Origin of the sequence: Candidatus Poriferisocius sp., from assembly GCF_965204015.1 — a bacterium.
GTDB lineage: Bacteria > Actinomycetota > Acidimicrobiia > Acidimicrobiales > Bin134 > Poriferisocius.
Window position 1 is genome coordinate 1,374,092 of the sequence record NZ_OZ241965.1, and the last position, 57,671, is coordinate 1,431,762.

The 57,671-nt window shown below is 65.1% G+C and carries 46 protein-coding genes and 1 riboswitch (2 of these 47 running past the window's edge); of the genes, 29 read left to right on the forward strand and 17 right to left on the reverse strand.

The genetic code is table 11. The features are described from left to right. Positions 1–854, reverse strand: partial view of a hypothetical protein gene (locus tag ACOGJC_RS06170; RefSeq protein WP_419847636.1) — the 5' portion only. The gene continues 169 nt to the left of window position 1, outside the view; the window shows 854 of its 1,023 coding nt (coding positions 1–854); its start codon is at positions 852–854; its stop codon lies off the left edge, out of view. A gap of 143 nt (positions 855–997) precedes the next feature. Between ACOGJC_RS06170 and ACOGJC_RS06175 the strand changes: the two genes are divergently transcribed. From ACOGJC_RS06175 to thiD, 15 genes are all read left to right on the forward strand, one after another. Further along, positions 998–1,543: a LysM peptidoglycan-binding domain-containing protein gene (locus ACOGJC_RS06175; RefSeq protein ID WP_419847637.1), complete on the forward strand. Its 546-nt coding sequence runs from the start codon at positions 998–1,000 to the stop codon at positions 1,541–1,543. Between the two features lie 89 nt (positions 1,544–1,632). Further along, positions 1,633–1,830, forward strand: a complete 198-nt coding sequence (locus ACOGJC_RS06180; protein ID WP_419847638.1) for a hypothetical protein — start codon at positions 1,633–1,635, stop codon at positions 1,828–1,830. Beyond that, on the forward strand, positions 1,827–2,774 hold the full coding sequence (locus ACOGJC_RS06185) for a hypothetical protein (RefSeq protein ID WP_419847639.1): 948 nt from the start codon (positions 1,827–1,829) through the stop codon (positions 2,772–2,774). The genes ACOGJC_RS06180 and ACOGJC_RS06185 overlap by 4 nt, the downstream gene beginning before the upstream one ends. A gap of 105 nt (positions 2,775–2,879) precedes the next feature. After that, the gene (locus ACOGJC_RS06190; protein ID WP_419847640.1) at positions 2,880–3,509 is read left to right on the forward strand and encodes a peroxiredoxin; all 630 of its coding nucleotides are present in this window, start codon (positions 2,880–2,882) and stop codon (positions 3,507–3,509) included. Between the two features lie 46 nt (positions 3,510–3,555). Beyond that, positions 3,556–4,386 carry an ABC transporter ATP-binding protein gene (locus ACOGJC_RS06195; RefSeq protein WP_419847641.1) on the forward strand — a complete coding sequence of 277 codons (831 nt, stop codon included), beginning with the start codon at positions 3,556–3,558 and terminating at the stop codon, positions 4,384–4,386. A gap of 55 nt (positions 4,387–4,441) precedes the next feature. Next, positions 4,442–7,036 carry an FtsX-like permease family protein gene (locus ACOGJC_RS06200; protein WP_419847642.1) on the forward strand — a complete coding sequence of 865 codons (2,595 nt, stop codon included), beginning with the start codon at positions 4,442–4,444 and terminating at the stop codon, positions 7,034–7,036. 63 nt (positions 7,037–7,099) lie between these two features. After that, positions 7,100–9,766, forward strand: coding sequence for an ABC transporter permease (locus ACOGJC_RS06205; protein WP_419847643.1), 2,667 nt, complete (start codon positions 7,100–7,102; stop codon positions 9,764–9,766). Between the two features lie 39 nt (positions 9,767–9,805). Next, positions 9,806–11,329, forward strand: coding sequence for a glucose-6-phosphate isomerase (gene pgi / locus ACOGJC_RS06210; RefSeq protein WP_419847644.1), 1,524 nt, complete (start codon positions 9,806–9,808; stop codon positions 11,327–11,329). Between the two features lie 57 nt (positions 11,330–11,386). Continuing rightward, positions 11,387–11,497: riboswitch (TPP riboswitch) on the forward strand. Further along, positions 11,488–13,242, forward strand: a complete 1,755-nt coding sequence (gene thiC / locus ACOGJC_RS06215) for a phosphomethylpyrimidine synthase ThiC (protein ID WP_419847645.1) — start codon at positions 11,488–11,490, stop codon at positions 13,240–13,242. (Overlaps the previous riboswitch by 10 nt.) Further along, a complete protein-coding gene (gene thiE / locus ACOGJC_RS06220) occupies positions 13,239–13,856 on the forward strand; it encodes a thiamine phosphate synthase (RefSeq protein WP_419847646.1) in 618 nt (205 codons plus the stop codon). Before thiC ends, thiE begins: the two co-directional genes overlap by 4 nt. Beyond that, complete coding sequence (gene thiO, locus ACOGJC_RS06225; RefSeq protein WP_419847647.1) at positions 13,849–15,030, forward strand: glycine oxidase ThiO; 1,182 nt, start codon at positions 13,849–13,851, stop codon at positions 15,028–15,030. Before thiE ends, thiO begins: the two co-directional genes overlap by 8 nt. Next, on the forward strand, positions 15,027–15,215 hold the full coding sequence (gene thiS / locus ACOGJC_RS06230; protein WP_419847648.1) for a sulfur carrier protein ThiS: 189 nt from the start codon (positions 15,027–15,029) through the stop codon (positions 15,213–15,215). Before thiO ends, thiS begins: the two co-directional genes overlap by 4 nt. Beyond that, a complete protein-coding gene (locus ACOGJC_RS06235) occupies positions 15,216–15,986 on the forward strand; it encodes a thiazole synthase (protein ID WP_419847649.1) in 771 nt (256 codons plus the stop codon). A gap of 115 nt (positions 15,987–16,101) precedes the next feature. Continuing rightward, complete coding sequence (locus ACOGJC_RS06240; RefSeq protein ID WP_419848203.1) at positions 16,102–16,611, forward strand: thiamine phosphate synthase; 510 nt, start codon at positions 16,102–16,104, stop codon at positions 16,609–16,611. After that, positions 16,611–17,378 carry a bifunctional hydroxymethylpyrimidine kinase/phosphomethylpyrimidine kinase gene (gene thiD / locus ACOGJC_RS06245; protein WP_419847650.1) on the forward strand — a complete coding sequence of 256 codons (768 nt, stop codon included), beginning with the start codon at positions 16,611–16,613 and terminating at the stop codon, positions 17,376–17,378. The genes ACOGJC_RS06240 and thiD overlap by 1 nt, the downstream gene beginning before the upstream one ends. Here the strand turns inward: thiD and ACOGJC_RS06250 are convergent. The 3 genes from ACOGJC_RS06250 to ACOGJC_RS06260 are packed head-to-tail and all read right to left on the reverse strand — an operon-like array spanning position 17,359 to position 20,463. After that, entirely contained in the window at positions 17,359–18,027 is a 669-nt protein-coding gene (locus ACOGJC_RS06250; RefSeq protein WP_419847651.1) for an O-methyltransferase, read from the reverse strand. The genes thiD and ACOGJC_RS06250 overlap by 20 nt on opposite strands. A gap of 2 nt (positions 18,028–18,029) precedes the next feature. Beyond that, entirely contained in the window at positions 18,030–18,428 is a 399-nt protein-coding gene (locus ACOGJC_RS06255) for a pyridoxamine 5'-phosphate oxidase family protein (protein ID WP_419847652.1), read from the reverse strand. Positions 18,429–18,432: 4 nt separating this feature from the next. Next, on the reverse strand, positions 18,433–20,463 hold the full coding sequence (locus ACOGJC_RS06260; protein ID WP_419848204.1) for a HelD family protein: 2,031 nt from the start codon (positions 20,461–20,463) through the stop codon (positions 18,433–18,435). Between the two features lie 211 nt (positions 20,464–20,674). Between ACOGJC_RS06260 and ACOGJC_RS06265 the strand changes: the two genes are divergently transcribed. Then, positions 20,675–21,361 carry a hypothetical protein gene (locus ACOGJC_RS06265; RefSeq protein ID WP_419847653.1) on the forward strand — a complete coding sequence of 229 codons (687 nt, stop codon included), beginning with the start codon at positions 20,675–20,677 and terminating at the stop codon, positions 21,359–21,361. 273 nt (positions 21,362–21,634) lie between these two features. Continuing rightward, positions 21,635–22,108: a Panacea domain-containing protein gene (locus ACOGJC_RS06270; protein ID WP_419847654.1), complete on the forward strand. Its 474-nt coding sequence runs from the start codon at positions 21,635–21,637 to the stop codon at positions 22,106–22,108. A 740-nt stretch (positions 22,109–22,848) separates the two neighbouring features. Here the strand turns inward: ACOGJC_RS06270 and ACOGJC_RS06275 are convergent. Then, the gene (locus tag ACOGJC_RS06275) at positions 22,849–24,126 is read right to left on the reverse strand and encodes a Fic family protein (protein WP_419847655.1); all 1,278 of its coding nucleotides are present in this window, start codon (positions 24,124–24,126) and stop codon (positions 22,849–22,851) included. A 355-nt stretch (positions 24,127–24,481) separates the two neighbouring features. On the opposite strand from ACOGJC_RS06275, the gene ACOGJC_RS06280 reads away from it, so the two are divergent. The 4 genes from ACOGJC_RS06280 to ACOGJC_RS06295 all read left to right on the forward strand — a co-directional run bounded on the left by ACOGJC_RS06280 (position 24,482) and on the right by ACOGJC_RS06295 (position 28,181). After that, positions 24,482–24,625, forward strand: a complete 144-nt coding sequence (locus ACOGJC_RS06280; RefSeq protein ID WP_419847656.1) for a hypothetical protein — start codon at positions 24,482–24,484, stop codon at positions 24,623–24,625. A gap of 138 nt (positions 24,626–24,763) precedes the next feature. Further along, positions 24,764–25,030 carry a helix-turn-helix transcriptional regulator gene (locus tag ACOGJC_RS06285; protein ID WP_419847657.1) on the forward strand — a complete coding sequence of 89 codons (267 nt, stop codon included), beginning with the start codon at positions 24,764–24,766 and terminating at the stop codon, positions 25,028–25,030. Then, positions 25,017–26,360 (forward strand): type II toxin-antitoxin system HipA family toxin, encoded by a 1,344-nt coding sequence (locus tag ACOGJC_RS06290; RefSeq protein WP_419847658.1) that lies wholly within the window; start codon positions 25,017–25,019, stop codon positions 26,358–26,360. The genes ACOGJC_RS06285 and ACOGJC_RS06290 overlap by 14 nt, the downstream gene beginning before the upstream one ends. A gap of 72 nt (positions 26,361–26,432) precedes the next feature. Beyond that, positions 26,433–28,181 carry an ATP-binding protein gene (locus ACOGJC_RS06295; RefSeq protein ID WP_419847659.1) on the forward strand — a complete coding sequence of 583 codons (1,749 nt, stop codon included), beginning with the start codon at positions 26,433–26,435 and terminating at the stop codon, positions 28,179–28,181. On the opposite strand, the gene ACOGJC_RS06300 is transcribed toward ACOGJC_RS06295, so the two are convergent. From ACOGJC_RS06300 to ACOGJC_RS06315, 4 genes are all read right to left on the reverse strand, one after another. Continuing rightward, on the reverse strand, positions 28,178–28,423 hold the full coding sequence (locus tag ACOGJC_RS06300; RefSeq protein ID WP_419847660.1) for a hypothetical protein: 246 nt from the start codon (positions 28,421–28,423) through the stop codon (positions 28,178–28,180). The two genes, ACOGJC_RS06295 and ACOGJC_RS06300, sit on opposite strands and share 4 nt — an antisense overlap. A gap of 28 nt (positions 28,424–28,451) precedes the next feature. Continuing rightward, positions 28,452–28,709, reverse strand: coding sequence for a hypothetical protein (locus ACOGJC_RS06305; RefSeq protein ID WP_419847661.1), 258 nt, complete (start codon positions 28,707–28,709; stop codon positions 28,452–28,454). Between the two features lie 5 nt (positions 28,710–28,714). Beyond that, positions 28,715–28,858 carry a hypothetical protein gene (locus ACOGJC_RS06310; RefSeq protein ID WP_419847662.1) on the reverse strand — a complete coding sequence of 48 codons (144 nt, stop codon included), beginning with the start codon at positions 28,856–28,858 and terminating at the stop codon, positions 28,715–28,717. A gap of 99 nt (positions 28,859–28,957) precedes the next feature. Further along, positions 28,958–29,311, reverse strand: coding sequence for a hypothetical protein (locus ACOGJC_RS06315; protein WP_419848205.1), 354 nt, complete (start codon positions 29,309–29,311; stop codon positions 28,958–28,960). Positions 29,312–29,430: 119 nt separating this feature from the next. Here ACOGJC_RS06315 and ACOGJC_RS06320 point away from each other — a divergent pair, with 119 nt between their 5' ends. Next, positions 29,431–29,880, forward strand: a complete 450-nt coding sequence (locus ACOGJC_RS06320) for a hypothetical protein (protein WP_419847663.1) — start codon at positions 29,431–29,433, stop codon at positions 29,878–29,880. Positions 29,881–30,248: 368 nt separating this feature from the next. Here the strand turns inward: ACOGJC_RS06320 and ACOGJC_RS06325 are convergent, their stop codons facing one another. After that, positions 30,249–30,770, reverse strand: a complete 522-nt coding sequence (locus ACOGJC_RS06325) for a hypothetical protein (protein WP_419847664.1) — start codon at positions 30,768–30,770, stop codon at positions 30,249–30,251. Positions 30,771–31,021: 251 nt separating this feature from the next. Between ACOGJC_RS06325 and ACOGJC_RS06330 the strand changes: the two genes are divergently transcribed. Then, complete coding sequence (locus ACOGJC_RS06330; RefSeq protein ID WP_419847665.1) at positions 31,022–31,552, forward strand: hypothetical protein; 531 nt, start codon at positions 31,022–31,024, stop codon at positions 31,550–31,552. Between the two features lie 213 nt (positions 31,553–31,765). Here the strand turns inward: ACOGJC_RS06330 and ACOGJC_RS06335 are convergent, their stop codons facing one another. After that, the gene (locus ACOGJC_RS06335; protein ID WP_419847666.1) at positions 31,766–32,185 is read right to left on the reverse strand and encodes a hypothetical protein; all 420 of its coding nucleotides are present in this window, start codon (positions 32,183–32,185) and stop codon (positions 31,766–31,768) included. 545 nt (positions 32,186–32,730) lie between these two features. On the opposite strand from ACOGJC_RS06335, the gene ACOGJC_RS06340 reads away from it, so the two are divergent. The 3 genes from ACOGJC_RS06340 (at position 32,731) to ACOGJC_RS06350 (ending at position 34,268) form a co-directional block, all read left to right on the forward strand. Then, complete coding sequence (locus tag ACOGJC_RS06340) at positions 32,731–33,213, forward strand: hypothetical protein (RefSeq protein WP_419847667.1); 483 nt, start codon at positions 32,731–32,733, stop codon at positions 33,211–33,213. A gap of 249 nt (positions 33,214–33,462) precedes the next feature. Further along, positions 33,463–33,822 (forward strand): hypothetical protein, encoded by a 360-nt coding sequence (locus tag ACOGJC_RS06345; protein ID WP_419847668.1) that lies wholly within the window; start codon positions 33,463–33,465, stop codon positions 33,820–33,822. A 17-nt stretch (positions 33,823–33,839) separates the two neighbouring features. Further along, positions 33,840–34,268 (forward strand): hypothetical protein, encoded by a 429-nt coding sequence (locus ACOGJC_RS06350; protein ID WP_419847669.1) that lies wholly within the window; start codon positions 33,840–33,842, stop codon positions 34,266–34,268. A gap of 266 nt (positions 34,269–34,534) precedes the next feature. On the opposite strand, the gene ACOGJC_RS06355 is transcribed toward ACOGJC_RS06350, so the two are convergent. Next, a complete protein-coding gene (locus ACOGJC_RS06355) occupies positions 34,535–34,783 on the reverse strand; it encodes a DUF2188 domain-containing protein (RefSeq protein ID WP_419847670.1) in 249 nt (82 codons plus the stop codon). 528 nt (positions 34,784–35,311) lie between these two features. On the opposite strand from ACOGJC_RS06355, the gene ACOGJC_RS06360 reads away from it, so the two are divergent. Further along, on the forward strand, positions 35,312–35,452 hold the full coding sequence (locus ACOGJC_RS06360) for a hypothetical protein (RefSeq protein ID WP_419847671.1): 141 nt from the start codon (positions 35,312–35,314) through the stop codon (positions 35,450–35,452). On the opposite strand, the gene ACOGJC_RS06365 is transcribed toward ACOGJC_RS06360, so the two are convergent. Beyond that, a complete protein-coding gene (locus tag ACOGJC_RS06365) occupies positions 35,449–35,622 on the reverse strand; it encodes a hypothetical protein (RefSeq protein ID WP_419847672.1) in 174 nt (57 codons plus the stop codon). The two genes, ACOGJC_RS06360 and ACOGJC_RS06365, sit on opposite strands and share 4 nt — an antisense overlap. Positions 35,623–36,552: 930 nt before the next feature. Between ACOGJC_RS06365 and ACOGJC_RS06370 the strand changes: the two genes are divergently transcribed. Further along, a complete protein-coding gene (locus ACOGJC_RS06370; RefSeq protein ID WP_419847673.1) occupies positions 36,553–37,701 on the forward strand; it encodes an ATP-binding protein in 1,149 nt (382 codons plus the stop codon). 73 nt (positions 37,702–37,774) lie between these two features. On the opposite strand, the gene ACOGJC_RS06375 is transcribed toward ACOGJC_RS06370, so the two are convergent. The 4 genes from ACOGJC_RS06375 to ACOGJC_RS06390 all read right to left on the reverse strand — a co-directional run bounded on the left by ACOGJC_RS06375 (position 37,775) and on the right by ACOGJC_RS06390 (position 52,917). Beyond that, on the reverse strand, positions 37,775–38,218 hold the full coding sequence (locus tag ACOGJC_RS06375) for a hypothetical protein (protein ID WP_419847674.1): 444 nt from the start codon (positions 38,216–38,218) through the stop codon (positions 37,775–37,777). An 89-nt stretch (positions 38,219–38,307) separates the two neighbouring features. Further along, the gene (locus ACOGJC_RS06380) at positions 38,308–38,790 is read right to left on the reverse strand and encodes a prepilin peptidase (RefSeq protein WP_419847675.1); all 483 of its coding nucleotides are present in this window, start codon (positions 38,788–38,790) and stop codon (positions 38,308–38,310) included. 59 nt (positions 38,791–38,849) lie between these two features. Then, the gene (locus ACOGJC_RS06385; RefSeq protein ID WP_419847676.1) at positions 38,850–51,548 is read right to left on the reverse strand and encodes a Calx-beta domain-containing protein; all 12,699 of its coding nucleotides are present in this window, start codon (positions 51,546–51,548) and stop codon (positions 38,850–38,852) included. A 70-nt stretch (positions 51,549–51,618) separates the two neighbouring features. Then, entirely contained in the window at positions 51,619–52,917 is a 1,299-nt protein-coding gene (locus ACOGJC_RS06390) for a substrate-binding domain-containing protein (protein WP_419847677.1), read from the reverse strand. Positions 52,918–53,152: 235 nt separating this feature from the next. Between ACOGJC_RS06390 and ACOGJC_RS06395 the strand changes: the two genes are divergently transcribed. After that, on the forward strand, positions 53,153–57,671 hold the 5' end (the start) of the coding sequence (locus ACOGJC_RS06395; protein WP_419847678.1) for a Calx-beta domain-containing protein. The gene runs 8,219 nt beyond the window's last position; only the first 4,519 of its 12,738 coding nucleotides appear in the window; it begins with the start codon at positions 53,153–53,155; the stop codon falls past the right edge of the window.

The following is a 57,671-nucleotide window of genomic DNA, read 5'->3' on the forward strand; positions in this document are numbered from 1 at the left end:
GGCCCGGCCACCTCGACGGGGACATCGAGTTCCAAATGTTCGCTTCGGGCCAACCCGACGGTGGTGAACCACCCCGGTGCCAGAGCAGCCCGCACTAACCGGGCCGGGTTCTGGCTCGGGGGTGTGAACTCCAACACCACCCCGCGTTCCTCATCTGGCGTACAGGGCAGCACCGTCCCGGCAAGACCGCTGAACCCAATGGCGGACGGTTCGGCCCGGGTGAACACGCCGACCATCATCGTCTCGGGGTCGAACAACTCCAGAGAGCCAACGTAAGGATCATTGACGGCAATGGCGTCGATCAGCGCAAGGTCGGTCTCGCATTCTCCGTCAACGCCGTGTACTTCAACGGCCACGACTTTGGCCTGTTGCGAGTGGGAGGGGAGATCTACCGCGCCGGTGGCGATCAATCCGGCGGCGACCCCGGCGACCGTGGGCTCTACATGGAAGGGAAAGGCGTTGTTGGTACCGGTCGACAGGGGGATCAGCGGAGCGTCAGGCCATCCCAACGCCAGAGCCCGGTTGGTGCCGTCGCCCCCCAAACTGACCAGAACCCTGCAGCCCGCGCCTCGCATCGCCGCGGCCGCGTCCACCGAATCGCGCTCGGTGTGATGCAAGGGCAGACCCAGCATCTCCACCTCTATGGGCAGCTGGAGGTTCTCGGTGGCCCGCCGGGTGATGGAAAACGGGTCGCGGGTCAACACCAGATGCTCGGCCCCCGCCTCGGCTGCTCCGTGGATGATGCGGCGCAAGATGCTGACCTTGTCCTCGATGGTGGACGCGCCTGCACTGGTGAGCAGGCGGCGCACATCGCTGCCCGAGCGCGGGTTGACCAGGATGCCGACGGCCGACATTTCTCCATGTTGTCAGCATCGGCTCACTGCGTGGTCAGTCGCAGTTCCAGGCCCACCGCGGCGATTCACGAGGAAGTGCTTTTTCGGTTTTGGGGTCGGGTTGCGTAATGTTGACGGGCACTGGCAGTAAAGGAGGTGTCGCCATGCGCCAGACACGGATGTTATGGATGGTGCTGCTGCTGGCTGTGGTGGGAGCAGCCTGCGGCGGTGGAGGGGGGACTTCCACCGAGGAGCGCCCGTTGGGATTGGACTCAGACGAGGTGACCGTCCCCACTATCGAGGCCCTGACTCCCACACCGCCCCCGACCCCCACACCCACCTCCACCCCCGAGGCGTTCATCTACGTGGTCCAAGGGGGCGACACGCTGGGCAGCATCGCCTCGGAGTTCGGCACCAGCCTCAACGCGATCATCGCGGTCAACGATCTGGAGAATCCCAACATCTTGAGCATCGGCCAGCAGATCGAGATACCTCAGGACGTGCCGGTCGTGCTCAACAGCGATGGCACCGTACGGCCGGGTGATCGCACCCACATCGTGGCCGCGGGCGAAACCCTGCTGGGGATTGCCAACCAGTACGGCAAAACCCTCGACGAGGTGAAGGAAGCCAACAACATCATCGTCGCCGATCTGCTCCAGATCGGCCAAGAGCTGATCATCCCCGCTGACGAGGAACCTCCTGCCCCGTAATCCCGTTTCCGGGCTGGACAATCTGACAGTCAAGAGTCACATCGCGGATATCCACAATTCCGGCTGACCGCGCTCCTAGTGTGGGCGACATGGCCGCTCTGGCTCGTTCCCGGATTCTCGCGCCAAAAGCGCGGCGCAAGGCCACCATGTGGTGTCCTCGCTGCGATGTCACGTGGTGGGGGACGGCTCGCGACACCTGCTGGTCGTGCCGTGAGCACACGGCCACACCCCTGCCTCCGACCGCCCATGTACGCGTGCTGGCTACCAGCGCGGTCGGCGAGCAGTGAGCGCCGGGCTTGCGATACCGGCACTGATCATCCTGGGTTGCGGTCTGCTTGCCGCCGTGGTCGCCTTCGCCACCCGCAACAAGCGGGCGCTGTGGGACATCTTTCCCGGTCCGATTCCCGAGGAGAATGCGGAGGGCGACAGCAACGGGACCACTCGGTTGGACGGCGGGACGGAGCCTCCGATTGCTGAGGACGATCTCAATGGCGGCGACCGTGCCGACGACGGCAAGCCGAGACTTGAGCTGGTCAAAGACCCCACCGAAAAACTCCCCCCTGTGGTGGACATCTCCGGGCCGAGCCACGAAGGCCTGGCGGTATGGCATCGGCTCTACGAGCTGACGGTGTCGGCCTGGATCGAAAACCACCAAAAGGTGCTCGGCGCGATCAACGCCTCTGGCCTCCAGATCGACTTGGGCAACCGTGACGAGCTCATGGCCGGCCACGAAGAGCTGACCCCCAAGATGCGAGAGGCCATCGCCAGCCACCCCTCACCGGTGATGCGGGCCGAGCTGAGCGCCATGCACGTGGCCGGAGAGGCGACCGTCTTCGCGGTGTTCAAGAGCGACTACGAGACCGCCCGCCGCCAACATCTCGTATACGTGCAGTACCGGGACGAGTGGATCGAACGGCTACGGCAGTTCTCTGAGGATCCAATGGGCAATCTGCGGTCGGTCTTGACCACCACCGAGTTCGAACTGGAGGAGATCCGGGCCGCATTGGAAACCGCGCTGACCGAAACCGAGGATCCATCCGAAGACGAGGTCGACTTCGAGGCCCCGCTGGTGGTCAGAGAAGACTCGACATCGGTGTTCGACCTTGAAGGCCAGCCCAAAGAAGCCCTTGAAGTGGCCGTCGGCACCCCCGAAGACACCACTTACGACCTAGAAGGCGGACGCCTCCGCCGCCTCTTCCGCCGCAAGCGCTCGACCGAGGACACCGAATAGAGACTGGCGGCGACGCTAATCCAGACCTCTTTAGTCTGGTATTGCGATAGCGGATAGGCTAAACAAGACTTCCTCCCGCAAATTGCTGTGCAAAAGGAGCCGAAAATGGCTATTCGACTGGGCGACACCGCCCCTGATTTCACCGCCGACACCACTGAGGGAACCATCTCCTTCCATGAGTGGAAGGGGGACTCCTGGGCGGTTCTGTTCTCCCATCCCAAAGACTTCACCCCGGTGTGCACCACTGAGCTGGGCTACACGGCCACGCTGGCCGAGGAGTTCGCCGCCCGCAATGTGAAGGTCATCGGCCTGTCTTGCGACACGGTGGACGACCACGTCGCCTGGTCGCAAGACATCGAGGACACCCAGGGCATCCGCCCCAACTTCCCGATGATCGGCGACGCCGACCGCGCCGTGGCCGACCTCTACGACATGATCCACCCCAACGCCAGCGACACCATGACGGTGCGCTCGGTGTTCGTGATCGGCCCCGACAATGCGGTCAAGCTCACCATCACCTATCCGGCCAGCACGGGACGAAATTTCGACGAGGTGCTGCGGGTGATCGACTCGCTTCAGCTCACCGCCACCAAGAAGGTGGCCACCCCGGTGAACTGGCAGCACGGCGACGACGTGATCATCGTGCCCGCCCTCTCCAACGAGGAAGCTGCGGAGTTGTTCCCCGGCGGTTGGGACGAGCAAAAGCCCTACCTTCGTGTAGTCTCCCAGCCATAGTTTTCTCAGAAGGAAACCTGGCTTACGCCGAAGGGGTGCTATTTCCATGAGTGACGCGTCTACGCTGGCCACCGATGTCATGACCGCCGCCCGCGCGGTGGGGGCAGTGAAGATCTACGGGTCGGGGGAGACCGAAGTGAGAGCCCTCGACGGGGTGGACATCACCTTCGAGAAGGGCAAGTTCACCGCCATCATGGGCCCCTCGGGCTCGGGCAAGTCCACGCTCATGCACTGCATGGCCGCGCTCGACAACCTCACCGAAGGCCAGGCCTTCATCGGCGACACCGACCTGAGCACCCTCAACGACAAAGAGCTCACCATGCTGCGCCGCGATCGGCTGGGGTTCATCTTCCAGGCGTTCAACCTGGTGCCCACCCTGAACGCCATAGAGAACATCACCCTGCCCATGGATCTGGCCCGGCGCGAGCCCGATCAGGAGTGGGTCGACAATGTGATCTCCACTGTGGGACTGGGTGATCGACTCACCCACCGGCCCAACGAGCTTTCGGGAGGCCAGCAACAACGGGTGGCGGTGTCAAGGGCGCTGGCCAGCCAGCCGGAGATCATCTTTGCCGACGAGCCCACCGGCAACCTCGACTCCCGGTCGGGCAACGACGTGCTGAAGTTCATGCGCGAAGCAGTCGACGATTTAGGCCAGACCATTGTGATGGTCACCCACGACGCCAAAGCGGCATCGTACGCCGACCGGACCGTTTTCTTGGCCGACGGCCTCCTCCAGGGGGAGATGCTCAATCCCACCGCCGACCAGATCCTCGACTATATGAAGATCCTGCAAGTGGGCCAGTTCGTCAAGGGGATACCAGAGGGGGCCACCATGGAAGAGGTCTTGGAATACATGAAGGATTTGGACGACTGAGCTGGGGCGCAGCCAGGTAACTCGACCTCGAAGTCCGTGATCAGGTAGTCGGCGGATGACACTCCTGCGATACAGCCTCCGAAGCATCGCCGGCGTCAAAGTTCGGTTCGCGCTCACCACCCTGGCGGTGATCATCGGAGTGGCCCTCACCACCGGGGTGCTGATCGCCACCGACGGTCTCCGCGCCTCCCTCAACGACCTATCGGGCCAGATTTACGAAAAGTACGACTTCACCGTGCGCGCCGCTTCCGATGTCGGCGATCGGAACGAGGGCGTGCCCCTCGTTCCGGTGTCGCTGAGCGAAGAGCTCATGGCGATCGACGGGGTGGAAGCAGTCACGGGATTGGCGCAGGAGTTCAACGTCGTGGCCATCGACGGCGACGGCAACGCCCTAGACCCCGGCGTAGGACGACAAATCGGATACGGCTGGCCCGAGAACGAGGCGCTGAGCACGATCTATGTCTACGACGACGGCATCAGCCGCCGACCTGTCGGGCCCGATGAATTCGCCATCGACCATTTCACCGGCCGGGAGAACAACTTCGTCATCGGACAGCGCTACAAGGTGGCCACCCCTGGCGGCACCGATGAATACGAGTTGGTGGGGTACTTGTACTTCCTCGACCCTGAGACTCGCATAGCGCTTCAGACCGTTTCCTGGGACATGCCCACCACCCGGCAGCTTCTACACGACGGCGGCGGCTACGACCTCATCCACGGGAAGCTGTCACCCGGGGCATCGTTCGACGATGTGGCCGCGGCCATCAACGCCAGGGTGGGCCCCGATATCGAGGTGATCTCCCAGCAGGACAACATCGACGAAAGCAACGCGGAATTTGCCGGAAACATCGACCGCATCCAAAACCTCTTGCTGGCCTTCGCGGTCATCGTGTTGATCATCTCGGGGTTCATTACCTACAACACATTCACCCTGGTCATGGGGCAGCGCATCAGGGAGTTGGGCCTGCTGCGGGTACTGGGCGCCGAGCGGCGCCAAGTCGCCCAAGTCGTGGCGGTCGAAGCCCTGATCGTCGGGATCGTGGCCACCATCGCGGGGTTCGGACTCGGCATCTTGGTGGCTCTGGGCATCGCCGGCGCGCTGAACAACGCCGGGGCTCACCTTCCCGCTATCGACGTGATTATCGGCGGGTGGACCGTGGCAGCCGCGGTGGTCATCGGCATCGGTGTGACCATGGTCACCGCCATCTGGCCGGCCATGCGGGCCCGCCGGGTGACACCCATGGTGGCGCTGGCCGATGAGGCCGAGATCGATCCCTTCAACCGGCGGCGCGCCCTGGTCATCGGATCAGCAGCCGGCGGGGTGGGGCTGATTCTGCTGCTGATTGGCCTGCTGGCCGACCTCTCCACCTCCCAGCTCCTTCTTCCGCTCGGCCTAGGGGCGTTGCTGATGCTTCTGGGGGTCAACATCGCCACACCGGGCATCGCCCGGTCGATGTCGCTGTTCTTGGGTTGGCCGGCCGGCCGGCTGTTCACCATCAACGGGCGACTGGCTCGGCTCAACGCGGCCCGCAACCCACGCCGCACTGCCACCACCGCTTCAGCGCTCATGATCGGCCTGGCCATGGTGTCTCTGGTCACGGTGCTGGGGACATCCTTCAAGCAAACCTTGACGAGCCAGCTAGAGGATTCGGTAGAGGCCGATTGGCTCATCTGCGTCAACGAATGCAACACCGATCTGAGCACGTTCAGCACTGCTGTGGGCGCATTCAGCCAGGAGGCCACTCAGCGGATGTCTGAGATGCCCGAGCTGGAATCGGTGATGGCCTTCCGATTCCGCCCCAACGGAGCGCGCGCTCCCGATGGCGAACAGCGCCGCCTGACCGCCACCGACCTCGACTCATTCTCCCTCCATGTCGATCCGGGTGTGGTCGCGGGAACCCTGGACCGCGCCGGCCCCGGCGATGTGCTCGTACACAACGACCTGGCCGAAGAGCTCGACATCGCCGTCGGAGACAAGCTGCTCCTCGAGTTCCCCGGCGAGCAAATGTCGGCGTTTGAAGTGGTCGCCCTCCACAGCGAAGACTCTGTGGTCGGTCCGTTGGTGGTTGACTTCGGCGACTGGGACCAATTCATGGGCGGCACCCAAGACAACCTGACAACAGCCATCACCGCTCCGGGGATCGGGAAGGACCAAGCTCGGTCCAGCCTGGAATCGGAACTCTCCGACTACCCCCAGGTCAATGTCAAGGACCGGGCCGAATACCGAGAGGGCAGAGCCACTGAGATCGACACGTTCCTGGTGATAATCAACGTGTTCTTGGTTCTCGCGCTGCTCATCGCGGTGGTGGGCATCGCCAACACCATGGCCCTGTCGATATTCGAGCGAACCCGGGAGGTGGGTCTCCTGCGGGCGATCGGCACGGCCAAGCGCCAGATCTGGGGAGCAATCTTCTTGGAGAGCATCATCGTCGCCGTCTTCGGAGGACTGGTCGGCATCGCGACCGGCGTCGTGGCCGGCGCCATCGCGGCTGCCGCGCTCCCCAGCAGCGTCATCTCCACTGTCAGCGTGCCGTGGCCCACGCTGGTGATCTACCTGGTCGTGGCGGCGGTGGCCGGAATGCTGGCCGCCTTCTTCCCGGCCCGGCGAGCCAATCGCCTCAACGTGTTGGAAGCCATCGCTCACCAGTAATACTTATCCATCGGCCTCATCCGCTACGCCCTCAAGTCCATCGCCGGAACTCGTATCCGGTTCATGCTGACCACGCTGGCCGTGGTCGTGAGCGTGGGATTCACCGTGGGCGTGCTGGTCACCACTTCTGGGCTTCGCTCCACGTTCGACAACCTCTCCGCGGACATATTCCAGGGCGTTGACCTGTCGGTGCGCCCCGAGCTGGCATTCGGCGACAGGGGCGAGAGCGGAACGCTGATCGACCCCGAACTCCTCGATGACGTGCAGTCGGTGGACGGGGTAGCCGCCGCGGTGGGGACAGTGGTGGAGTTCAACGTGATTCCCATCACCGCCGACGGCGAGGCCCTGGAGCTGTTCGGCCCACCGCAGATCGGCATCGGCTGGCCCTCCGACGACTCCCTCGGAGCACTGGAAGTGTGGCCCGACGGCGTGAGTCGAGTCCCCGATGGGCCCGACGAATTCGCCTTGGATGCCGACACCGCCAACGACAACGGCTTCGAGGTGGGAGAACGCTATCGGGTGTCTACTCCCGCCGGCACCGAATCGTTCACTCTGGTGGGGCTCTTCCGTTATGGCACCGGCGACAACGCCACCGCGGGCGCGCAGATGACGGCTTGGGACATCGAGACCGCCCGCGAGCTGCTGCACAACGGAGGGGGCTACGACAGCATCGACATCCGGCTTGAGCCCAACACCTCGCCGGAAGCGGCATCGGCGGCCGTCGCCACGGTGCTCGACGATGGCCTGGAGGTGGTAGCCAACGAGGAGCTGGTGCAAGAGCAGGCCGATCTGTTCGACGAGTTCATCGGCTTCTTCGAGTACTTCATGCTGGGATTCGCCGTGGTGATCCTGGTGGTGTCGGCCTTCATCATCTACAACACCTTCACCATCCTGGTGAGCCAGCGCACCCGAGAGCTGGGGCTGCTACGGGCCTTGGGGGCCAGCGGCCGGCAAGTCACCGCCATCGTCGTCGGCGAGGCCATCGCCGTCGGGGTAGTGGCCAGCGCCGCCGGGCTCGGATTGGGCGTGCTGATTTCTCTCGGCATCCGAGCGCTGATCTCCAGCTTCGGTGCAGGCCTGCCCGATGCGCCCATCATTGTGGGCGGCAACTCGATCTTGGCCGCCATTTTGATCGGCGTGGGCGTGACCGCCGTTTCGGCCGTCTGGCCTGCCCTTCGAGCCCGCCGGGTGACACCAATGGCCGCGCTCACCGGCAATATGCCACCTCGCATCACCGAGGCGCGCCGGTCGACTGGGCTGGAGAAACTGCTCACCGCGCTCAGCGTGATTCTGGTGGCGTTCGGAATCGTCTCGGAGTCGGCATTTCTCATCATTGTCACCGCACTGATCGGCGCGGTGCTGGCCTTTGTCGGAGGACGTAACCTGCCTCAGCCGGTTGGACAGGCCCGGGTGTTGATCTTGGGCATAGCGATGCTGATCGTGGCCGTTGTGGGAGATTTTCCGACCAGGTCGCTCTTGGCTCTCTTGGGCATGAGTGCCCTGCTGGTGTTCGTGGGGATGAACTTGGTCAGCCCCACTTTTGCCATCCCGGTGGCCAGAGTCTTGGGATGGCTGCCAGCCAAGTTCTCCCAGGTGAGCGGACGGCTGGCCCGACAGAATGCCGAGCGAAGCCCCCGGCGCACGGCCAACACTGCCTCGGCTCTCATGATCAGCCTGGCCCTGGTGTCGATGGTTTCGGTGCTCGGCCAGTCGTTCAAGCAGACCCTGGAAGACACTCTGGACCGCTCGGTCAAGTCCGACTGGCTCATCTGCCCCGGAGGCTGCGGTGACCCCACCGCCACCTTCAGCCCCCGAGCAGCTCAGAGCATCAGTGAGAACGACGAGGTGGCCTCGGTTCTGGCCTACCGATTCAAGTTCGAGGGTATCCGATCTCCGATTGACGGCGATATCGACGATGTCGGAGCCGTCGACCTCGATCTCCTTCCCTTGCACTTCGACCTCGATGTGGTGGAGGGCAGCTTTGCCGATGCCGGCCCCGGCGATGTGGCGCTGCACACCAATCAGGCCGAGGACTTGTCGGTGGAGGTTGGCGACCCGTTGGTGCTGGAGTTCTCCGACGGCCAGTCAGCGACCTTTGAGGTGGCTGCCATCTTCGCTGACAATGCGGTGTTCGGATCTTGGCTGATCGATACCGCCGACTGGGATCGCTACCTTGTCGCCCAGGAGGACGCCTTCATCTCCGCTCTCACCGCCCCGGGCTACACCGCGGATCAGGCGCGGGAAGCACTCGAGCGAGTGACGCTGGCCTATCCGCAGCTCAATGTGCGGGATCAAGCCGAGTTCCAGGAAACCCAGGAGAGCCAAATCGACACCTTCTTGGGGGTGGTCAACGCTTTCTTGGCCATTTCTCTCGTGGTAGCACTCATGGGAGTGGCCAACACCCTGGCCTTGTCGGTGTTTGAGCGGACCCGGGAGCTGGGCCTGCTGCGGGCAGTGGGCATGTCCCGACGACAGGCCCGGCGGATGATCCGCTGGGAAGGTGGGATTGTGGCCGTGTTCGGCGGGTTCATGGGCATCACCGTCGGGGTGCTGCTCGGCTGGGCCACGGTGGAGATCATCCCCGATAACTTCGTCTCGTCGTTCTCCATCCCGTGGGGCACGCTCTGGATCTACTTGGTAATCGTGGCCGTTGCTGGCTTGCTGGCTGCTTCGATACCCGCCCGTCGGGCCAGTCGTCTCAACGTCTTGGAAGCCATCTCCTACGAATAGTCGGACAGTGGCAGCTGATGCCCCGGTTACGCTGCGGACATGTACGGCACCGGCGAGTGGCGCGGGCTGAACGCCCATCGAGAGGAGCTCGACGGGGTTCATTTACGTGATCTATTCGTCGCCGACCCCATCCGGGGCGAGCGGCTCATCGCCGAGACCGACGGCCTGTTGCTGGACTATTCCAAGAACCGGCTGACCGATGAAACCGTCGAGTTGCTTGGCGCCCTGGCCGACCGGGCCGGGCTGCGAGCCCGGATAGAGGCCATGCTCGATGGCGAGCCGGTGAACACCACCGAGGATCGCCCCGCCTGGCACCCTGCCCTGCGTCGGCCCGATCCGCCTCCCGAGGTCCGAGCCGAACTCGGCCGCATGGCTGCTTTTGCCGGCGAAGCCCGCTCTGGGAGGTGGGACGCCGTGGTTAACATCGGCATTGGCGGATCGGACCTGGGACCGGCCATGGCCACTGCCGCGCTGAAGGCTTACGGCAACACCGAATTGGATGTGCGCTTCCTGTCCAATGTCGATGGCGCCCACTTCCGGGAGGTGACCCGGGGATTGGACCCGGCCCGGACCCTGTTCATCGTGGTGTCCAAAACGTTCACCACCACCGAGACCTTGGCCAACGCCATCACGGCCCGAGATTGGATAGCTCACGCGGTGGGTGTGGAGCAGGCCAGCAGCCACTTTGCCGCTGTCACCGCCAGCCCAAACAAGGCCCAAGGCTTCGGCATCCACGACGACGTCGTCTTCACCATGTGGGACTGGGTGGGCGGCCGCTACTCGCTGGCTTCGGCGGTGGGGCTCAGCTTCATGACCGCCGTCGGACCCGACGCCTTCGCCGCAATGCTGGCCGGGATGCACCACATAGACGAGCACTTCCGCTCCGCCCCGTGGACCGAGAACCTGCCCGCCCTGCTGGGGCTAATCGGCATCTGGAACCGCAACTTCTGGGGCTGGCCCACCTATGCCGTGCTCCCCTACGCCCAAGAACTGGCCCTGTTCCCCGCCTACATCCAACAGCTCGACATGGAAAGCAACGGCAAGTCGGTGCAGACCGACGGCACCCCAGCAAGCACCGCCACCGGCCCGGTGGTGTGGGGCCAGCCCGGCACTAACGGCCAGCACGCCTTCCATCAGCTCTTGCATCAGGGCACCGACATCGTCCCGGTGGAGTTCATCGGCTTCTGCCGCCCCAACCACTCCCACACCGAACACCACGATCTGCTCATGGCCAACCTGTTCGCCCAAGCCGAGGCTCTTGCCTTCGGGGCATCCGACGCTGATGATCCCCACCGGCAGTTCCCCGGCAACCGGCCCAGCACCGTCCTCCTCGGCGACCAGCTCACCCCCCGTTCGCTGGGCCAGCTTGTAGCCCTCTACGAGCACAAGGTGTTCACCCAGGCCATCGTGTGGGGCATCAACCCCTTCGACCAATGGGGGGTCGAACTGGGCAAGACCCTGGCCACCGGCATCGCCGCCGAATTGGCCGGAACGGCCGATCCCAGCCCCGCCCGCGACTCCTCCACCCAATCCCTCATCAATCGCTACGTGATGAAGAGGTAGATCCGCCCCAACAGTCAACCGCTACGTCAATCGCCGCGGCCTGTGACAAGATAGGGGTGACAACCACGCGGGAGCTCGAGGATCGTCGGGCTGAGAGGGTGTCCGCTGGCACCGACCGCTGAACCTGATCCGGATAACGCCGGCGAAGGGAGATGATGATGAGCGAGAGCACCAACGGCAACGCGCCGAACCAGGAAGGCTCCCCACCCAGCGAAAAGCCTGCTCGGGAGAAGGTGTATGTGACCGGCAAGCGGCCTGATGTGCGAGTGCCGTTCACCCAGGTGAACCTGACCGAACCGGAACCGCCGTTCCTGCTGTACGACACCAGCGGTCCCGGATCCAACCCCAAGGTGGGACTGCCACCCTTGCGGCTGGATTGGATCACCGAGCGGGACGACACCACCGAGATCGCGGGGCGAGCTGTCGATCCCCGCGACGACGGCCGTCGGGCGGTGCGCACCGGCCAAGCCTCCGACCCGTTCTTGGGCGAGCGCCACCCGGTGCTTCGGGCCAGGGGCGCGGCGGTGACCCAGATGGCCTACGCCCGCCGGGGGGAGATCACCCCGGAGATGGAGTTCATCGCCACCCGTGAGCGGCTCGACGTCGAGCTGGTGCGCTCCGAGGTAGCCCGGGGCCGGGCGATCATTCCGGCCAACGTGAACCATCCCGAGTCGGAGCCGATGATCATCGGCCGTAAGTTCTTGACCAAGGTCAACGCCAATATCGGCAACTCGGCGGTCACATCGTCGATCGCCGAAGAGGTGGAGAAGATGACCTGGGCCACCAAATGGGGGGCCGACACAGTCATGGACCTGTCCACCGGTTCCGACATCCACACCACCCGGGAGTGGATCATCCGCAACTCGCCGGTGCCCATCGGCACCGTGCCCATCTACCAGGCCCTGGAGAAGACCAATGGGCAGCCCGAAGAGCTCACCTGGGAGATCTATCGCGACACGGTGATCGAACAGGCCGAGCAGGGAGTGGACTACATGACCGTCCATGCCGGGGTGCTGTTGCGCTACGTGCCGCTGACCGCCGAGCGCACTACCGGGATCGTCAGTCGGGGCGGCTCGATTCTGGCCGCCTGGTGCCTGGCCCATCACCAGGAGAACTTCCTCTACACCCACTACGACGAGCTGTGCGAGATCTTCGCGGCCTATGACGTGGCCTTCTCGCTGGGCGACGGCCTTCGGCCGGGGTCGATTGCCGATGCCAACGACACCGCCCAGATGGCCGAGCTCCAGACGCTGGGCGAGCTCACCGGAAGGGCCTGGGCCCACGACGTGCAGGTGATGATCGAGGGGCCGGGCCACGTGCCGCTCAACAAGATCAAGGAGAACGTGACCCTGGAGCAGGAGTGGTGCCAAGACGCCCCCTTCTACACGCTGGGCCCGCTTACCACCGACGTTGCCCCCGGTTACGACCACATCACCTCGGCCATTGGAGCAGCCAACATCGGCTGGTACGGCACGGCCATGCTCTGCTACGTCACCCCCAAGGAACATCTGGGCCTACCCAATCGGGCCGACGTGAAAGATGGGGTGATCGCGTACAAGATCGCGGCCCACGCCGCCGACGTGGCCAAGGGCCATCCGGGGGCTCAAGAGTGGGACGACGCTCTGTCGAAGGCCCGCTTCGAGTTCCGCTGGGCCGACCAGTTCAACCTGTCGCTGGACCCCGAGACGGCGCTGAAGTACCACGACGAGACTCTTCCGGCCGAGCCGGCCAAGACCGCCCACTTCTGCTCGATGTGCGGCCCCAAGTTCTGCTCCATGAAGATCACCCAAGACGTGCGGGACTACGCCGCCCGCCAGGGAGTGGACGAATCGGTGGCCATCGAGCTGGGAATGAAGTCGAAAGCCGACGAATTCCGGGACAGGGGCGCCGAGATCTACTCGGCCGGATCGTGACCCTGCATGTTCCCAAGCTGCACGTCCCCCGGCTGCATGTCATTGCCGACTGCGCCTCATTGGCCGATGCCGCCTTTCGAGGTGGAGCACCCGCGGTGCAAGTGCGGATCAAGGGGTCGAGCGATGCCGAGTTGCTGTCAGAGTGCAAGCACATTGTGGCCGCAGCCCAGAGGTCTCAGGCCGTGGTGATCGTGAACGACCGGGCCGACATCGCCCTGGCCGCGGGGGCCGACGGGGTTCACGGCGGGGCCGACGACCTGCCAGTGGCGGTGCTGCGACGGCTGCTCGGTGGCAACCGGCTGGTGGGGGGCACCGCCCGCGACCCTCACACGGCTCTTCGCCACCAAGACGATGGGGCTTCATACGTGGGGGTCGGACCGGTGTATGCCACCGCCACCAAAGACGGGCTCCCCGAGCCTCTAGGGCCGGCCGGGGTGGAGAAGGTAGCCGCCGCCGTGGACATCCCGGTGATCGCCATTGCCGGGATCACCGCTGCCCGGGTGCCGGAGCTATTGGACGCCGGCGCCCACGGGGTGGCGGTGATCGGAGCGGTGGCCAACGCCGCCGACCCGGCCGCCGCCACCACCGAGCTGCTGGAGGCTCTCGGTGCCTGAGGTGCCCGCCACGCCGGACGTCCCCGCGAGGCCCGATGTCCCCCCAAACCCCGACGTCCCCCCAAACCCCGACGTCATAGTGGTGGGCGGCGGCATCATCGGGCTGTCGGCCGCCTGGCAGCTTCATCGGGACGGTGCCGAAGTAGTGGTGCTCGACCCTGCCCCGGGCACCGGAGCCAGCCACGCGGCGGCGGGAATGCTGGCCCCCATCCACGAGGCCTACTGGGGAGAGAGCCACATCCTGCGCCTGAACCTGGCCGCCAGCCAGGCATGGCCGGCCTTCGCCGAGGCCTTGGGGGCCGATGCGGTGGACTACCGCCGAAACGGGATGCTGATGGCGGCCTACGACGCCGACGACAAGGCGCTGCTCGACAATCTGGGCGACCTGCACGAGCAGGAGGGCCTACCGGTGGAACGGCTCCGCAGCCGAGAGTGCCGGAACCGTGAGCCGCTGCTCGCCCCCGGGGTCCGGGGCGGGGTGTACTCCCCGCTCGACCACCAGGCAAACCCCCGCCGGGTGGTGGCCGAGCTGCTCCGCCGGGTGCCCACGATCCCAGTCTCAGCCACCGAGTTGGCTTGCAACCGGGTGGTGGCCGACGACGGACGGGTGCTGGACTGCCAACAGGTGGTGGTAGCCGCCGGGGCCTGGACCGGCCGACTGCTCGGAGTGCCCATCCGGCCCATCAAGGGACAGATCCTCCGGTTGAGCGGGCCAGTGGGACTATTGCGGCTGCCGGTGCGGGGGGTGGTGCGGGGATCGAGCGTGTATGCCGTACCCCGCAGCGACGGCGAGATCGTGGTGGGCGCCACCCAAGAGGAGCAGGGCTTCGACACCCGGGTGACGGCGGGCGGCGTCTACGAGCTGCTCCGAGATGTGTTGGCGCTGCTTCCCGGACTGAGCGAGATCGACTTGGTGGAGACGTGGGCCGGGCTGCGCCCCGGTGCTCCCGACAATGCCCCGATCATCGGGACCGGCGACGACGGCATTGTGTACGCCACCGGCCACTACCGCAACGGCATCCTCACCGCACCCATCACCGCGGCCGCGGTGTCCGCCTTGGTTCAAGGCCGCGAGCCGCCGGTAGACCTTGCTGCGTTCAGCCCCAATCGGTTCGATACCAAACCGGGAGTTCACACCCCAGACCCCGAACCCCTCAGCGGAGTACCGGCATGATCATCGTGGTGAACGGGGAAGCTCGAGACGTGCCGGCCAACTGCACGGTCGGAGCACTTGCCCCCAACCAGCGAGGGGTTGCCGTAGCCGTGAATCGGGAAATCGTCCCTCGCAGCCGGTGGGGCCAGGCGCAGTTGGCTGAGGGCGATCGGGTCGAGATCCTCGAAGCGGCCAAAGGGGGATAAGTGGGCGACTCGTGGACGGTGGCTGAGCGGAGCTTCACCAGCCGGTTGATCACCGGCACCGGGGGGGCGCCCAATCTGGCCGTGCTGGAACGAGCGCTGGCCGCGTCGGAGTGCGAGTTGGTCACAGTGGCGCTGCGCCGGGTGTCGCCCGAAGCCACCGGGTCGGTTCTGGACGTGATCGACCGACTCGGCCTCGACGTGTTACCCAACACCGCCGGATGCCACACCGCAGCCGACGCGGTGCTCACCGCCAAACTGGCCCGAGACGCATTCGAAACCGATTGGGTGAAACTGGAGGTGATCGCCGACGACATCACCCTTTTGCCCGAGGGCATCGAGCTGGTGGAGGCGGCAGAAACGCTGGTAGACGACGGTTTCGCCGTGATGGCCTATACCAACGACGACCCGGTACTGGCCCGCCGCCTAGAAGACTTGGGGTGCGCATCGGTCATGCCGCTGGGAGCGCCTATCGGCTCGGGATTGGGCATCCGCAACCCCCACAACATCGAGATGATCGTGGAGCAGTCGTCGGTGCCGGTGGTGCTGGACGCAGGCATCGGCACCGCCTCCGACGCCGCTTTGGCCATGGAGCTGGGCTGCGACGCGGTCATGGTGGCCTCGGCCATCACCCGAGCTCGAGACCCAGAGCAGATGGCCACCGCCATGCGGCTGGCTGTTGAAGGCGGACGTTTGGCCCGGCTGGCCGGGCGAATTCCCAAACGCTTCGGCGCCGAAGCCTCGACCTCCGACCAGGGCCGTGCCGAGTTCTGACCCGCGTCGCCGCGGTCGAAGGGAAGACCGAGTGCGCCCCGTTCGCGCACCTCGACCGAGTTCTGATCACCGTCGGCCATTTAGCCCGAAGCGGGCGCTGGCCTCTGAATTGCTTGTGCTCACCGATGTGGTGGTGAGCGCCCCGGCGGTGATCTTCCGGGCCAAAGACCGCCCTCCGCAGATCCGGCGCGAGCTGGCCAAGCTCATGAGAGACCATACCGACTGCCTCATCTTGGCGTCGATGATCGACCCGGTGGCCGACGGAGTGCATCTGGCCGGGTTCGACCGGTTTCCGAAGTCGTACCACGGCATCGTCGGCAGGTCGTGCCACGGGTTGGACGATGTGCGCCAAGCCGAGCTCGACGGGGTGGATTACGTGATCATCTCTCCCGTATTCGAGACCGAGTCGAAACCGGGCTATGGGCCCCCGCTGGGGTTGGCCGGATTGGGCCGGATCGCTCGACAGGCCCACGTGCCGGTATACGCCCTCGGGGGGATTGACCGGGGCCGAGTGGCTGCCTGCCGGGACGCCGGAGCGGCGGGCGTGGCGGTGCAAGGGGCGGTGGCCCGCAGCCCTGACCCCTCCGAGACCATTGCTGCCCTGCTGGCCGAATGGCACTCGTGATGAACCCTCCGGTGGCGCTGAGCGTGGCCGGGTCGGATGCGTCAGGGGGTGCGGGAATCGCCGCCGATCTGACCACGTTTTCTGCCCTAGGGGTTCATGGGACGGCCGCAATCACTGCGGTCACCGCCCAAAACACCGTAGGGGTGCAGGGAGTTCACCCCGTTCCCGCCGAATTCGTGGCCCAGCAGCTCGACTCGGTACTCGACGACCTGCCCGTGGCTGCGGTCAAGACCGGGATGCTGGCCAACCGGGACATCATCGCCGTGGTGGGCGATTACGCGGCGGCCGGACGGCTCCCCAACCTGGTGGTCGACCCGGTGATGGTGTCATCCACCGGTGCCCGGTTGCTCGATGCCGGTGCCGAGGCCCTCTACCTGGAGCTGTTGGCGCATGCCACCGTGGCTACTCCCAACGCCCGTGAGGCCACGGTGCTCCAAGAGGTGGCCGGACTGGAGGCATCCGACAAGTTGGGGCGGCTTTGTCCCGGCTGGCTGGTGGTGACTGGAGAAGTTACCGCCACCGAGTTGATACACCATGACAATAGATGGCATGAACTGCCTGGCGAGACGGTCAATACCGCCAACGACCACGGCACGGGCTGCACGTTTTCGGCGGTGGTGGCTGCGGCATTGGCCGCGGGGATGGAGCCCTTGGATGCCATCGTGGGCGCCAAAGATTTTGTCCGCGTCTGTATCGAGCGTTCAGCCGAATGGGATTTGGGCGCTGGCCGTGGGCCGGTGGCGCACCTTATGGGGCCAGAGTTATGAGCGTGAGGCCGTCGGCGATGGGGAGCATTACTTGGGCAGTTCGAGGGTCGGCTGCCACTAAGGTATTGAACTCTCGAATGTGGGCGGTGCCAGGGTTTTCTTCGAGGTCGGCGTCGGGGTCGGCTACCTGGCCGCCCCAAAGAACGTTGTCCACCAGGATGATCCCCCGGGGGCTTAGCCGGCGCAGGATCTCCTCGTAATAGACGGGGTAAGAGGCTTTGTCGGCATCGATGAAAGCCAGATCGATGGGCGGATCATCGGGCAGAGCGGCCAGGGTCTCGGCCGCGGGAGCGATCACCACCTCGATTCGGTCGGCCACCCCAGCCCGTTCCCAATAGGGACGGCCCACGCTCACCCATTCACCGCTCACGTCGCAGCACAGAAGCCGCCCGCCCGGAGCCAGCCCTCGGGCGATGGACAGGGCCGAGAAGCCGGTGAACGTACCGACTTCCACCGCGTACCGCACGTCGAGCAGGCGGGTGAGCATGGTCATGAACGCGGCCTGTTCGGGGGCGATCTGCATTGCGGAAATACCGCCCAACTCAGCGGTGACGTCGATGAGCTCCTGGGCTACGGGATCGATGCCTGCACCGTGAGCCACCAAGTACTCCTGCACGTTGGCGCTGAGGCCGATGCTCTTAGGGTTCACGGCTAGGCCCGTCCCATAACTGAGTCCACGGCAATGAGTATGGCCCGCCGATCGGCGCCCCGGTCTTTGGCCGGGCTGTAGCGCTCGCCGTAGCGGGCCACCGCGTCGGCGCATTCATCAGGATCGGCGGTGACGGTGGCGTGTCCTTCCAAGGTGACCCACCGGCCGCCGTCCACCTGACACAGCGCAGCTCGTCCTCCCTGGGCCGCCTCCAAAAGCCGCACTTTTTTGGCCCCGGCCCAGGTGATGATGCGAGCGGTGGCGGTGGCGGGTTCCCAGGTGAACCCCACCGGGGTCACATGAGGGGTGCCGTCGGGGCGCAGCACGGTAAGCGAGGCCAGATGGCGGTCTTGGAGAAAGCCGTTCATCTCATCGGTGAGGCTGCGGGGATCGTGGGCCATCTGGTCATACCTCCTGGGCACGCAGGGGTTCGGGCAGAGGCCGGGAATACACAACCACCAAGCGTTGGGTGGCCCGGGTCATCGCCACATACAGGGCCCGCATCCCTTTGGGGAGCTTCTCACAGATGTCGGCGGGCTCCACCACGATGGAGGTGTCCACCTCAAGGCCCTTGACCAATTCCACCGGGACGATGGTCACCTGAGACTCCAAGCCCCGCTCATACACCAGACCGTGATCGACTTCGGCCGCGATGAGCGCCTCAGAAATGGCGTCGGCCTGGGCGGTGTGGCAGATCACCGCGAGGTTTCCGTTGGCTAGCGTGTCCAACTCCGACTTCACTTCATGGACAACCGCCGCCAGCAGGCTGTTGTGGCCGTTTTCGCGGCCCTGGCCGTTGCCGGTCACGGCTTGATTGCCAAAGGCAGGCACAAACCGGGGAGGCCTTCCCTCGGTGCGAATCGACCGGGGTGGGATCAAGCCGGGCACCGCGGCGTCAAGCACCCGGGCGGCCACCTCCATGATGGGCTCGGGCAGGCGATAGCCAATGGTCAACTCGGCGAAGCTGGGTTCTTTGTCGCCGGGTAGGTGCTCGATCACGCTGTCCCAGGAGTCGTGCCCCCACGCTGAGGTTGCTTGGGCAATGTCGCCCACCACAGTCATCGACCCGTTCAGCGAGCGACGGCTGATCATCCTGAGCTGCATGGGCGATAGGTCTTGGGCCTCGTCCACCACGATGTGTCCGTAGGTTCTCACCGAGTCGGTTTGCCTATGGCCGGGGCGCGGCCCCAGCAAGGCCAGAGCCTCATCCAGCAGGGAGGCATCGTCGGCCGTCCACACCACTTCGGATGCGTGGTCGGCTCGAGGCCGATAGAGGAGTTTGGTCTCTTCGGGGGTCAGCCCAGAGCCCGCCGCGGAGCGGAGCAGGGCCCGCGAGCCGAACAAGTCGTGAAGGAAGTGGGCCGGGGTGAGCACCGGCCACATCCACTCCAGAGCCTCGCGCAGCTCGATGCTGCCGTGAAGCTGCTCCCGCACCGTCTCGACATCGGGACCGGGGGCGTTGCTACGAGCACCGCTGTCGGCCAGGTGCTGGTACACCTGCTCTTCGATGTAGCGGCGGGCCCGGTTGTGGGTGCGGAACCGCTTCCGGGCCTGGTTGACTATCTGAGCGCTCTGGTCCACGGTGAGCCGGAGCCGCCGAAGCCCCAAGCCCATGACCAGATCGGTGCGCAGCGGCCGCTGGCGGTCTCGGCGGGCCCGGCGCAGCACCGAGATCATGCGCAGGTCGCCCTTTATGCGGGACACCCGGGCGGCGTCGAGTCCCTTGACCCGGATGGTGGGAAGCAAGTCGGCCAGCGTCGACACCTCTACGCCCGCTTCGCCCAGCGACGGCAGCACTTGTTCGATATAGGTGAGGAACAGCCGATTGGGCCCGAGCACCAGCATCCCCTGGCCCTCGAGTGGGAAGCGATGGGTGTAGAGCAGGTAGGCGGCTCGGTGGAGGGCGGCCACCGTCTTGCCGGTGCCGGGGCCGCCTTGCACCACTAGCACGCCGGGCAATGGGGAGCGGATGATGGCGTCTTGTTCGATCTGGATGGTGGCGGCCGCATCGGCGAGGCGGCCGGTGCGCCCGGCCTCAAGACCGGCTCGTAGCGTGGCCTCTCCCACCAGGGGCAGGCGGCCGCGGCCATTGCGGTCGCCGAAATATTCGTCTTCCACCCCCAGCAGTTCCCGGCCCCGGGTGACGAAGTGGCGACGTCGGGACAGGCCCATGGACTCGCTCCCGGTGGCCCGGTAGAAGGCTTCAGCGGCCGGGGCCCGCCAATCGATGGTCACTGGCTCCTGATCGTCGTCCCACACCGCCACTCGGCCCACATAAAGCTGGTCGCCGCCCTGTTCCTCAATCCAGTCGAGTCGGCCGAACACCAACGAGGCATCGCCGATGTCGAGTGCTCCGAGGCGGGTGCTGATGGAGTCCCAGATGATCTCCCGCTCATAACGGGCCTGGTGAGTACCGCCGGCGCCCACCTCCACCATGTCTTTCAATGACAGGGCTCTTTCCCGGGCCGATTCGAGGGCTTGGTGGGCCCGATCGATATATGTCTGCTCCGCGGTGTGATCGGGATGAATCGGAGACTCCTCAGACTCAGTTCAAAATCAGTGAACATCCAAGTCTAATACAAATGGGCTTCGGGCTTGCCGGTCAGCGACCCGGGGCACGGCGGACTGCTACATATATGCTAGTCGGATGCCGAAAATCCTTGTGGCGGTCACCGCCGCGTCCGCGCTCCTGTTCGCAGGGTGCGGCTCCGACGCTGCTGTGCCCGCCGCCAAGTTGCCGGCAGCAATCCCCGCTGAGGCGCCCGAGCCGGACACCGACGCCACTGCGGCGCCGCTCAAGCCTCCTACGCTTGACTTCGACACCACCCCGACCGCAACCGAGCCGGCACCCGCAACCGAGCCCGTAACCGAGCCTGCGCCTGAGGCACCTTCGACGGTCCCGCCCGAAGCGCCCGAGCAGGTAGCCGATTGCCAGTCGGCTGTGGTCGCCGCAGTGTCCGCTGATGAGTCATGGCTGAACCCCGACAGCGGCGCTTTCGACCAGTGGAGCGACTGGGACGACGAGTTCGAGGAATGGCTCGCCCAGCCCGCTCAGGCTGCGGCGGCCGAAGAGCACGCCGCGGCCATCGGGCGGCGGGATTTGGCCCTGTTCGCCCTGTTCGACGTTCTGGAAGAGGTGTACGACGCCATCGACGACGCCGGCGCGGCACCGGTGGTGAGAGCGCTGCACGCCGTCGCCGACAAAGCCCAAGCCGACGTCGAGGCCGCCGGGCTCATGGACTACCCCCCATGGCCCGCAGGCAACGAAGCCGCCCCATTACACCAGCAGCTAGCCGACAACATAGACGCCGCCTGCCTAGCCCCCGCCCAATAACCCCCCCCCCAACCAAGATCACAGACTCGCCGCCCGATACCCGTCGGTTCCGCCGCTCTACTGGGCTGGATGAGAGATGAGACCCCACTGCCGGTCTGATATGAGTGGCTTGCTTCGCATGTACGCCAGTATGCAGATCGGAGTGACAGTTTTTTACCGTATATTTCAATATATTGCATTCACGCATGGAAATGCGGCTAGAGTATGTTCATGCACCCGTTACGCTCGGTCCGCTGGGTAAAGTGAAACCACGGCTGAGGCAGGGAGTTGGCGATGGCAAATGTGAATGACGTAGCCGCTTATGTCTTGTCGAAGCAGGGCAAGATGAGCACGATGAAGCTCCAGAAGCTCCTTTACTACTGCCAGGCGTGGCACCTGGTGTGGGATGAGGAGCCGCTCTTTGATGCCGACTTCCAAGCCTGGGCGAACGGACCGGTGGTATACGAAATCTACGACCAGCACCGGGGGTGCTTCTCAGTTGACGAGTGGGAAAGCGGCGATCCCCACAACGTGCCCCAGCAGGCGGCAGGGATAATCGACGACGTCCTGGCAGACTACGGATCGCTGGCGGGCCATCAGCTTTCCAGGCTCACCCACAGTGAAGACCCTTGGAGGGATGCCAGGGGTGACCTGGGGGCCTCAGAGCGAAGCGGGCAGACCATCGGCAAGGAACGGATCAGGGACTACTACACGGCCCTGAGCGCAAACGACGAAGCGACCCTCGTCTCAGAGATCAACTGGAACTGATCCAATTTGGCCCCAAAAAGGAGCGCGCCACGAACAGCCGCGCGCAAAGTCGAACCCAGGAAGACCGCCACCGGCCTCGGCAAAGATCCAGACGAGGGGCACCCCTCATTCTCATTTCGCTACATCGACAAGGACGGGCCTTGGTCCTGGGCCCGAGTCTCACAGCAGCACAAGGCGCAGATCCTGGACTTCATAGGTGACATGTGCTCGCTGTCATGGCCAGAGATCGCTCAGCAGCGGGACAGCAGAGGCCAAAAGCACCACTATCAGCACGTAGACAGCATTGATGCCGATGCTCGAAAAAGGCTGTCCATATTGAAGCTAGAGGACGATACCGACTGGTTGTACCGCTTCAGACTGGGCAACAAGCAAAGGCTTTGGGGATTCAGGAAGCAGGGCGTGTTCCAAGCGATCTGGTGGGATCCCAGACACACCGTCTATCCGACCGAGCCGAAAGGCACATGAGACAATCCCCACATCCCTCGCCTTCTAGGAAAGACAGGCACCAGCCGACCGGGAGGTTAGGCGACGACCTGTCCCATGCACGACACCGCATCCAACAAGTGACAAAACTGGCGTTTCCTTTGTCAACTCCCCCCTAAAGCACCATCAGGGGCCACAGCGCTAGCCGACAACATCGACGCCGCCTGCCTAGCCCCCGCCCAATAACCCCCCCCCCACCACCACGATTCAGCCGAAACACACAAAACAGACTGCATAAAGCCCGGGGTGGTGTCGGGTCAGTCGTAGCGGTGTTGGCCCTTGTGGCCGTAGGACCTGGTGCATCGCTTCTCTGTCCGCTTTCCCCGGTGGGTGCATTGCCAGGCGGTTGTCGCACGATCCGTCCGGGGATCCCTGGTTCCCGCGCTGGCAGCGTTGTCGGCGAGGTCCCGCAGGGCCGCATAGTCCTCCGCTCTGGTCGCCAGTCCGCCGGATGTGGCCTCGCTCAGCCCGAGCACGTTCTCTGCCAGGCTGATGATCTCGGCGGCCCTGTACACCTGAGCTCTCCCCGACCGGCCGACCTCTTGGACTATCCCTGCTTGGCGCAGACGGGCGATTCCTCTCCTGATTGCCGACATCGACGCTTCGCCGCCGAGCTCCGATTCGACGGACTCAGCAGTGAATACGGGCCGAAAGGCCATTGCGGAGGCGATCTTCCACACCGCGGAGTCTGGCCGTATGCCTCCCAGGCGGTTCCGCCAGTCTCGCATCAGGTCGCCGGTCAGGTGGGCGGCGGTTCTCACCTGTTCAGCCGCTCGCTGGACGCTGTCGGCGAACACCTCGATCCAGGGTTCCAGACTCGCAGACCGGATGGGATCGTCAGGCGGCCCCTCATATCGCTGGAAGCTGTGGAGGGAGTCGTAGTAGGCGTTGCGATCGGCCAGCAATGCCCTGCTTATCGGGAGGTGCAAGGCGTCTCCGCTGTCTCCGCTGAACAAGGCAATCGGGATGAGCGCCCGGCCCGTTCTTCCGTTGCCATCGGGAAACGGGTGGATCGACTCGAATTGGGCGTGGACAACAGCAGCCCGAAGCACCGGCTCATGGTCGCTGTGGTTGATGTAATCGACGAGATCGTCGAGCAGCGGCCGAACTTCTCCTGCCGGTGGAGCGACAAACCGCGCCCCTATCGGCCCCATCCCGGCGGCAACCGGGGTTCCGACCCACACAGGCCCCCGCCTGAGCTCTCCGGCAAGGTGAGGGGTATCCGACTTCTCCATCAGCGTCGAATGGAGACCGAGGATGTCGTCCACCGCGATGGGGCCGCCATCTTCGGCGATGGACACGGCCTGTTCTGCCATCTCCCAGTTGCCCAGGGCCGCCCTGTTCGCGGCATCGGCCCCATCGGTCCCCATAGACATGCCTTCGAGGCTGGCGTAGATGCCCTCGATGGCGCTGGAGCTGAGGCTCTCCCCTTGGGCCATGATGCTGGCCGCCGCCCACCGATAAGAGACGTCTTGGGCGCTGGTGCTGACTGTGTGGGAGATGTCGGCGCCGGCCGCGGCAATCCTGTCCAGCACGCGTCTGCTGAGTTCTGGCCTCCATCCCCGTAAGGGATGCGGAATGTACGCCCCGTACTCGTGTCCCTCGGTGCCCGGCGGCCAAACCTGAGTCACATACCGGCCCATCCAGCCTCCTCGCTCGCATTCACTTATACCGCTGAATCCACACTACACGACCACTTACGACTATTAAAGGCCAGTTTTGGGCCGTATTTCAACAGCGAATAGCCACAAATGGGTGGATTACGGTTATCTTCAGCGTGGCGCGGGCGGTGGTGGGGGGTGTGTTGGCTTTGGGGGGTTAGACGACTGAGACGTACAACCCGGTGAAGATGCCTCACCAGTCCACGCCTAGGGGGAGGTTGGTGGTCCAGTGCCAGCACCGCACGGAGCGGTCGACTGCTGCCCCCCGGCGGCGGCGACGGCGGGACGGCTCAACCCGATCCTCGACAGCCTCGACCGCTCCTATCTCTACGCCGACAACATAGACGCCACCTGCCTAGCCCCCGCCCAATAACCCCCCCCCCCACCCCGACCACGGTCACAGACTCGCCCGATACCCGTCGGTTCCGCCGTTTCGTAGGGCGCGATATCGCCGCTCGTTGATATTTTGAAATCAGGTCGCTAATATAAACGAACGGCTACGGGAGCGAATATGGAGCAGATGGTACATCCAGGCCAGCTGGGCCAGGCGATCAGGCATCTCCGCAAGGAGAAGGGGCTCACGCAGAAGAACTTAGCCCGAATGGCTGGCGTGTCAGCTCCGTGGCTGTCCGACGCGGAGAACGGCAAACCCACCGTCGAGGTCGGGTTGGTCTTCCGGGTGCTGCGTACCCTCGGATGCTCGCTGAGCATCTCCGATGAGCCCGTGGACATCCTCTCGATGATCCCGCACTCGGGAAACCCCGATGCCGGCGGTTGAGACGCTCAGCGTGCTGATAGGCGGCAAACACGCCGCCGATGTGTCGCGCTCTGATGGCCGATCCGGGCTGGCCTACACAGCCCAATACCTCGCCAGCGGAGGTGTGCCCCTTTCAGTGGGGATGCCCAAAACAGACGGCCATTACCCGCTGCCCAGGGTCTCAACCTGGATGGATGGCCTGCTGTCCGACAACCCCGCGGTGGTGAGACAGCAACGCCTGTTCTTCGGCGCCCAAGGCAGATCCTCGTTCGACCTGCTCGCCACGCCGATGGGTCTGGACTGCGCCGGCGCGGTCCAATTCTGCCCGCCTGATGAATTGGAGAAGGCCTTGGACCGCGGAGGGGGGGTCGAGCGGCTGGAGCCAAGAGAGCTAGCGCTGCTGGTCTCCTCGCTCGCTTTGGCCTCTTCGACATGGCAGGGCAGCCGGACCACGGGTCAGTTCTCGTTGGCAGGCGCCCAGGCGAAAACCGCTCTCCGGTTCCAAGACGGAGAATGGGGCTTTCCATGGGGGAACGAGCCGACAACCCACATCATCAAGCCAGCCATCTCCCATCTCAAAGACCAGGCACTCAACGAGCACATCTGCATGGCGGCAGCCGGGAGGATCGGGCTGCGGGCGGCAAGCACCAGCATCACCGAGATCGGCGGTGTCCAGTGCCTCGTCATCACCCGCTACGACAGGATCAGCCAATCCGATGGCACCTGCAGGCGCGTCCACCAAGAGGACATGTGCCAAGCCCTCGGCATCCCCCCCTCCAAGAAATACCAATCCGACGGAGGGCCCACTCCAAAAGACATCGGAACCATCATCCGCCAGCGCAGCACCACACCCGACCGAGACGTCCAAACTTTCCGAGACGCCTTGATCTTCAACTGGGTCATTGCCGGCACTGATGCCCATGCCAAGAACTACAGCCTCATCCTGGAGGGCAACGCCGTCGCTCTAGCCCCTCTGTATGACATCGCATCCTGGCTGCCCTACCAAACCGACAGAGGAGCGCTTCCCAAAACCAAGCTGGCCATGAAGACCGGCAGCGGCTACACGCTGCGAAAGAGCGACCGCAAGTCTGCATGGCAAAAGACAGGCGAAGCACTAGGGCTTGATGGCGACGAGACCGTCGCGAGAGCCGAGCACCTCGCCTCCCAAGTGCCGGAAGCACTGGAAGCCGCGGCGAATTCAATTCCCTCAGAGTTCTCCGGGAGCGAAGTCGTGGAGGTACTCCTCGAACGCACTGAGGCCAGAGCGCGGGCATGCGCCCGCGTCTCAGCCGCCATAGGCACACCCCATAGCGCCCCCAGCATCACCCCAGGCCAGGTCCCCCTCGCATAAGGGCCGATGCCGAAGCGTCCTGCGAGACTGAACGGCGCGACTAGATATCACTACCTCTCGTAGACTGGGCGAATGGCAGCGCTCGGGGATCTATCCGACCAGGAGATCAGATCCCAGCTCCGCCTTGGCGAGGACAGCCGCTGGGAGTTCAAAGAGGTCAAGTTCTCCGGGGACAAGCCCAAAGAGCCATCGCAGGACGACCTGGCTGACGAGCTCGCCGCCCTCGCCAATGCGACCGGCGGAGTGATGCTCTGCGGCGTTGCCGACGACGGCGCCATCCAAGGCATGACCCGCGCCCAGCTCGACGCCGTCGAAATGGTGGTCGCCCCGGCCTGCGCCGATTCGATCAAGCCCTACATCTCGCCGGTCATCCTCCGCAAACAGCTAGACGACAGAGCCTTTCTGCTCGTCGAGGTGGCTGAGGGCCACTCGCTGCACAAGAGCCCGGGAGGGCACTACCAGCGGGTCGGCAGCAAGAAGCAGCCAATGAACAGCGACGAGCAACTGCGCCTGGCCCAACGGCGAGGCCAATCCCGGTTCATCGGGTTCGACAAGCAGACCATGGCCGACACCGGCTTCGCGACGCTGCAAGAAGCGCTCTGGAAACCGCTGTTGACGATACGCAGCGCCTCACAGCCCCAAGAAGCCCTGGGAAAGCTCAACCTCCTGGCAAAAGACGACCACGGTGTCTTCCGGGCCACCGTTGCCGGCATCCTGCTGTGCTGCGCCAACCCCCACGACTGGCTGCCCCAGGCTCAGATCACCGCCACGCACTACCGGGGCGCCGGCCGGGCTTCTGGCCAACTCGACGCCCAGACCATCACCGGCCCAATCGCCCAGCAGGTGGATCAGGCATTGAAGTTCGTCGTTCGCAACATGAGGGTCGCATCCCGCAAGGCCCCAGGACGGGTAGACCTGCCCCAATACAGCGTGCAAGCCGTTTTCGAAGCACTCGTCAACGCGGTCGCCCACCGCGACTACTCCATCCGCGGGAGCCGAATCCGGGTCTCCATGTTCGAGGACCGCCTTGAGGTCGCCTCCCCCGGCAGCTTGCCCAACAACCTGTCGGTGGAGAGCATGGCCGAGCGCCAGGCCACTCGCAACGAGGTGCTCACGTCGGTTCTGGGGCGAATACCGGTTCCCGACGCGCTCGGCGCCCACGACCGGGAGTACTTCTTGGAGCGCCGCGGCGACGGCGTGCCGATCATTTTCGAAAAGACCCACGAGCTGTCGGGGCAATGGCCCGAATACAAGCTCATCAACGAAGCCGAACTGCTGCTGACCATTCCAGCCGCGAGGTTGGAGGCCGACCCCGACCAGGCCTCAATCGCGGTGGTATGCGAGGGGCGGCCGCTATCGGGCGTGGACGTTCTGGCGCTGTTCCCCAACAAAACCGGCAAGCAGGCCAAAACAGACCAAGACGGCATCGCCTACGTCGAGCTCCACTCCACCCACCTGCCGATGACCGTGTTCGCCGGCATCGACGGCCACACCGCGGGCCACAGCAGCGACTGGGTTCCATCCGAAGGGCCCCTGAGACTGGAGCTCTCCCCCCTGCCCGGCGGAGGCTCGGTGGTGGTCGCCGGCGACGCCGGCCACCTGCCAATCCTGTCGGGACGGCTCAACCCGATCCTCGACAGCCTCGACCGCTCCTATCTCTACGCCGACAACATCTCCATCAACCAAGGCCTCCAGCAGCCGGTGAACTTCCGACTCAATGAAGACCTGCACTTGACCGACGCCGACGGACGAGAAGCGGTCGTGCGCGTCATCGACATCGTCGGCCAATCAACCCTGCTGCAATACCAACCCGCCCCCTAGCACAGGCCGCAGGGGCCGAGGGGTGTGCCGGTGGGATGAATTTTGACAACGAACTCCGCTAGCTTGGATTTCACGCCCAGCCGACAGTCTTCGCTGTCGGTCACATCGACGTACACATAGTCGTTGACTCGCAGGTAGCGGCCCACCTGGAGCGGGCCTCCGGAGATGCCGTCAATGGTGACGATGTCTCCGGGTGTCAGGTAAGGGCTGTCGTGAGGTGTAGTTGCAGCGGTCGCGCTCAATGTCCTCTCCATTTTGTTGAGGGGCAGCCTAAACATCGGCATCCCCGTCATTTTCGAGTGTACTCGGCGACTCATCCTCGGCAAGGGGCTTGTCTAGGTTGACTACGCGCACCCTGTCCTGCCAGCCGAGCGTTGTTTGCTCTAGCAGGGCGATCATTTGATCGAACCTCCCCAGTGTCTGGATGAACTGGTGCTTCGCAGCACCTGCGCTTCTGAACGCCAGCCCCAATGCCGTGGCGATCACCAAAAGGCTGAGGCTGCTTACGACTAGCTGGGCAATCGCCACACCTATCACGCTTCTTCTCTTAGCTCCTGTCGGCGGTCCTCGGAGATGACGATGGGGTCGGGCACGTAGTTGGTCCAGTCGTCGACCCAGTCGTCGTCGGAGTCAGCGTCGGCCTCGTTGGGGGTGACGGGCTTGGTGCGATCCAACATGGAGCCATGTCTACCGGACGGCAAATGGAAAAGCAACGAAATATGCTGTCTTTCTCTCTTTGCGCTGGCGGTGGTGGGGGGTGAGTTGGCTTTGGGGGGTTAGACGACGGGGACGTATTCGCCGGTGAAGATGCCTCTCCAGTCCACGCCTAGGGGGAGGTTGGTGGTCCAGTGCCAGCACCGCACGGAGCGGTCGACTGCGATGGCGCACGAGTGGCGGGCCCCGGCGTCGACGGTGGTGTAGGTGCCGTCGGGCGCGTCCGACTGGCCGTCGATGTTCAGGCCCCAGCAGACGACGGCGCTGTCGGTGCTGATGGCGCACGAGTGATACCAGCCGGCGTCAATGGCGGTGGGCGGAGCATTGGCTATTGCGGGTTGTCGGTGTGCTAGAACAACGTGGTGCTCAACCTGTCGGCGTTGGGTGCCCGACAGGAGTACCCGAGTATGCGCCAGACAACGCCAAGGTTTCCCGCTTGCGTTGACATACCCGGTTTGTCAATTGACGGGTATACGCCAGACAACGCCAAGGTTTCCCACTTGCGTTGATATTCCGGGTTTATCATTTGATGAGAATGCGCCAAGACAGAGGACAGCGCGGCCTTCGCCGCCGGGGCGAGGAGGGCTTGACCACGCTGTCGTGGATGCTGATCACCGCCGCGGTGGCCGGGCTGGCCGCTTTGGCGGTGGTGCTGGTGTACCAGTTCGTGGGCGAGACCGGCGAACGATTCGCCGCCCCCAACCCCCGCAAGACCACAGCCGAGCTCCAAGCCGCCAACGTGGTGGACAGGGCCAAAGAGGCCACGGCGGACGACTTCGCCACCTGGGACGAATGGGAGCACCACTTCAGCACCAAGTGCCGCCTCATCGAGGTCACCATCGCCGACGAGCGCATAACCGTGGCCGCCAGCGAATTCAACGGCCCCACCGCCGGTGGCACCAGATTCACCATCGCTCCCGCCCGAGCCGCCCACAACGCAGCCCCAACCGCCTCAATGGCCCAAGCCAACTGCATGGTGCAATAGGGGTGAACATCTGAGCTGCCCGGCAATGGGCTACGGCAGCACCCGGTTGCAGCCGGATGCCTACGAGACGATCGATGGTCCTGCTCCGGTGGGCAGGAATGTCCAATTCACTCCCCGGGCCGATTGGTGGTCCGGTGGCAGCACCGCTCGGAGTTGTCGGCTCTAATGGCGTACGAATGGCGAAGGGAGCCAAGCGGACATTGGATCCGCCGACCTGCTCGGAGGTGTCTGCAGCCACGCCTGCCGCCAAGACGACGGCTCAGGGGGCTAGGCCAACAACGGCGGTGACGAAGAGCGGCCACTCCAAGGTGGTGAGGCCGCTCTTCGTCACGCCGGTATGTATCAATACGCCCAAGGGGGCGAAGGCATTAGGGGACGGCGATTACGCAACCGTGGTCAGTAATTCCAGAGGTGTCCGCCGCGGCTAGGGATGTCGCCCACCGTGCCTGGGTAAAAGCATTGTTGTGAGGCAATTGATTCCATGTTGAAGTAAGGCCTTCAATGTCGCTGTAAATTATCCCCAATTGCTGGCATCGACCCTGAAAGCGACGTCTAAGGGAGTCCCATTTAGCTTCGGAGTCGACGGGAACATCACTTCCGCTCGGCACTGTCTCGAGAGCTAGACGATTAACGTCAGCGGCGGCGAGTTGGGCAGCGGTTTGGCGAGCATTGTTGCCGCTGATTTGCTCTGAGGTGTCTTCGACGACCTGTGTGACCAGCACGACCGCGAGGGCGGCGAGGCCGGCGACGGCGGCGACGATGAGGAGCCATTCCAGGGTGGTGAGACCGCTCTCGTCATCTCGGCGGAACCGGCGCCGACGGCGCTCCTGTCCTTCTGACGCGCGGATGTTCATTGAAACTTTTTTATTCACGGACAGATTCTCATTCACGCGACCCTGTTAACACAAAATCGACACTGGATATTAATAAAGCCGTCAGATCGGCCTCCCGCCCCGCGCCCCCGCCGCCCAAAACCCCCCAAACCCACCCCCAGCACACCCCCCACCCCTCGACCCCAACAACCTGCCCTCATGCCCCAAACCCACCACCCCCACCAGCACACCCCCCAAAGCCAAATCACCCCCTCCAACCAACCACCCCACCGCACCGCCGAGGCCAGCCTCGTCGCTAGTGTGACCCGATGCGCGAGAACAAGAAGAAGAAACCCCAGGTGCCGCTGACCCTCGAGGATGTGGCTTCCGCCTCGCCCAGAGAGTTGTTCAAGTTTTTGGTCGGCCGGCTGGGGGGCGCGTTGGCGGTGGCCGGCGTCGTCGGAGGCCTTTGGGCAGAATGGCGCTGGCCTGAGCAGGTGAACGGAGTGCTGAGCGCGGCGATGACCCCAGTTGCCGTGCTGGCAGCATCAGCCACCTTGGTGTTCAGCGCAGCAGCCAGGAGCGCATTCCAAGACAGCCGCGAAGACCGCAGCACATTCGCGCTCCAAGTCGGCCTGTCTCTGGTGTATGTGGCGCTGACGGTTGGATATTTCGTCTTCGCACTGACCGCACTGTCAATCCCGCCCGAAACGCCCGGGCGGCTTCCTGTAGTGGGAATCGCCTACATGTTCCTGGGAGCGGTTCTAGGAGCGTCGTTGGTGATGCTGTGGCGCCTGCTCGCCCTAGAAAAAGAGGCTCACAGTGAGGCCGAAGGAGAAGGCGCTGTCTTCGAGGGTTGACCAAGGGACTCAGCGCACGGACAAGCCGGGAATTGTGCTCGGTCAGATGCCCAGCGGGCTGAGGACTATATGGACGGTGAGGGGGATGAAGACGAACCAAAGAATCGCCACGCCGATGGCAGCGGTAATCACATTGGCCAAAAAGTCCATGCGCTGAATCCTAGCAACCGCCCAACCGCCCCGGCCCGCTCTTGGCGGCTGCGGGCGAAAGGTTCAGGCCGCCTCGGCGGTGGTGTCGTCGGGCGGCGGGGGCGGGCTAACCTCCAGGCGCCCCTCGATGCGGGCCAGGCGCTCCCGGACCTCCCCGATGCTGGCAGCCGTCTCCATGTGGTACTTCTCGATCAAGTCCCGGTTCCTGTCCACCAGCTCCCGGTTCTCCTTGATGAGCTCGCGGTTCTCGTCGCTCTTCTCTTTGATGAGCTCGCGGTTCTCGTCGCTCTTCTTCTCGATGAGCTCCCGGTTCTCCTTGATGAGCTCGCGGTTCTCTTTGCTCGTCTGGTCGATGAGGTCGCGGGTCTTCGTGCTGTCGACGTGCTGATAGCGCATCAGCGCAGCCGCAAACACCAGCATCGACCCCAGCACAGTGGCCAAAATCGGGACCAAATCGCCCAAAGTGACCGCATCAACCTCCATAGACCCACCCTACACCCCACCCCCTGACGACGCAACCATAATATATTTCAGTCTATTCCGCTCCCAGCCGAAGATTCGCCGGCACAACCCAACGGTGCCGACTCCTCTTCCAGATGGTCGGCACCTGGGCTGCTGTGCTCGCTTCCCATCGTCTCGGTGGGGCTGTCTTGGGGCCATTTCGATTCCCAGAGGTCTTGACCTTTCTTGCCGGGAAGAAAAGTCACCTGCCTAACCATTCGGCCCGCAGCTAGAGCCCACGTGGTCCGGCCTGTCCATTCTTCGGCCTGACCACCTTTTCGCCGCCACCGCCAAGTCGTTGGCGAACGACAAGATTAAGTTCCGCAGGCTCCCCACCGGCTGAGGGGGATCGCCCGGCCAACCACCCAGCTGGACTGTCAACTACCTCCGTCAGTCTTAGAGAGGCAGTTCGAGACCCCGACTAGCGGCCGGTTGTCCAAGTCGGTCGCTGATCGATACGGGATTGAGACCGCGAAGTAGTGCTCCGAATACGATGAACGCCGCAGTCTCGGAGCGGGGGGATACGGGTGGACGAAGTTGATGCTGGCGGCATGACCAACGAGAGTTTCCGCGACCTGGAGAACCGTCTGGAGGAAGCGAAGCTCGAAGCCGAGCGCTCGGGGCGGGATTGGATGGATGTCCTGCCCGAGTTCATCGGCTGGGAGGAGCTGGTTTTCGTGTTCACCGACCTTGAGCTCGCGTTCCCCGAGGAATCGGACATGGGCGATTACATCGGCAGCGTGACCAACAGGCAGCTGGCGGAGGAGGCAATCAAACACGCTGAGGGCAATGTTGAATGGCACGGCAAGTATTCCGACTACAGCAAGTACCCCTGGGCGCGTGAGGTGTACCCCGCTCCCCTGTCGGAAGACGAGAAGGCCGCCATGAGGGAGCTCGCCGACCTCGCCGACAGCGGGCAGCTGCCGGGACGCCAGGTGGGCAAAGCAGACCTGTTCACACGCTTGGCAGAGCAGCTCGGCAGGGAGCTGCCCACTGACGAGGCCCGCTGAGGAGGCGACAACCGCCCCGAGAGGGTGTCCGCTTCCCTGCCAGGAAGCGCCCTCGATTATGGCACTGGCAAAGGGTTGCATCTTTTGGCTTGTTGGTCTGTTTTGTCGAGCCGGCGCACAGGGCTCACCGGGCCCAGGGAAGGCCCCACCACCCGGCCACCGCGCCCCCGCCCATCCAGCACACCCAGCGGGGCTGCGGCTGGCTTCAGCGGCGGGGTGACTGGTTGTGGCTTCGGGTAGGGTGGATTTGTGGAGACCAGGCCAGCCAAGGCAATTCGGATTGATCCAAAGAGTCGCCGCTTGCTGCTTTGGCGGCGATTGTTGCGCCGGGACACCAGGATGTTGTTCCACTCGTTGGACAGCGAGGTGGAGATCTCGTTCACGAGAATGCCGGCTGCTTTCGACGTGGAGAGCGTGAAGCGGGTTGTGGTCTTTGTGTCTACCAGCAAGAAGGACGCGGAGGGCCTAGTGCCCACTGAGGAGATTGACGAGTCCACCCGCCAGGTGTTCGCGAGGGTGGGCGAGGAGTACGGCGATCTGTGCGACCGGCTTTTCGCCGATGACCCGGTATTCAGCTACGGGACGGCTGAAGACGACGAGCTTTCGTAGCCGTCGGCGTTGTTGTTTTGCAGATTGTCGACGACCGTTTGGCGTTGAAGGCCTTGGAGGGCTGGCACACTCCCCACTGGGGTGGCGAGGTGCCAACGATCACATGGTTGAGCCATGCGCGTCTTCTGCGGGCGCTGATGAGCAGCTCAACGACGGGAAGCCTGTCTCGAGCGGCGTTTGAAGGTGCGCTGGAAGCGGCGTTGAGCCCGCCGGCTGACGTGCTGCGGGTGCTGGACCCGCGGCCTTACACTGCGGACGCCGCCCGTTTGATGGCGTCGCACAGGATTTCGCTGTTGGCGGCGGGTATGCTCGCTCCCGCGATCCGCCACGGCGGGCGGGTCCACGTCCACCAGGGGCACTATGTCGGCGGCTGGGACGACGTTGTCGACGGTACGGACGCCAAGGTGCGCGTCTTCCAGGAGTCGGAGCTGCGCAGCGGCCTGTAACCCGACACAGGGACGGCACCCATATCTCCAGCAACTGCAAGCTCTGTTCGTTCCTCTTGGCCATGACGGCAGCTGCATCTATCCGGCAGAGGATTCCGGTTAAACCTCTCCTAAGCATGTCAACCGGCGCCAAACTTGGTGCCGAGCTGACCTGTTGCAAACCCACCCCAACCTGAGCGACACGGACGTGGTGGAGTTTGTGACCGCAGAAGTTTCACCGCCAGGCCCCCCTAGCTCTAAAACTGACGGAGGTTGTTGGTCACTGTTCACCCTATAGGCGGGTGGGGGTCGTTGCCGTAGCTGTTCTTCTCGCTGATCTTGCCGTCCTTATTGTGGATGACGTGCTCGGTGCTCTCACGCCGTGCGGTGGCGCGGCCTGCCTGCTGGGCTTCCTTCTTCGTCGGGTAGACCTTGCTCACCCTGTCTGACCCCGCTCTGCGGTTGGCCCAGCCGCCGCCATGCTTGACGGTGTGGACCTCTGGCTTCTTGCTCATGGCCCATTCCACACTGTTCATCGACTGCTCCCTTCGCTGCCTGCTAGCACTTCCAGCAAGGCTTCAAACTACAGTCCTGTGATCCTACCGGCACCCAATGACAGCTTGACCGGCTGCACTGTCCGTCAAACGCTATTGGCGACAATCAGGATGGCGTGATCCCCTGGGTTTGGCCCGCTTGATGTGTCACCTGTTAGTTGGTCCCGGTTTGTGGGAGTCAGGCGGCCTACGCAAAATTGGGGCCAATCCACCCAGTTGGCCCCAAGCCCCGAGCGGGTTTGTGAAGCCAGGACGAACAGTCTGCTCGGCGACCTGTCTTTCTCCATCTACGACATGGACACCTCTCATTTGAGGTGTCCGGCCAGAGAGCGGGATGCTCACGGGACCAAAGCGCCCAACGTGATCGCATCAACCTCCACCAAACCCCCTCCCCAGGCGACCTGCCCTAACGCCCCAAAACACGGGCCCCACAAACTCACCACCCAAAGCCGGAACACCCCCTCCAACCGACCGCACCGTCAAGGCCGGACACGTCGCTAGTGTGACCCGATGCGCGAGAACAAAAGGAAGCCCCAGGTGCCGCTGACCCTCGAAGATGTGGCTTCCGCCTCGCCCAGACAGTCGTTCAAGTTTTTGTTCGGCTGGCCGGGGTGCGCGTTGGCAGTGGTGTCGTCGGGCGGCGGGGTTTAGGGTTCTTCGGCCTCTAGGTCGTAGTAGCGGTTAGCAACGCACTGGTGGAAGACGAGAGTCGCGTTCAGCAGATGGTAATTGAGCAAGGCGACTTTGTCGTCAGCGTCGATATCGGAGTTCTTGATGGGATCGACAAGCCCGTCCACTACACCGATGATCTGACGCACCATTTTTTGTACGTACTCTGAGGTTAGGGGGTCGTTGTGGCGGGGGTTCGGAACCTCAAACCCCGGCGGGTGCTGGTAGGTCACCCGGCAAGCATCCAACTGTCGTCGAGAGCGTGGACGAGGAACCATTTGGCATTGGCGTTGCCGGGGCCTGGAGGAAGTAGTGCCCCTTGCTGAACGTGAGCTTCACAGCCGCTGTAAAGGTCGCGGTAAATGCCGGTTCCAGGTGCAGGTGTGCCTGTCTCCATATCTGAACCCTACCTGAGTTGACGAGGACTGTCAGCTTCGCCTGTCTGAGACAGGGCTTCTTCTGGAACCTCCGCGGGTTTGCTGTCGGCGAAAGGACCAGGCCGCCTCGGCGGTGGTGTCGTCGGGCGGCGGCGTCGGGCGAATCTCCAAGCGCCCCTCGATGCGGGCCAGGCGCTCCCGGACCTGCCCGATGCTGGCAGCCGTGGCCGATGGGCGGTTTCCGGCTGGGTGATCACGGATCGTGTCTGAGTGCTGAGAGTTACTGCTGGGAGCGGAGCCAGGGGCGCAGGGATTGGTGGGTGAAGCGAACTCTGCCACAGCCAAGTCGGTGGCCTCAGCGAGCTCGACGGCCTGTAGTTCGTCGACGATGAGCAGAAGTCCGGTGCCGTCCCCGGTCAGCTAGCAGCGTCTCGTCGATCTCAGGCAAAGCAGCGGCGACGTTCCAAACGTCGGCAGAAACGGATTGTCGGTCGCCACGCTGACTCCCTGCCTTTAACTTCTTATCACTTTTTAACTATTTCTCACTTTATCACTACTTATACCTAGCCCCACCGCGGGCGACCGTCTCCAAGTGGCACTTCTCAATCAGCTCCCGGTTCTTGGCGGCCGCGAGAGCGTCCCAACACTAAAGGCTGCAAAAACACTAAAAGAAACAAAAGCGGCCTGTCCGGGTAGGCTGAGGTCGTGGCCAACGGGAATCCATTCTCCCCCACGTTCGGCGCTTCTCCCCCCGAGTTGGCGGGCCGAGACGACGTCCTAGAGGCAATAGAGGACGCCCTCGACACCGGCCCCACCCACCCGGACTACTCGGCCCTGCTCATCGGCGCCCGAGGCACCGGAAAGACCGTCATGCTCGAAGCCATCGAGGAGCTTGCCCGCTCCCGAGGCTGGCTGACCATAGCGGAGACCGCCTTTCCGGCCAGGCTGCCGGATCGCCTTCTCCGCCGAGCCGCCGAACTGCTGGACGCAACCGGCGACAGCCAGGGCGGATGGCGGGTCACCGGACTGCAAGCAGCCAGCCTGGGCGTCACCGTCGAGCACCAAGATGCCGATCGCCGCCCCTTGGACCTGCGTGCCGCACTGGCTGCACTCGGCGATCGGTTGAGCGAACACGAGACTGGGCTGCTGATCACCCTGGACGAACTCCAAGGCGGAGACATCGACGAGGTCCGGGAGGTCGGAAGCATCTTGCAGCACGTGACCCGCCGCGAACAACGCCCGGTCGCCTTCGTCGGCGCCGCACTGCCCAGCGTCGAAGACGGCCTCCTCTCCGGCGACGCCGCGACATTCCTGCAACGCTGCTCCATCCACGAGATCGGCCGCCTCACACCCGCAGCAACCCAAGCGGCGATCGCCAAACCGATCCAAGGACTCGGTGCCGAAATCTCTGCTGAGGGGCTCAGCACCGCCGTGGCCGCAACTGCCGGCTATCCCTTCATGGTGCAACTCGTCGGATTCCACAGCTGGAAGGCAGCCGAGAACCCGATGACGGAAATCACCGATGCGAACGTATCGACCGGCATCGACGAGGCCGAACGGCGGATCGGCCGCCTCGTGCTTTGGCCCACATGGAAAGACCTATCCCAAGTGGATCGCAATTTCCTGATCGCGATGACTCAAGACCTCGGCACCTCGAAGTTATCCGATGTCGCCCACCGGCTCGGAGTCACCGTGAGTTACGCCGGCGTCTACCGCCAGCGCTTGCTCCGATCAGGAGTCATCACCGCCGCAGGAAAAGGCCAGATCTCCTTTACCCACCCCTCCACACGCGAATGGATCCTCACGCTCGACGACACCCTCGACAGCCAGGGCGAAGCCCAACCGCCCCAATGACCCCACCTGGTTGCGGCGGCGGATCGGGTGGCTTCTGCTCCTGCTTGGCAGCTTGGCTGCTCTGATTGGTTGGCTAGGCGGCCTTGAGTTTGGCGTCTAGGAGCTGCCTGCGGACTTCGGCTTCGACGATCTCGCCGATTTGCTTCTTCAGTACCTCTCTGACCTGCCAATCGGTCAGGGCGGTCTTCAGCCAGTCTTCGAGTGTGTACTTGACAGACCCTTTGTCTATTTCGGCTTTCAGCCAGTCTTCGAGCGTGTATTTGGCGCGCCCTTCGCTGACAGCGGTTTCGAACCAGTCATTGAGCGGGTATTTGGCGCGCCCTTCGCTGACAGCGGTTTCGAACCAGTCATTGAGAGCACTCTCAACGGGCCAGTCTTGAAGCGACTCTGCGATGAGGTCCTTCAACTCCCATTCTTTTCGCTCCTTCTTCCATTTCCATTCCTTGTAGAACGACATAAGGAAGATCGCCACCCCCAAAATGCCGGTCATGACCGTCAGAGCCCAAACGTCGTCCATAGTTCCTCCTCAGGTTGGTTTAGCTACGCAATGTTGCACACATTGGGGACATCCGAGTCAAGCGGAATGTTGTCCATGGGGGGTCGGGTTTAGGTGGGGCCTTGGGTCCAGAGTTGCCAGGTGACTATGGCGGCGGTGCCTATTACTAGGCCGGGGGCCCAGCGGACTTGGGCGGTGCGGCCGTGGCGGATTATGGCGGCAATGGCTACGGGCCACTCGGCCAGCGCGCCGGCGCACAGGGCCCACCAGGCCCAGGGCAGGCCCCACCAACCGGCCAACAGGCTGTTGACGATGATGAGGCGCACATCGCCGAAGCCGATCTTGCCGGGCCATCGGCGATACACCACCTCCAAGACCAGACCCACCGAGGCGGCTGCGGCGGCGGCCCACCCCAGCCGGAGCGGGTCGCCGGCCACCCCGGCGGCGGCGGCCAACAGCGCGGCCACCGCTCCCCCGCCCACCCAGCACACCCGGCGGGGAATGATGGCGTCGCGCAGGTCGGTGACCGACACCCACACCCCCATCGCCGCCCACACTCCCACGGCAGCCAGCACCAGGCCATCGGCAATCACCGAGCCATGCTGGCACATCCGGGCGCGGGCAAGGCCTCAACGGCGGGGGTTAGCGGGGGTTAGTCGTCGTTTGTGATCGTGGCGGTGGCGGTGTGGTTGGTGGCGTGGACGGTGGCGTGGGTGGCGTCGAGGAGTTTTACGAAGAGAGTCTCGTCATCTTCGGGGGTGTTGTCGGCGTTCACTTCGATGTCGATGGTGGTGGTTCTGTTGCCGGCGGTGATTCTGGCGGTGGCGGTCTCGGCCTTGTAGTCGTCGGCGGTGGCCGGGGTGGCGCCGTCGCGGTCGTCGTCGGCGGTGGCATACACCACGGTCACGTCGCGTCCGCTGACGGCGGACAGGGTGATGGTCAGTTGCAGCCCGTCGTCCTCGTCGGCTGCCTTGTGGGCGATCGAGACCACCGGCAGGGGGTCGTCGTCTTCGATGGTGCCCACCGCGATCCCGTCGGCGATGGTGGCGTTGGTGGGGTTGGCCAGCTTGAGCTGGAAGACCTCGTCGTGCTCGTCGAGGGCGTCGGCGGCCGACCGCACCACCACCTGCTTGGTGGTCTGGCCGGGCGCGAAGGTGAGCGTGCCCGACACCGCGGTGTAGTCGTCGACCACCGTTGCGGTGCCCACCCCCCGGGGGATCTCGTAGTCCACGGTGACCTGCTTGCCGCTGGGCGCGTCGAGGGTGACGATGAACACCAAATTGGCCGCCTCCGCGGCGGTAGCGTCGAGAACCTCCAGCATCGGCGCGGGATCATCGTCTCGGATGGTCCCGGTGGCCTTCACCGACAAGGCCGAATAGGTCGCCCCCAAGTTGAGCGACGGATGCCACGAAGCAGTGGTCTCCACCTTCTCGTCGGGCTCGTCGAGGCTGTCCTCAAAAGTCCTCACCCCCATATACATCACCCTGGTCTCACCGGCCTTGAAGCCCACCGTCGCCGACGGCGTGTTCACATCGTCTGAGCTCGCGTCGTCCAGCGCCACCGACAGCGACACCGCCGCAGCCACATCGCTGCAAAACTGCTTGTCCACCGAAACTTCGAACGACAGCACGTCGCCTTCCTCCGCGCTGGCCGACGAAATCCCCAGCGTCGGCGGAACAAAACCGGCCGCCGTCGGATCAATACAATCGTCTTCGATCATCCTGACCCGGCCAATCGCCCGCCCGATCGTGGCGTTCACCGGATCGCTCAACATCACCTGGAAAACCCGGTCGCCCGAGAACACACCGTCGGCAACGGTGGGCACCTCGATCGTCTTTCGGACCTCGCCCGGGGTGAACACCAGCGTCCCCGATGTGGCGGTGTAGTGGGTGCCCGCCTCCGCCATCCCATCAACGGTGGCGTAGTCCACCTCGACCGGGAAAGCGGTGATGAGCCGGCCTTGACCGGCTGGCGGTTGCAGCTCAACGGTCAACTTCGCCGGTTTCCCCTCGGCGATGGCCGCGTCGGATATCTGAATCTCCGGCGGCGGATCGCCGTCTCGAATCGTCACGGTGAGGGAGTCTTGCGCGCCCATCTCTGCGCCCACCACGCCGGTGAGCCGTATTTGGAACGTCTCGTTGGGCTCGTCAGTTGGGTCGTTTTCAAGCCAGATGGAGTAGGGCTTGGGGAGTGCATTCTCGGGATCGAACTCAAAGGGGGTGGTACGCCGGAGGTCTCCGCCGAGCAATTGATGATTGAAGGCGTAGTCGCTCAAGTGGCGCGAGGTATGGAACGTTGCGGTGTTGTCCACCAATTCGAGAGACCCGGTCACCGGCTCGCCGCTCGCGCTGCTCAGGAGCACCTCAAAGCGGTAGAAGGTCCCCTCGGCGCCGAACAAGCCATACTGCTGGTCTATGTTCCCCAGCCCTGTCAGAGATATGAGCGGCAGGGAGGTGTCGATGATGGTGCCGGTGGCCTCGTTGTCGAGGATGCCGATGGCCGTCGGGCTGGTGGCCAAAGGGGTCAGGCGCACGGTGAACGACTCACGCGATTCACTCTCGGAATCGCCGATGGTTTCCACTTTGATCTCTGCGGCGCTCTCGTCTTCGGCAAAGATGAGCGTTCCCGAGTTCGCCACGTAGTCGGTGCCTGCTTTGGCAGATCCGTCGACTGTCTCGTATCGGACGCCTACCGCATTGAGGTTCCGACCTGATCGCTGGACGGTGAAGACCACGTCTTCGTCCTCAGCGGCGGCCGCGTCGGCAAAGGAGAAGATGACCGACTCGTCGTCGGTGATGAACTGCTGCTTCACGACCTGGTTGTCGGTGCCGGTGAAGGGGAGGAACGCGTTGACGGAGTTGGACAAGGCAATCCGGTAATACTCGGTGCCCTCGTAGATGTCGTCGTCGATCATGGTGACGTTGATGGGTCTGCGGCTGGTTCCCGGGGGGAAGGTGAGCGTGCCCGAGCCCGCCACGAAGTCCACCCCGGCTGTCGCCGGATTCAGCTCTTGCTGGCGCGCTTCGCTAACAGTCCAGTCCACCGTCACGGTCCGGTCGCTTATCGGAGAGATGCTGATGTCGTTCACCGACAGGCCGGTTTCTTCGTCAAGGCTCGTAGCCTCTTCAAAGGTGAACCGGGGCAAGGGCGTGGTGTCGAGAATTGTGGCGGTGGCCCGGTAGTTTGCGGTGGGGAGGGTGGCGTTGACGGCATTGTCGAGCTCCAGATAGAACGTCTCGGTTGATTCGTCGATGTAATCCGGGGCGAGCATGACTTTCACCGCCCGGCTGGTTGTGCCCGGGGCAAACGTCAATGTGCCGGATGCGTTCTGGTAGTCGACGTCGTTCCAGCCTGCTTCACCCGATCGGGGCAGTCCTGTGCCGCCGGTGGCGGTGCCGTCGGCGGTGGTGTAGTCAACGGTGATGGCTTCGGTGGCGGGTCGGCTGAGGCGCAGGATGAAGGTTATTTCCTCTCCTTCGGCCTGAAGGGGGCTGTTGACGGTGATCACCGGACGGGCTGCGTTGTGGATGGTGCCGGTGGCGGTGCCGTCGAGGATTCTGGCGGTGCCGGTCGGGTTGGAGAGCGTGAGGGTGAGGGTCTCGTCGGTTTCGTCGTCTTGGTCGGAGAGGGTGGCCACGGCGACGGTTCGGCGGGTGGTGCCGGGCGGGAAGGTGACGGTGCCGCTGGCCGGGGTGTAGTCGCTGCTGGCAGTGGCGGGGTTGGTGCCGCTGCTGGCGGTGGCGTAGTCCACGGTGACGGCGGTGTCGTGCTGGCGGTTGAGGGTGACGACGAACTCTAAGGGGTCGCCCTCGGCGGCGGCGTCGTCGGCCACTCGGATGGCGGGTCTTGTCGCGTCGATGATGGTGCCGGCGCCGTTTGAGCCGGGGGTTGCCCCGACGATGTTGCTGAGGACCACCTCGAGGGTCTCGTCTTCTTCGACGAGGCGGTCGGGCAGGGTGGCCACGATGAAGGTTTGGCGGGTGGTGCCGGGAGGGAACACAAAGGCGCCGGTGGTGGTCAGGTAGTCGACGCCGTCGGCGGCGGTGACGCCGCGGGTGCGGTAGTCGGCGGTGATCCGGCGCCCGCTGGGCGAGTTGAGGGTGGCGGCGAACACCAGCGGCATGCCCTCGTCGGCCTCGGCGGCGTCAATCGACAAGGTGGGCTCGGATTCGTCGTCGAAGATGGTGGCCAACCCGAGGGGGTCTTCGATTTGCGCCTGGCCCCGGGGGCTGTGGAGCACCAGTTGGAACATCTCGGAGCCTTCGGGAAGCTCGTCTTGCAGGGTGGCAACCCGCACGGTGCGCCGCTGGGTGGTCCCAGAGGCCGGGAAGACCAGCCGGTCGGTTGCGGCGGCGTAGTCGGTGCCCTCGGAGGCGGTCAGGGGCTCGGTGCGGTACGCAACGCTGACCTCGGTGTCGGCCGTGTTGTCGTCCCGGGTCAAGGTCACCGTGAAGCTCACCCTGTTGCCCTCGGCGGCGCCGGGATCGTTCACCGACAAAGAGGGCGCCAGGGCGTTCTCCAAGATCGTGCCTTCCGCGCCACCGGTTTGGATCGCCGCGAAGCCGCTGATGACGGAGGTCAGGCGCACCAGAAACGTCTCGTCGACCTCGATGACATCGTCGGCCACGGTGGGGATCGCCAAGGTTGCAAAGGTCTGCCCGGCACCGATGGTCACCCGGGTGAAAGCGGGCACGGTGTAGTCCAAGTCTTGGGTTGCATCCAACGGCTTGACCTCGAATTCCACCAACACGTTGGTTGGGGCCGCTCTGTCGAGCTGGATGGTGAAGGTGATGGGGCTGCCTTCGAGGGCGGATGCGCTGTCGATGGTGATCGTGGGGGGTGCGTTGTCGTGGATGGTGCCCGCGGCGGTGTGGCTGGTGGGGTGCAGGGTGGTGTCTTGGGGGTCGGTGAGGGCGAGTTGGAGGGTTTCGGGGGTTTCGGTTCGGACGTCGGTGAGGGTGGTTACGGAAATGGTGGCGGTGGTGTCGCCGGGGGGGATTGTGATGGTGCCTCGGGCGGGGGTGTAGTCGATGTTCGAGATGGCGTGGCCGGGGCCGGTTCCGGTGGTTTGGGTGGTGTATCGGGCTTGGGCGATGAGTCCTGAGGGGGCGTCGAGGATGGCGGTGAATTGGAGGGGTTGGCCCTCTTGGGCGGCGGCGGGCAGGAGGCGGATCACGGGTGTGGGGTCGTTGTCGGCGATGGTGGCGGCGGCCGCGGCTCGGGTTGGGCGGATGGTGGCGCCGGTGGGGTTGAGCAGGCGGACGGTGATGGTCTCGTCGGCCTCGTTGATGAGGTCGTCGCTGATGGGGATGGTGATGGTGGCGGTGGTGGTTCCGGCGCCGAAGGTGAGGGTGCCGGCTTTGGCGGTGTAGTCGTCGGGTTGGGTGGCGGTGTTGTCGAAGGTGGTGTAATCCACGGTGACGGTGTCGTCGCTGGGGTGGCTGAGCGCGACGGTGAGCGTTATGGCGCCGTCGTCTTCGGCGGCTTGGGCGTCGGCGATGGAGATGCGGGGAAGGCCGTCGTCGTCGATGATGGTGGCGGTGGCCTGGTGTTCGATGAGGGTGGCTCGTTGGGGGTTGCGGAGTTCCACCGTGAAGGTCTCGTCGGGTTCGGTGGTGTCGTCGTCTGTGATGGGGATGTCGACGGTGGCGGTGGTCTGGCCGGGGGGGATTTCGAGGGTGCCGGTTCGGGCGGTGTAGTCGATGCCAACGGTGGCGGTGTCGGTTTCGGCGGTTCGGGCGGTGTAGTCGAAGGTCACGGTTTGGGCGCTGGGGTGGCTGAGGGTGACGGGTACCGCGATCGAGCCTGCGTTCTCGGAGGCTTCGGCGTCGGCGATGGCGGCTTGGGGCAGACCGGTTCTGTCGGTGATGGTTCCCCGTGCGGTGGCCTCGGTGATGGTGGCGTGGCTGGGGTTGTAGAGGCGCACGAGGAACGTCTCCCGGTATTCGGTGATCTGGTCGTCGTAGACGTCCACCTCGGCGGCCGCGAGGGTGGTGCCGGCGGGGATGACGAGCGTCTTGGCCGCGGGGTCGTAGTCGTCCACGGGGATGGCCTGCCGGTCGGGGGGCGCGGCGGTGTCGGGCTGGGGGGCGTATCGGACGGTGACGGCGCGTCCGCTGGGCTCGCTGAGCGCCACGACAAACCACACGGCGCCGCCCTCGGCGGCGGCGGCGTCTGATATCGAGAGGGCGGGTTGGGGGTCGTTGTCGGCGATGGTGCCGATGGCGAGCGCGTCGGCGACGTCGGCGCCCACCGCGGTCTCGGCGTCGAGGCGCAGCCAGAACGTCTCGGCGCCCTCGTCGATGGCGTCGTCGGGCAGCGCGACCTGCACGGTGGCGGTCTGGTCGCCGGTGTTGAAGGTGGCGGTGCCCGACGTGTTGGTGAAGTCCTGGCCGGGGGTGGCCGCCGCGGGGCCGGCGAAGGCGTCCACCTCGGTGCGGTAGGCCACGGTGACGGTGTCGGAGGCGGGAGCCGACAGCCTGATGGTGAACTCGGCCCGCCCGCCCTCTTCGGCGCGGGCGTCGTCCACCCTCACCAGGGGCTTGGCGTCGTCGTCGACGATGAGCGACCTCCCCCGGTGTGCGCCGGTGGACCGGGGGAGCTGCGCATTTCTCGGGCTGATGATCACCCAGTCGAAGGTCTCGTCGGGCTCGGGGTCGTTGTCGTCGACGGTGGCGGTCTGAAGGATTCTCTCGGTCACGCCGGGCGGGAGCGTCAGGTCGGTGAACCCCACCCTCGTGTAGTCGTCGCCTCGGGTGGCGTGGCCGGGGGTGTTGTATCCGGAGGGGCTGGTGTAATAGCGCACCCTCACCTGGTTCGGGCTGGGCACGCTGAGGCGCAGGGTGATCTGCGCGGGCTGGCCCTCGCGCGACCCGTCGGGGTGGGGGTCGAGGTAGATGGTGGGCGGCCCCTCGTTGTCGATGATGGTGAGGGTGGCGGCGGCGTCGGCGGCGTCGAGGGTGGCGTTGCGCGGGTTCGACAGCGACACGGTGAGCGTCTCGGCGCGCTCTTCCTCCTCGTCGTCGGTGAGCACGACGGCCAGCGAAGCCGAGCGGCGCCCGGCGGGGATGGCCAGCGTCCCGGACAGCGGCACGCCCTCGGCGGCTTCGTAGTCTTCGCCCAAGGTGGCGGTGTCGGATGCGATGACGTAGTCCACGGCCACGGTGCGTCCGCTGGGCGCGTCCAGCGAAACGGTCGCCGCGATGGTGCCCGCATCCTCGAGGGCCAACGCGTCGGCCACCGCCAACTCGGGCTCGTCGTCGTTGTCTTCGATGGTGGCCGTGGCGCTGGCGTCGTCGAGGGTGCCGTAGTCGCCGTCTCGCAGCGTGAGGGTGAGCGCGAACCCCTCTTCGTACTCGTCGAGGCGGTCGTCGACGGTGGCCACCGCGACGTAGGCCTCGGTGGCGCCGGCCGCGATGATGGCGGTTCCGGTGACCGCGTTGTAGTCGTCTCCCGGGGTGGCGGCCACGTCGCCGGCGGTGAAGCGGGAAGCGGCGGCGTAGCTCACGGTGATGTCCTGGTTGGCCCGGTTGCTCAGCGATATCTTGAACACGACGCTTTGGCCCTCGTCGGCGCGGCTGTCGGCCACCGAGATGGCGGGCTCGCCGAGGTTGTGGATCACGCCGAGGCCGGTGGGGTCGCCGAGGTCGGCATTGGCCGGGTTGGCCAGCCTGAGCTGGAGGGTCTCGTCGCCCTCGTTGGGCTCGTCGTCGGCCAGCGCGGCGACCAGCACCGTCTTGAGGGTCTCGCCGGGGGCGAAGGTGAGCGTGCCCGACGTCGCCAGGAAGTCCACCCCTGCGGTGGCGGCGTTGCCGACGGAGCGCTCGACGGTGGTGTACTCCACCTTGACCGGCTCGGCGCCCTCGGTGTCCAAGGTCACCTGGAACTCCAGGATCTGCCCCTCGTCGGCCTCGGCGTTCGACACCGAGAGCTTCGGGGTGGGCACGTCGGTGATGGTGCCCACCGCGGTGCGCACGCCGATCTCGGCGTGGCTGCTCGGGTCCCTCAGTTGCACCAGGAACGTCTCGTCGGGCTCGCCGTCGTCTTCGTCTCGGAGGGCGGGCACCTCGATGGCCCCGCTGACGGCGCCCGCGGGGATGGTCAGCGTGCCCGGCACCGCGGTGAAGTCATCTCCCGGCTCGGCGGGCTGGGCCCCCGGGCTGTTGTTCTTTATGGCCTCGTAGCCCACCTCCACTGGCTGTCGGGCGGCCCGGTTGAGCGTCACCGGGAAGCTGAGGGTGGTGCCCTCGGCGCCCACGGCGTGGGCGATGGAGATGGCCGCCTTGTTGTCGTCGTCTTCGATGGTGCCCGTCGCGGTGGCCGCCGCCGCGTCCTGCCAGGTCTGCGGTCCGGCGGCCCAGGAGGCGGAAACCTCGAACGTCTCGGTTTCCTCGGGCAGGTCGTCGTCGGCCACCGCGATGCCCTGGTACACCCACGCGGTCACCCCGTCGGGGTACGCCGCCGCCGCGGGGGTCCCGCCGAAGTCGGCGTCGTCGGTGTCGGTGTGGGTGAGCGAGACGCTGATCGCCGTCGGCGAGCACAGCGGCCGGTCGATGGTCAGCGCGAAGGCCATGGTCCCCGTCGGGTGGTCCTCGTCGATCGACGCGTCGGCCACGCTCAGCTCCGGCGGCGCGTGGTCGTCGTCGGCCGGGTCGGCGCACTGGCCCGCGATCACCGTCGCCGCCACCGCGTCGCCGATCACCGCGTTTTTGGGGTCAAACAGCCTCACCAGGAACCGCTCGTCGCCCTCGGGGTCGGTGTCGTCGAGGATGGCCACGGTGATGGTCTGCGGGTCGTTGTCGTTCGCCGCGAAGGTGAGCGTGCCCGTGGTGTGGGTGTAGTCGGTGTCCTTGGTGGCCGTACCGTCGCCGGAGAGCGCCACGGTTTCGTACTCGACGGTCACCGCGTCGTCGCCGGCCTCGTCCAAGGTGACGGTGAACACCTCCTCGTTGTCCTCGGACGCCTTGGTCGCAGTGGTCTCGTAGTTCGACGTGATCGACAGGCCGGGCTGGGTGCGGTCGACGATGGTCCCGGTGGCGCTGCCGTCAACCACCGAGGCGCCGTCGGGGGTGCCCAGCACCACCAGGAACTCCTCGTCGCCCTCGTCTCTGCGGTCGTCAAAGGTGACGACTTCGACGAACTTCTCGGTGTCGCCGGGGTCGAAGTCCAGCGTTGCGAGGTGCGACTCCGGTATCTCCGTGTAGTCGTTTGGCGCATGGGCTGGGCGCGTCGCCGTGCTCCTCGTTGTCGTGTGGTACGGGACGCTCACCTTCTGCCCGCTGGGCCCGTCCAGGCGCACTGAGAACCGCACCGGCTGGCCCTCCACCGCCGACGCGGGGTACACGCTCACCGAGGGCTCGCCGTCGTCGTCCAAGATGGTGACCTCCGCGGCAACCGCTGCTCCGGTCCAGTGGGCGGGGTCGGCCCAGCTCAAGAAGGCGACCCCGAACGCCTCGTCGTCCTCATCGAGGTTGTCGTCGAGCACCGCCACGTCGATCAAGACGCGGTTCCCCCGAACCGGCACGGTGCCGCCGTAGGAGATGTAGTCCGAGCCGTCGTCGGCGGCGGACTGGCCGGCGGGAAGGCCGACGGGCAGGCCGACGGAGTAGTTCGCCTCGGCGGGAGAATCCGGGCACACCGCGGGGAAGACCTCGAAGGCCACGGTGGCCTGGCCGGCCCCCTCGTCCACCTCCTGGTCGTTGACGATGATCTTCGGCGGCTCCGATGACGGGTCGGCGGGGTTGGCGCATTTCTCGTTGATGGCGCCCACCGCAGCCGACGCCCCCAAAGCAGCGTTGACCGGGCTGTGCAGCCTCACCAGGAACTGCTCGCTGGGCCACTCGTCAAGAAGGTCTTCGTGGGTTTCCACGGTGATGGTCTTCGGGGCGGTGTCGTCCTTCTCGAAGATGAGGGTGCCCGACGCGGCGGTGTAGTCGCAGGCGTCGCCGCACGAGTCCCCGCTCTCGGCACGGTGTTCCCCGGCGGCCAGGTCTTTGGTAGACCAGCTCACCTCGGAGCGCTGGTCGGTGCGGCCCCGGCGGGTCACGTTGAACACCATGTCTTGGCCCTCTTCGGCACCGGCGCTGGCGATCCCCAAGAGGCTGTAGCGCGGCTTGATCTTGCCCTCCGCGATGTGATCGCCGAGGACCACGGGGGCCCCTGGGTCCAGTGCTATCTCGAGCTGGAACACCTCGTCGGACAGCTCGTCGTCGGGCCACGTTTTGACCTTGGCGATCTTGCTCACATCGCCGACCTCGAACGTGATCTGGCCCCGGTTGACCTCTCCCTCGTTGGCGTCGCTGTAGTCGCCGCCGACGGCGCCCTCGGCGGTGGCCCGGGCGGTGGCCGGGCCGGCTTTCGGCTCGGTCCAGTAGTACACCGTGAACTTCTCGACGGCCCGGCGGGTGAGCCGGACCTCGAAGCCCACCTCGTCGCCGGCGACCGCGTCGGCGTCTGTCACGAAGACCACCCTGGGCAAGACGTCTTGGATGGTGCCGATGCCGACGCCTTTGTCGTTGTCGATGAGGGCGTACGCGGGGTCGGCTAACCGAAGCAGGAATCTCTCGTCGGGCTCCGGGTAGGCATCGGTACACGTCTTGACCGTGACGGTGTCCTCTTTCTGCCCGTCAATGAAGTTGATGGTGCGGCCGGCACCCTCGATATCGCCGTGGTAGTCCCCGTCGCCGCAGTCCCCGACGCCGCCGCCGGTGGCCGTCAAAGCCCAGGTGTACACGGTGAAGCTGGTCAGCCAGGGGCTCGGCGGCAGCTTGTCGATCTCGACGGTGAACACGAGATCACTGCCCTCATCGGCCCTTGGGTCATTCCGGACGCTGAGCTTGGGCGGGTCGACGATCGTGATGGTGCCGACGCCCCTGGGATTTGAGCTCGCGAACCCGACCGGGAGACGGGCGGTGTCGAGATCGAGGAACAGCATCTCCTCGGGCTCGTCTTCGGTGTCGAACAAGGTTGGCACCACGACGGTGTGCGTCAGGGTCTCGCCGGGTACGAAGGTCACAAAGTCGGGGCCTTCGTACTTGAAGTCTTCCCCGTCGGTGGCGGCGGCGGCGGTGTTGGGCACGTCCAACTTGAAGTAGACGTTCTCTGCCTTGTCTATGGGGCCGGCGTCGCCGTGTATCAACTCGATGGTGAATTCCAGCGGCGAGCCCTCCGCGGCCCGCACGTTGCTGAAGACCCGCACATCGTGGGTGGCGTCGCGGATGGTGGCGGTGGCGGTGAGGGGATCAGAGCCAGAAGCGCGAACGGCATTTTGCACGGGCCCTTCCACAACCAGGTCGAAAGTCTCGTCCGGGTCGTCGTACCAGTCCTTCCACGTCTGGACCGGGATGGTTTCCGGTGGCCCCCCTGGGGGGATCGTTATGCGCTTGGTCAGCCGCTCATAGTCGCCGGGCTGCATCGCAGTGCCATCGCTGGTTTTGACATCGAACGAGACGGGGAAGATGGTGGCCCCGATCAGCGTGGCGGTGAACTCTGCCGGGTCGCCCTCGTCCACCGGGCCGGGTGGGCCGGTGATCGTCAGGGTCGGCTTGGGGTCGTCGTCCACGATGATGCCCACAGCCGAAGCGTTCTCCAGGTGGGAGTTCGAGCTGGGGTCGGAGAGCTTGACCTCGAACGTCTCCCAGCAGTGCTCGTCGATGCGGTCGTCGCGGGTTGTCACCTCGATGGTCTTGGCCGTCTGGCCGGGGTTGAAGGTGAGGGTGCCCGGCGAATCTACCGAGTAGTCGGCCGAGTAGTCGTCGTCTGCGTCGGCCTTGCCCCAAGTGCAGCCCGCGGGCAAGCCGGCCGGCTCGAAGGTGCCCACACCGACGCCGTAATCGACCGTGACCTGTTGCCCCGAAGACGGGGCGGGGTCGAGCAACACGGTGAACACCAGGGGGTTGCCCTCTTCGGCTCGGGCAACGGGGGGCTTGATGGAGATCCTCGGCTCGTCGTCCAAAATGGTGCCCACACCGATGGCGACGTACCGGCCGCTGCCGTCAGGGGTGCCCGTTTTGGCGTGGCCGTGGGCGGTGGCCTTGAGCTCGAAGGTCTCGTCCGGCTCGCCGTCGTTGTCAGGGAGGGTGGAGACGGAGACGGTTCGGCTGGTGGTGCCGGTGGGGAAGGTGATCCTGTGGTTGTGCGAGGTGGAGTCGATGGGGGTGTAGTCGACGCCGGAGGTGGCTTCGCCGACGCCGGAGCCTTGTTCCTGGGTCTCGACGGTGACCACGACTTCGACTTCGGTGTCCCCTTGAAGACTGACAACGAAGGGCATCAGGTCGCCTTCATTTTCCCTGGGGTTGTCCACCACGAGGGTGGGGGCAGGGTCGTCGTTCAAGATGGTGCCGACCGCCGGCTCGGCCTTCCAATAATTCTTCGGGTCGAAACCCGGCACGTCGGGCACTTGGGGCCCGCCGGGATTGCCCGGATCGTCCTTGCAATCGAAATCGGCGGGCAAGTTGCCCGTCTTCGCCAGGTTCGACAGCTCCGGCCGGTCGGCGGAGCAAGGCTCCTGGGGCTGCATGTACCAATGCAGCTCGAAGGTCTCGTTGTGCTCGTATACATCGTCGCGCTTGACGGTCACCCGGCCAACCGCAGAGACCTGTCCCGCGGCGATCGTCGTGGGCTTCGCCGACCCCTCAGGGATAGAGACGTAATCGACGTCGGCAGCGGCCCCGTGGGCGCCGGGGCTGGGATCGTCAGCGGTCCAGTAGTAGATGTGTACGTCCTGGGCGGCCGGGCCGGTGAGCTCGAACTTGAACTCGATCTCCTTGTCAGCGGCATCGCCCGCATCCCCCTCATCCCCACTGCCCTCGCCCACCTTCAGCTCCGGGCGGGGTGGGATGGCTACTACCTCGGCTGCTTGGCCGAAGAAGCTCACGGTGGGGAACGAACCTCGCAGCGGCGCCACCGCCCCGTCGGTCTCGCACTCGAAGCGCACCCCCACGGCGCCCACCCCCCGGGTTGCGCCGCGGACCTCGGGATCGAAGCTCTCCAACCACGCCTCATCCACAAACTTCTCGTCATCTTCCAGCGCAGAAGGCCGGGGACCGCCGATGCACAAGAACCCCAGACCGGGCCTAGCCGACAACACGTCGGCCACCACCTGATTGCGCTCCTCCTCACCCTCTGCGCCGTCCTCACAGCACAGCGACGCCACCACCGCCGCCTCCCCAGCAGCTAAATCCGATACCAAACCAGCCCGGCCGCCCCGACCGGCCCACAACACGAACACCACCAGCAACACCAGCGGCAAGGCCAACAACACCAACTCCAAGGGCGCCGTCCCCCGCTCCCCCCAACCACCCCGAACTCCGGGTTCGCGGTGCTCAGGCTGGTGCTGTTCTTCTTCGGGCATCGACGCGGCTTAGTCGCAGAAGGCAGTACGCCGCGAGGTGTCGTCCAAGGGTTTGGTCCTCCTCGGGCGGTTATTGGTTTTCGGGCTGTGTCCAGTCGACGGTGTCGACGTTGCTTTCTGTGGCGATGAGCGGTTCTTGCACGACGTGGCCTGTTTCGTGGGCGCCTTGTAGGAGGAACTGGCCGCAGGCCGCTCCGGCGCTGTTGGCTTGGTTGGAGAGGCCTTGGGCTACTGCGGCGACCACGACGCCGTCGCGCAGGTAGTTGGCCATGTCCTCGTTCATGTGGAACCCCGAGGTGTACATGTCGCCGTAGAGGAGTTGGTCGGCGATGACTCGGGCGAGTTGGGCCATGCCCTGGTCGGTGTGGAAGATCATGTCGGCGTCGGGGTTGGCCAGCACCCAGGCCTCGGTGGCGGCGTACACCTCGTCGGGGTCAAAGCCCAGCGACTCGATGCCCATGTCGGGCCCGTTGATGAACTCGATGCCCGAGTGGATCTCCAACAGGCCCTCCACGAAGCCCTGCATCCGGGCCTGGTAGCGGGGGTCGTCCACGTTGGCGGTGAGCACTGCGGCCTTCCGCATCAGGATCCGCCGCTCGGCGGCCCACTCGCCGGCGACGGCGCCCACGAGCTTGCCCGCGGCCCGGTCGTCGAGCCCGTAGAACGCGAACCGCTTGGAGTCGGCGCTGTCGCCGCCCACAGTGAACGTGGGGATGCCCGCATCAACAGCCCGGTCGATCACCTCGACGAACGCCGCGGGATCGTCCACCTCAACGGCCAAACAGTCGATGCTGCCCGAACCGATCAAAGAGTCGATGGTCTCGATCTGCGCCGCCCGATCAGCGCTGTTGGGACCGATCACCCGAGGATTGATGTCAGCGCCGAACCCAGAGGCGGCCTGCTCCCAGCCCAAGCCCATCACCTCGCCCGACCCCCCCGAACCGGTGGCGTTGGCCGACAACACGAAATTCAACTGCTGGCCATCAGCCAACTTCGCCGCAATCCGCTCAGCCAACGCAAAATCACCCCACGGCAACTCCGCGGTATGAGGCGGACCCAACGGAACCGGAGCAGCAGTGGGCGCCGCAGTCGCCGCCGCCGGCGGCGCCTCCACCATCTCTTCGGACTCTTCGGGTGCGGGCTCATCGCCCCCACCGCCATCCCCGACGCCCGAGTCAGAAGCATCCACAGCCTCAGGCGAAGATTCAACGGCCGCAGGCGAAGGAGCGGAACCCCCGCCGTCGCCGCCCGACCCGCACCCCGAAGCCAACAAGGCAACAGCGAGCACCGCGGCGACCGCTACTCCCCTCACCCCGCCGCGGCGCGGCAGGCCGAGCCCCCAAACTTGTGAGACCAACTGCAAAAACATGGCAACATCGTATGGTGCCAACCGGAAGCCGCATAAATCATCATGCGCTCAATTTTGGGTCGTGGCGGCATGGAATGGGCCGGGGCGCGTGAGCAGCCATCCGCAGACGAAACCGGGCCAACCGGGCCAGCCGGGCAATCGCCCGACGGCATCCGAGGCTCGCCCGGATTCCGAAGCTCGGCCGGTACCCGGGAGCCAGCCTATACCTGAGGTTGAGGTTTATGGGGGGAGGGGGGTGAGCGAGCGGGGGGCGTCGCCGTTGGAGTTGGTGTTGTTGGCGGTGCCGTTGGTGTTGCTGGTGGTGTTCGTGTTGTGGGCCGGTCGGGGCGGTCGGGCTGGTTTGGTGTCGGATTTGGCCGCCGGGGAGGCGGCGGTGGTGGCGTCGCTGTGCTGCGAGGACGGCGCTGAGGGTGCGGATGAGCGGGAGCAGGTGGTAGCCGATGTGCTGTCGGCTCGGCCCGGCCTGGGCTTTTTGTGCATCGGCGGCCCCCGCCCCGATGCGCTGGAAAACGACGGGGACTTTGTGGATGAGGCGTGGCTGAAGAGCTTCGATCCCGAAGTCCCCGGCGCGACCCGGGGGGTGGGCGCCGTCGGGGTGCGCTTCGAGTGCGAGACCGACGGGGCGGTGGCGCCGCTGCGAGGCCTGTTCCCCACCGTGAGCTTCTTCGGCCAAGCCGCCGAGGTAGTAGCCATCCCACCCCGCCCGATCCTGGAGGTGGGCGAGAGCAGTGAGGATGAGGGGGATGCGGGCGATCCCGCCGACAAGGAGATCGAGTTCCTGATCGAGTTCACCGGGCCGGCCGCCCAGAACGTGAACATCGTCTACTGGACCGCTGACGATCCCAACCCCGCCACCCACGAGGCCACCGCCGGCACCGATGCCGATAGCGACGGCGAGGTCGATGGCAATGGCGATTACTTGGCCATCTTGGAGGGGTCGCCGCAGGGCATTACGACGATCGCCGAGGGGCAGGTCTCTGCGGTTGTCCAGGTGACCGTCAAAGGCGACGATGCGTACGAGCACGACGAGACCTTCCTGCTGCATTGGTACATGGTGCCCGCCGATCCGTGCGACGCCGACGTGCCCCAGTTGTCGAACCCGTATGTGGACCCGCACAACCCGGACCCCGGCCCCGCTTGCAAACTGGTCGGCGACGAGCTTGTGACCGTCGGGGGCTACGACCCGAAGCGCTGGTGGAGGGCCAAGCCGGCGGTCGGCACCATCACCAACGACGACGATCCCCCCACCCTGGTGGTGGACCCTGCCAGCGCCGAGGAGGGCGACCCGATGACCTTCGATGTCCGTCTCCAAGGGTCCACTGAAGTCGAAGTCGAGGTCACCGTCGAGACCCGGGACCATGGCACCGGCGTCGGCAAAGCCAAATCCGGCGTCGACTACACACCCATCGACTCCACCTCGCCCAACCGCGACATCACCTTCCCCCCTGGCACCACCACACAAAACGTCACCGTCCCCACCATCGAGAACACGACCGGCGAGCAGGACAAGACCTTCGAGCTCAGGGCCACCGCCGATGACCACGCCAGAACGAACCCGCCCAATATCGAAAACGGGAAGCACGTCGCCATCGGTGTGGGCACCATCAAAGACGACGAGCCGAAGATCCGCATTGAGGTCGGTGCCGGCGCCTCCGTCCGGGAAGGCGAATCCTTGTTGGTCGAAGTCAAACTCGACAGGCCGCCGACTGACCTGGTCTGGGTCCACTACAGAGTTGTTCCCAGCGGCACCCATCCGGCCACGCCGCCGAGCATGCCAAACAGCGACTACACGGTTGGAGGACTCGGCCCGACGGGCAGGCTCGAATTCAAAGTCGGCGATCCGACGACCCAGACCATCTCGGTCAGCACCAGAGCCGATGCGGTCGACGAGAACGACGAGACCTTCACTGTCGAGCTCGAAAACCCCAGCACGAACTCCCTTATCGTCGTCTCCTCGGTCGAGGTCACCATCTTGGACCAAGACAATCCTCCGAAGCTGGAGATCGCCGGCCCGGCCAACCTGGTGGAAGAGGGCCAGGTGGCGGAGTTCACCGCCACGCTGATCGGGGCCACCATCTTCAACGTCGAGTTCGATGTCGAAACCCGCGACGGCACTGGCCCTAACGGCGCGGTGCAGCCCGGCGACTACACGCAGGTGCCCACCACCCGCATAACGATCCCCGCCGGGCAGTCAGCGATCCCCATCCTGGTCCAGACTTCAAGCGACGAGAACGAGGAAGTCGTAGAGGACTTCCACCTGGATGTGGACGTGAGCACCCTGCACAACGCCGACCCCGCTCGCGATCCCCTCACCGCCAGCGCCTCCATCCGCGATGCCACCCGCCGCGTGGTGTACGTCTCCAACAGCCCGACAGAAGAGGAGGGTGAAGACCTGGTGTTCACCATCACCCTCGACAACCGCAGCCTCGGCCCCATAACCGAAGATGTGACCATCAACTACGAGGTGGTCCCGTGCAACACCTGCCCCTCTTCTAACCCCGCCATCGCGGACGTCGACTACCGCCGCGGCAACCCGCACACCCCGATGGGCTCGGTGACATTCAAGCCTGGCGAGGCCTTGACGCAGAACGTCGAGGTGGAAACCCTGCTCGACAGGCTCGTCGAGACCGACGAGACGCTGCTCCTCAAACTCTCCAGCACGAACGTCCGGCCTCCTGATGGGTTCAAGTGCGAACCGTGCGATGGCACCGGCACCATTACGAACTTCACCCTGCCCGAGCTAAGCGTCAACAACCCCAGCGCCAAGGAGGGGGATGACCTCGGGTTCACCGTCACGCTGTCGCCAGCGAGCAAGTCGGACACCAGCTTCGACGTACGCACTTATGCGCTGACGGCCAGCGCCGGCGTCGGAGACTGCGCCGACGGCGGAGACTACCTCAGCGATTTCGAGAGCCCCTCCCCAGGCCGCAGGGTCACCATCGACGCCGGCGAGACCACGGCCAGCATCCCGATCCCGACGTGCTCCGACGCCGACGCGGATTTCCGCGAGACCCTCCAGCTTCGGATCTCCGACCCCGATTTCGCCTCCATCGACAAAGGCATCGGCACCGGCACGATCGAAGACGTCTTGCCCATGGTGCTGTCCGTCGACAACGCCAATGCGGTGGCCGGCGACGTTATGGGCTTCGTTGTCGGGCTTACCCGCCCGGCCGCCGCGAATTTCACGGTGTACTACTCCACCAAGCCCTACACCGGCAGGCCAGACATAGCCATGCCCTCCGCCAAGGGCGACGGCGGCGACTACAGCAACGCCAACGAGGAGAGCCGGGGCGATTCAGCACGGGGCGAGATCAATTTCAAAGCCGGCGAGTTGAGCATGATCGCCAAGGTCGAGACGTGGCCCGACAACGAGCTGTACGAAGAGGTGTTCCAGCTAAACATAGAGCTGGGCGAAGGGGCCGGCCAGGCCCGCGTCGTGCTCGGCAAAGCCACCGCGGTGGGCAGGATCACCCCGCGCCACAGCATCTTGGACATCGCCAACGCCGAGGCCGTCGAGGGCAAAGACGTGGAGTTCATTGTGACCCGCCGGGGCCGCACCGACCAGCGCTCCACGGTGAACTTTTCCACCTCGCGGCTGGCCACCGCGGCCCGCCCCGCCAAGGGCGGGTTTGAGCGTTGCACGGACTGCGATTACTACACGCCGTCGGAAACCCAGCTGGTGTTCGCCCCGGACCAGACCGAGAGGACCATCTCCGTGGGCACCCGCGTAGACACCGACGACGAGTGGCCCTTTGAGCAGTTCCTGGTGAGGCTGCACAACCCGGTGAACGCCGGTTTGGGGGCGTCGGCGGCGGTGGGCACCATCAACGAGGAGTGCGCCGATGCCGCCGACTCGTCTTCGAAGAAGCCGGTGGCCACCGGCAAAGACCAGATCGTGGGCGAGGGGGCCGGCCGGGCCACGGTGGTGTTCGAGTTCCGCCCCGCGGTGTGCCCGGCGACACCGCCGCCGACGGTGGGCTACACCATCGGCGCCCCCGGAGCCGGCGCCGCCGCCACCGTGGGGGCCGACTACACCGCGGCCTCATCCGGCACGGCGCGGGTTGAGGGGTACCGCGTCTTCATCGACGTGGCGGTGCTCGACGACGCCCTCGACGAGGACGACGAGGCGCTCGAGGTGGCCATCACCGGCTGGGATTCGGGGCAAGCGGCCCGCTGGACCGACGCCGATGTGCAGAAAAAAGCGCTGCTCACCATCCAAGACGACGACGCCGAGCCCGAGGTGAGCGTGTACGACTCGTCGGCGGTGGAGGGCGGATTGGTGCGGTTCTCGGTGCGCCTGGACCGGCCCAGCGGACGCACGGTGACGGTCCCCTACTCCACCCATCCGCTGACCGCCACCGAGGGCGTGGACTACGACGCCCCGACGGGGGGCACCCTGGTTTTCGAGGCGGGCGACACCGAGGAGTTCGCCGCAGTCGTCGCCCTCACCGACACCAACAGCGGAGAGGGCGACGAGCAGTTCCAGCTACGGCTGGGCACCCCGGTCAACGCCGGCATAGACGTCGGCACCGCCATCGGCACCATCGTCGACCGCACCCAGCCGGGCCTGTCGATCACGTCGAACTACGAGACCACCGGGACCAAGGCGTCGGAGGGCGGCTGGGAGGTGTTCACCGTCTCTTTGGACGAGGCCAGCACCGATGAGGTGAGCGTCGAGTACGCCACCGTCGGGCTCTCCGGCGACGGCGCGGCCACCGCGGGCACCGACTTCACCGCCGCGACGGGCACGATCA

Bases quoted from the DNA above. Each gene is read 5' to 3' on its own strand.
- ACOGJC_RS06330 (WP_419847665.1), top strand. From the start codon at position 31,022: ATGCGCGAGAACAAGAAGAAGAAACCCCAGGTGCCGCTGACCCTCGAG.
- ACOGJC_RS06295 (WP_419847659.1), top strand. From the start codon at position 26,433: ATGGCAGCGCTCGGGGATCTATCCGACCAGGAGATCAGATCCCAGCTC.
- pgi (WP_419847644.1), top strand. From the start codon at position 9,806: ATGTACGGCACCGGCGAGTGGCGCGGGCTGAACGCCCATCGAGAGGAG.
- ACOGJC_RS06285 (WP_419847657.1), top strand. From the start codon at position 24,764: ATGGAGCAGATGGTACATCCAGGCCAGCTGGGCCAGGCGATCAGGCAT.
- ACOGJC_RS06375 (WP_419847674.1), bottom strand. From the start codon at position 38,218: ATGGACGACGTTTGGGCTCTGACGGTCATGACCGGCATTTTGGGGGTG.
- ACOGJC_RS06355 (WP_419847670.1), bottom strand. From the start codon at position 34,783: ATGAACAGTGTGGAATGGGCCATGAGCAAGAAGCCAGAGGTCCACACC.
- ACOGJC_RS06310 (WP_419847662.1), bottom strand. From the start codon at position 28,858: ATGTTGGATCGCACCAAGCCCGTCACCCCCAACGAGGCCGACGCTGAC.
- ACOGJC_RS06190 (WP_419847640.1), top strand. From the start codon at position 2,880: ATGGCTATTCGACTGGGCGACACCGCCCCTGATTTCACCGCCGACACC.
- ACOGJC_RS06205 (WP_419847643.1), top strand. From the start codon at position 7,100: ATGCTGACCACGCTGGCCGTGGTCGTGAGCGTGGGATTCACCGTGGGC.
- ACOGJC_RS06390 (WP_419847677.1), bottom strand. From the start codon at position 52,917: ATGTTTTTGCAGTTGGTCTCACAAGTTTGGGGGCTCGGCCTGCCGCGC.
- ACOGJC_RS06385 (WP_419847676.1), bottom strand. From the start codon at position 51,548: ATGCCCGAAGAAGAACAGCACCAGCCTGAGCACCGCGAACCCGGAGTT.
- ACOGJC_RS06320 (WP_419847663.1), top strand. From the start codon at position 29,431: ATGCGCCAAGACAGAGGACAGCGCGGCCTTCGCCGCCGGGGCGAGGAG.
- thiC (WP_419847645.1), top strand. From the start codon at position 11,488: ATGAGCGAGAGCACCAACGGCAACGCGCCGAACCAGGAAGGCTCCCCA.
- ACOGJC_RS06335 (WP_419847666.1), bottom strand. From the start codon at position 32,185: ATGGAGGTTGATGCGGTCACTTTGGGCGATTTGGTCCCGATTTTGGCC.
- ACOGJC_RS06255 (WP_419847652.1), bottom strand. From the start codon at position 18,428: ATGGCCCACGATCCCCGCAGCCTCACCGATGAGATGAACGGCTTTCTC.
- ACOGJC_RS06180 (WP_419847638.1), top strand. From the start codon at position 1,633: ATGGCCGCTCTGGCTCGTTCCCGGATTCTCGCGCCAAAAGCGCGGCGC.
- ACOGJC_RS06175 (WP_419847637.1), top strand. From the start codon at position 998: ATGCGCCAGACACGGATGTTATGGATGGTGCTGCTGCTGGCTGTGGTG.
- ACOGJC_RS06270 (WP_419847654.1), top strand. From the start codon at position 21,635: ATGGCAAATGTGAATGACGTAGCCGCTTATGTCTTGTCGAAGCAGGGC.
- ACOGJC_RS06290 (WP_419847658.1), top strand. From the start codon at position 25,017: ATGCCGGCGGTTGAGACGCTCAGCGTGCTGATAGGCGGCAAACACGCC.
- ACOGJC_RS06265 (WP_419847653.1), top strand. From the start codon at position 20,675: ATGCCGAAAATCCTTGTGGCGGTCACCGCCGCGTCCGCGCTCCTGTTC.
- ACOGJC_RS06200 (WP_419847642.1), top strand. From the start codon at position 4,442: ATGACACTCCTGCGATACAGCCTCCGAAGCATCGCCGGCGTCAAAGTT.
- ACOGJC_RS06195 (WP_419847641.1), top strand. From the start codon at position 3,556: ATGAGTGACGCGTCTACGCTGGCCACCGATGTCATGACCGCCGCCCGC.
- ACOGJC_RS06365 (WP_419847672.1), bottom strand. From the start codon at position 35,622: ATGGTGCGTCAGATCATCGGTGTAGTGGACGGGCTTGTCGATCCCATC.
- thiD (WP_419847650.1), top strand. From the start codon at position 16,611: ATGAACCCTCCGGTGGCGCTGAGCGTGGCCGGGTCGGATGCGTCAGGG.
- ACOGJC_RS06360 (WP_419847671.1), top strand. From the start codon at position 35,312: ATGCGCGAGAACAAAAGGAAGCCCCAGGTGCCGCTGACCCTCGAAGAT.
- ACOGJC_RS06260 (WP_419848204.1), bottom strand. From the start codon at position 20,463: ATGGTGGAGGTGGGCGCCGGCGGTACTCACCAGGCCCGTTATGAGCGG.
- thiS (WP_419847648.1), top strand. From the start codon at position 15,027: ATGATCATCGTGGTGAACGGGGAAGCTCGAGACGTGCCGGCCAACTGC.